This window comes from Desulfomicrobium escambiense DSM 10707 (assembly GCF_000428825.1).
Taxonomy (GTDB): domain Bacteria; phylum Desulfobacterota; class Desulfovibrionia; order Desulfovibrionales; family Desulfomicrobiaceae; genus Desulfomicrobium; species Desulfomicrobium escambiense.
In genome coordinates, this window is record NZ_AUAR01000010.1 from 55498 (window position 1) to 111433 (window position 55936).

The following is a 55936-nucleotide window of genomic DNA, read 5'->3' on the forward strand; positions in this document are numbered from 1 at the left end:
CTTAGCCCGTCCATGCCGATGAGCTCCTCGACAGCGTACCCGGAAATCTCGGACAGGCCGAGGTTGCAGTCCAGGATGACGCCCTGGTCATGGATGGCTATCCCGCCGAAAGAGGCGTTGTGCAGGGCCTTGAATCTGGCTTCGCTCTCCTGGATTTCCCGCTCTTTCTCCCGGAAGGGGGAAAGGTCCCGCACGAAGGCATAGATCTTGCCCCCTTCGTGCTCGGCAAAGGTGGCGTTGACCTCGACATCTATGATTTTTCCGTCCTTGCACCGCTCCTTTGTTTCAAATCGGACCTGTTTCAATCTTGCGATGTCTTTGATGCGCTGTAGCGAGGCTTCTTTATCTTCAAGGCAATCGATGTCCCATATGCTCATTCCAAGGAATTCTTTCTGGCTGTACCCGAGCATTTCCGTGCCGCGTTCGTTAATTTCACGGATCCTGCCTTCCATATCTACAACAAAAAAACAGCTGAACGCGATTTCAAGTATCGCAGAAGATCTTTTCTCAAGAAAGTAACGTTCTGTAACGTCTCTTGATATATTCAAAATTCCTTCTATTTTTCCGTCACACACAATTCTTGGGGCATAGAGCACGTCCATGTATCTTCTTCCCATACTTGGATAATCGACCCATATGGAGAAGGAGACCTGTTCTCCGCCCAACGCCTTGATAATTCTTGGCTTTATTGTTTCCTCGAAGGCTTTGACTCCGGTAATTATGGCAGGAGTCTTGCCGATCATCTGATTTTTTTGGACTCCAACATATTTTTCATAGGCGTTGTTGACGTATTGATATCTGAAATTTGTATCGAGAAGCGATACTGGAAAATCCATTGCATCGAATAGGGCACGGCAATCGATGTTGGCCTGATCAAAATATGAATCCAAAAAAGAATCACAACATGAGTTGTTTTCCTTTACATGGATTGTATTCTTTTTATCTACTCTTTTTGAATCAGGCATAAATTCTCCAGTGGAAACGTGGATGAGAATTTGTTTTTTGAGGACGTTGTACGTTCTGTCGTGCGCCTTGCAGACGGTTGTTTGGACGCTGGCAGCATTCGGAGACGGTGGGTATCGGCCACGCTGCGTTCACGCGAGACCATCCGCAGGCGGTCGAAATGCCGTCGACTCCGAGGTGAACTCGTCGCCGGCCATCTGGTCATCGGACGTCATGCATCCCTCAAGGGTTCAGGCGTCTGACGGTGGGCGCGACATGCCGACCGATATGGCGGCGGCCGGAGCGTTGCCTGACAATATGTCGTTATGATTAAAAAATATAAATAGTTGCGATTTCAGTCTGCCGTAAGACACGAAATTTTTCAAGTAGCCATTGGGGAATTGCATTGTGGCTATGAGTCTGTAGCCTCGTCCTTGCGGCCGGTTCAGCTCCTTTTCCCCTCACGCCGCAGCGGGGCGTCGCCGTGGAAGGTCCTTCTTGGCGAGTCCGCGTGGCATGTCTGCACGGGAGTCCCCATCTGGTCATTTCCCGGAATGAATCTCGCCTTTTGTGCGACGACTCTTCACGTGCTCTGCTGACGAAACGGGGAGGTGGTTGTCGCATGTTTCCAATGGCTTGCCGTCTCCACGCCGCTGCACGGATGCCGGGGCGCGGTCAATGGATGTGCCGAATCTTTGTCTTGCTGGAAAACCGGAGGGAACGGAGGGCGCGACTTGGGCTGCGTCGAATGCCTGGTGCTTGAGGCTTTCCGGAGGGAAATGCGCAGACGAGGCGTGAGCTGTCTGAATATCAATGAAAGGAAGATGCGAGCCGTAAACGGCTGACCCCGAAGGCCGGGGTTTTCACGTGGATCTTGAAGAATCCCGAAGCCCTGGGGCGCGATGTCCGAGGTATGATCCGATCATGTACGCGATGGCGCTGACCAGCGTTGTCGGGACGATGGCGTGGATGCCGCCCATGGCGGGTTTCATGATGGAGAGCGCCATGAAGGCGGTCACTCCGCAGACGATGGAGGCGACGGCGCCCCTGGCGTTGCCGGACTGGCAGTACAGGCCCAGCACGATGGGGCAGAGGAACGCGGCTTCGAGGCCGCCGAAGGCGAAGAGGTTGATCCAGACCAGGAGGTCCGGCGGTTCGAGGGCGGCGACGAAGACCAGCAGGCCGACGACGGCCGTGATCCAGGTGCTCGTCCTTTTGAGCGTGGCCACGGGCATGCGGGAGGCGTCGCCCTTGAGCCGGTAGTGGATGTACAGGTCCTTGATGATGGCGGCGGAGACCAGCAGGAGCATGGAGTCGACCGTGGACATGATGGCCGCCAGGGGGCCGGCGATGAACACGCCAGCCCACACGGGGGAGAGGAGTTCGAGGATCATCGTCGGCATGGCCAGGTCGCCGGCGGGCAGGTCCGGGAAGACGGCACGTCCGAAGGTTCCGGCGAGGTGCGCGCACAGGATCATGAACCCGATGAGCAGCGTGCCGATGACCATGGCGTCGTGCATGGCGCGGGAGTCCCGGTAGCCCATGCAGCGCTGGGTGGTGTGCGGCAGGCCCAGCACGCCGATGCCCACCAGGACCCAGAAGGACATGGTGAAGGCTTGCGGCACCGCGTTGTCCGGCCCGGTGGGCGTGATCAGGCCGGGATCGATGTCCTTGAGGGTCGAGACGCATTTCGCCACGCCGCCGCCGGCGTTGATGACGGCCAGCAGCACCACGACCACGGCCACGACCATGACGATGCCCTGGATGGCGTCCGTCAGTACCACGGCGCGGAAACCGCCGACCGCCGTGTACAGCACCACGCTGATGCCGAAGAGGGACAGGCCGACGGCGTATGGGTAGCCCGTGACGGTCTGGAAGAGGCGCGCCCCGCCGATGAATTGCGCCAGCATGGCGGCCATGAAGAAGACGATCAGGGCCACGGAGCACAGGATGACCACCGCGTCGCTGTTGTAACGGGCGCGCAGGTAGTCGGTGATGGTCACGGACTGGGTCTGGCGCGCCACGATGGCGAAGCGTTTGCCCAGTACCCCAAGCGTGAGGAAGGCCGTGGGCACCTGGATCATGGCCAGCAGCACCCAGCTCAGGCCGAACCGGTAGGCCACGCCGGGGCCGCCGATGAAACTGCTGGCGCTGGTGTAGCTGGCGATGATGGTCATGGCCAGGACAAAGCCGCCCATGGTCCGGCTACCGATGAAGTATTCCTCGATGAATCCCTGCGAGGTTGTTTTCGCGGACTTTTGGCGAGCCCAGAGCGCAATGCCTATGGATACGGCCAGGTACGCAATCATGGGAATGATGGTCTGGATCGAACTGGGTGTCATTTGTCCTCGCCTTGTATTGGGGGGGTGTTCTGGACGTCGGCATCAAGCGGTATTTCCTTGAAGAACAATCGAACGACCAGCCAGAGGAGGACGGTGGTGAGAGGGTAGCCAAGAATGCAGCTGTAAAAGAACCATGCAGGAAAACCGAAGATGTACGAATATGTTTCAGGGTCTTTGTTTCCCAATCCGTATCCGGAGACGTACCACCATAAAAAATACAAGGCATAAACTGCCAAAACTGCCAGGGCTTCCCTGTTAGCCTGTCTGATTCTATGGTCTTGATGTGTGTCCATTGTGCTTGTGTCCGTCGCGTTCAGCAAAATTTCCAAGGAATGATGGGAGGTCTCACGAGTCACTGCGAGCGCCGCGCGGCAGTCCATGCCTTGACATGAGGTCACTGCAAAAAGTCGTCATGCCCTTGAACAAGGGGAGGGAGACTTTTTCAGGGCTCTTCCGGTCACAGCGCCAGACTGTCATCGGCGGCCCACTGACGTAATTGAACGTTGATCCGGGTGCATCACCGCAAGTGACCCGTCATCGCGAGCGCAGCGAGGGCGTCCCATCCTCGACGTGCTGGAGTGCAATCGGAAAAGATCTTGAGAAACTGGATTGCCGCGTCGAAGACTCCTCGCAATGACAGGCGTCCACATTGATCCATCCTGCGTGAACGCTTCCAGAGTTTGACCTTTCGCGGCTCACAAGCGTCATGGACGCTCAGCCCGGATGATCCTTTTTTAACTGTCCGAAAAGAATGGATTCCCGTCTTCGCGGGAATGGCACCCGGGTTCGTTCCCGTTTATTGCGGAGGTTTCTCGGAGATCGCGTGTTGTCTCAAACGAGGACGACAAACAGGATCGTTGCATGCAAACTACAAACAATGCCAGCGATCTGCAACTCATTTGCAACGCGCGTGGGCCGGGTCGATGTTTGTCGGCCGTTCCGCAATGGCCGGTACGCGGCTTTGCTTGAGGCGACGTGACGATGTGGCGACGTGCGTGGTGTGCTGTTGCGACGGCGGGTTGAAGGGGCACTCGCCGCATCCGGAAATGTGCGACCTCGCCGAGCGGCGGGCGCGGGTTTCACCTGCCTGGGCACAGCCGGCATCCGTGGGCAGTGTCATCCCGGATGGCGTCCTTCCTGCGCATTTCTGTCCATTGCGAATAAGTTTCATTTTCCGGAATGAATCTCGTCCGTCTTGTGATGATTCTTCACGTGACAAAGTGCCGTAATGGAGACTGGATTATCGATTAGTCCGGAAAATCGGACACAGAGAATTGGACGATGTGGATAATTTGCACTCTATATTATCAAATAAGATTCCGAATATTTTATACATGTCAAACATACTGTTCTGAAAATTGATTTTTTCATGATATAATAAGGTAAAAATGTTGAAAAATATTTCATATCTTTCTTGTTTTTGCATTTTGATAAATTTGTCACGAGTTATGATTGGTTGTGCGAACAGCTTAATGAGCGTCTCTTTTATTTTCGCAAGCGAAAAAAAACCATGATTGTTTCGGAAATTCTTGCGCAGACATGCTGCAATGGATACACAAGCGCAAACAAATTAACCGTATGGAGGGTATGAGGAATGTTGAAAATGAAGACCATTCTTGCGTTTGCGCTGGTTGCGGTTTTTCTGTGTGCTGCTTCCGCCTTCGCTGCTCCCATCGTGATCAAGTACTCCCACGTCGTGGCAGAGGACACGCCCAAGGGCATCCAGGCCAACAAGTTTCGCGACCTCGTGGCCGAACGCCTGGCCGGCAAGGTCGTGGTCGAGGTCTACCCCAACTCCCAGCTCTTCGGCGACGGCAAGGAACTCGAAGCCCTGCTCCTGGGCGACGTGCATCTTCTGGCGCCGGCCCTTTCCAAGTTCCAGAAGTACACTCCGCTGCTGCAGATCTACGATCTGCCCTTCCTGTTCAAGGACATGGAGGCCATCGACAGGTTCCAGCAGGGTCCCAACGGTCGCGCGCTGCTCACCTCCATGAAGGACAAGGGCATCATCGGCCTGGAATACCTGCACAACGGCATGAAGCAGATCTCCGCCAACGATCCCATCCGCGTCCCTGCCGATGCCGCCAACAAGAAGTTCCGCATCATGACCTCCGACGTTCTGGCCGCCCAGTTCGAGGCCGTGGACGCCATGCCCCTCAAGAAGCCCTTCGCCGAGGTCTTCACCCTGCTGCAGACCAAGGCCATCGACGGACAGGAGAATTCCTGGTCCAACATCTACTCCCAGAAGTACTACGAGGTGCAGCCTTACATCACCGAAACCAACCACGGCATCCTCGACTATCTCGTGGTCAGCACCACCGAGTTCTGGGACAGCCTGCCCGCCGACATCCGTCCGGTCATCGAGGAGTGCCTGAAGGAATCCATCGCCGTCGGCAACGAAGCCGCCGCCAAGAAGGACCTCGAAGACAAGCAGAAGATCATCGACTCCAAGCGTTCCGAGATCATCACCCTGACCGAGGCCGAGCGCGGCCAGTGGGTCGAGGCCATGAAGCCGGTGTGGAAGAAGTTCGAGGACGCCGTGGGCAAGGAAAACCTCGAAGCCGCCATCGCTTCCAACAAATAGTCTCCGGGAATCATGAATACCTTCATCAACAAGCTGGAGGAGGGGATCATCTCCCTCCTCCTGGCTTCCATGACGCTTCTGGTTTTCGTGGAGGTGGTGTTCCGTTTCGGCTTCAACGTGGGCATCCAGTGGGCCCAGGAGCTGACGCTCCTGCTGTCGGGCTGGCTGGTCATGTTCGGCGTGTCCTACGGCATCAAGGTTGGTTCGCACATCGGGGTCGACGCGCTTGTCAAGCTCTTTCCCGACGGCGTGCGGCGGGCCGTGTCCATCGTGGCCGTGCTGCTCTGCCTGGTCTACTGCGGACTGTTTCTCTTCGGCAGCTGGGCCTACCTCGGCAAGCTCAGGAGCATCGGCATCCACCTCGAGGACATTCCCGTGCCCAAGTGGATGGCCAACAGCATCCTGTTCGTCGGACTGCTCATGATGGTCGTCCGCCTGCTGGATCTCCTCTGGGCCATCGTCCGTGGGCGCGCCGAAGGCTTCAAGCTGCTGGATGAGGCCAAGGAGAGCATGTACCTGGTCCAGAAAGAGGGCACGGCCCTGGATGGAGACGACGAATGACCACAGCCGCCCTGTTCTCCCTGCTCTTCCTGTTCATCGCCACGGGCATGCCCATCGCCATCGCGCTGGGCCTTTCGAGCATCACCACGATCCTGTTCTTTTCCAACGACTCCCTGGCGTCCATTGCCCTGAAGCTCTTCGAGTCGGTATCCGAACACTACACCCTGCTGGCCATACCGTTCTTCATCCTGTCGTCCCAGTTCCTGTCGACGGGCGGCGTGGCCAAGCGGCTCATCAACTTCGCCCTGGACTGCATCGGGCACGTCAAGGGCGGCCTGGCCATGGCCTCGGTCCTGGCCTGCATGCTCTTCGCGGCAGTTTCCGGCTCATCGCCGGCCACGGTGGCGGCCATCGGCAGTATCGTCATCGGCGGCATGGTCCGCTCGGGATACCCCGAGAGCTTCGCCGCCGGCGTCATCTGCAACGCCGGGACGCTCGGGATTCTCATCCCGCCGTCCATCGTCATGCTCGTGTACGCTGCGGCCACCCAGGAGTCGGCGGCCAGGCTATTCATGGCCGGGTTCATCCCCGGCATCTGCCTGGGGCTGCTCCTGATGCTCGCCATCTACATCGTGGCCCGGATCAAGAACTATCCGGCCCTGGCCTGGCCCGGCTTCCGGCAGGTCTTCCGTTCCGGCGTCAAGGCCCTGGGCGGACTCATGCTTGTCATCATCGTGCTGGGCTCCATCTACGGCGGCATCTGCAGCCCGACCGAAGCGGCCGCAGTTTCGGCGGTGTACGCCTACTGGATCGCCGTCTTCGTCTACCGCGACATGGGGCCCCTCAAGGACGTGCCCCTGCGCAAGTTCGAGGAAAGCCTGGGCTCGGCCCTTACGCGCGGCCTGTGGCAGACCCTGCTGGCCATCCCCAGGTCCTGGGTGCACCCCGAGGTGCGCCACGTGGTCCTGGACGCCGCCAAGGTCAGCATCATGCTGCTCTTCATCATCGGCAACGCCATGCTCTTCGCCCACGTGCTGACCACCGAGCGCATCCCGCACATGATCGCCGAGACCATCGTGGGCTGGGGCCTGCCGGCCTGGGGCTTCCTGATCGTCGTCAACCTGCTGCTCCTGGCGGCCGGCAACTTCATGGAGCCTTCGGCCATCACCATGATCATGATCCCGATCCTCTTCCCCATCGCCATGAAGCTCGGCATCGATCCCATCCATCTGGGCATCATCTGCGTGGTTAACATGGAGATCGGCCTGATCACGCCTCCCGTGGGCCTGAACCTCTTCGTCACGGCGGGCATCACCAAGCGCGACCTGACCTGGGTCGTACGCGCGGCCTTCCCTTGGCTGACGATCCTGCTAGGGTTCCTGGCCATCATCACCTACGTCCCGCAGATCTCCCTGTGGCTGCCGGAATTCATCGACAAGCTCAAAGGGTACTGAGGGTTTCCCGAACACGAAACAGAGAACCGGACTCCGCGAGGGGCCCGGTTTTTTTGGGGAAGGATTGCGCCCGGCGCAACGGGCTGGCCGCGGGGCTAGTCGTCGTTTTTGCGGCAGGCCGGGCAGATCCCTTCCAGGCGGATGTCCACATGGCGGACATCGAGCGAAAGGGCCTCCAGGGCCTTCTGGTCCAGGGGCAGGGTGTCGCAGTGCAGGCAGAGGTAGCGGTCGCAGCGCGTGCAGTGGAAGTGCGGGTGCTCGTCGTCATGATCCTCGCGCAGGCAGAAGCGGCGCGATTTGTCGCCGAGGTCAAGACGGTTCAGGACCTCGTGTTCGACCAGGAGGTCGAGGATGCGGTAGACCGTGACCCGGTTGATGTCCGATTTGGCGCGCACCGCATCGAGGACCTCCTGTGCGCTGGACGGGTAGGGGGTGCCGCCCACGGCCATGAGCACGCGCACGCGGTGCTCCGTGGCTTCCAGGCCCGCGGCGGCGAGACGGTGTTCCGCCGCCTTGGCGGTCATGCGGGCCTTCACCCGAGCCTCCGCAGGCTGTGCACGCCCCAGGCCAGGACATACCCGCCCGTGGCCATGGCGATGATGGACGCGCCCGAGGTGATGTCGAAGTGGTAGGACACGGCCAGGCCGGCCAGGCAGAAGGCGAGGCTCGCCAGGGTGGCCAGGACCATCATCTTCCACAGGGAGTTGGTGAAGAGTTCGGCCAGCATGGGCGGGATGGTCAGCAGGGCGATGACCAGGATGAGGCCGGCCACCTGGATGACCATGATCACGGTCACGGCCGTCAGGACCTGCATCAGCGCGTAGAGCAGGCGCACCGGCACGCCCATGGAACGCGCGAACTCCATGTCGAAGGACAGGGCCAGGAAGTCCTTGTACCAGAAGAAGACCACGGCCAGGATGAAGGCGTCGAGGACCGCCATGAAAAGGATGTCCCCGCGCGGGACGGCCAGGATGCTGCCGAAGAGGTAGCTCATCAGGTCGACGTTGTAGCCAGGGGTGATGTCCATGAGGATGATGCCGATGGCCATGCCTGCCGCCCACATGATGCCCACCACGGAGTCGCTGCGCTCGGCGCGGCCGAAGGAGGCCATGGCCATGGCCAGGGCGGCCAGGACCGTGAAGGCCACGGCGCAGGGCAGCACGGGCAGGCCCAGGAAAAAGGCCAGGCCGACGCCGCCGTAGGCCGTGTGGGCCACGCCCCCGGCCATGAAGACCTGGCGGTTGACGACCACGAGGGTGCCGATGACGCCGCAGGCCAGGCTGGCCAGCAGCCCGGCCAGCAGGGCGTTGCGCATGAATTCCATGGCGAGGAGGTCCATCATTTCGTCACCCCCCGTCCGCCGGCGGTGAAGATCGAGGACATGCCGCGGATGTATTCGTCCAGGGGGCAGGTCGCGTCGTGGGTGCCGTAGATGAGTTCAAGCATGGTCGGCGTCAGCTCGCGGCCGCGGTTTTGGATGAGGCGGTTGTTGACCACGGCCACGCTGGTGATGCGCGTGGAGGCCGAGATGAGGTCGTGGCTGACCATGACGATGGTGATGGAGGCGCTCAGGGCCGAGAGCAGGTCGAAGAGGCAGACCTTGCCCTGGGGGTCGATGTTGGAGGTAGGTTCGTCGAAGAGCAGCAGGGCCGGGTCAGAAATCAGGGCCCGGGCCACGAGCACGCGTTGCTTCTGGCCTCCGGACAGGGCGTCGAAGCGGCGTCCGGCCAGGTCGGCCATGTCGACCATGTCCAGGGTGTCCAGGGCCTTGCGCTTCTCGTCCGCCGAGTAGCCGGGCCAGCGCCGGGTGGAGAAGAGTCCGCTGCCGCGCCGCAGCCCCAGCAGGACAACGTCCCGGACAGTGACGGGAAAACTCGGCTGGACAAGGGCGTGCTGCGGCACGTAGCCCACGGCGGGCCGCACGACGGCCGGGTCGGCCCCGAGGACGCGCACCGTGCCGCGCGCGGGCCGCAGAAGCCCGAGGATGATCTTGACCAGGGTCGTCTTGCCGCCGCCGTTGGGCCCGATGACGGCCAGGAAATCCCTGGCGCCGACGCTCAAGGTCACGTCCGTGAGAACCTCGCGGTCCGCGTAGGCGAAGGTCACGCCCGAGAGTTCGATGACGGGGCCTTCGGTCAGCAGGCGGTGGAAGCGCGGCCCGGGTACGGCCGTGTGCTCGTGGCCTGTGCAGGTGGAGCAGATGTGGTCGGGTGAATGCATGTCTTTACCTTGCGGGCCGGTTTGTTTGCCAGGCCGGCGGGACCCGGGCGGGAGGTCCGCCGGCGCTGGGCGAGGTCCCGGATCGATTTTTCCCATGATTTGGAATGCATGTTTATGCAACAGGATTGCATCTCGTCAAGGGCGGCCGGCGCGGGTGGCGGCCCTTGTGCATCGCCTCTTCAGGCCGTAGGAAAAGGGGGCGGCCGCGCCAATGGCGGCCCGGATTACAGGAGGAACCATGCTCGATTTTGCCATAGACGAGTCACGCTGCATCCAGTGCGGCGAGTGCGCGGCCGACTGCCCCGTGCGCATCATAGACATGAGCCAGGGGCTGCCTCGCATAAGCCTGCAGCGGCAGGGCCTGTGCATCAGGTGCCAGCATTGCCTGGCCGTCTGCCCCACGGCGGCCCTGTCCATCCTCGGCGTGGACCCGGACGCGAGCGTCGAGATCCTGCCGCCTTCCCCGGACGGCCTGGAGAACCTGATCAAAAGCCGCAGGTCCGTGCGGCGTTACCGGCCCGAGGCCGTGGAGCGGGCCGTCCTGGACCGTCTCATGGGGGCCGTGGCCTACGCCCCCACGGGCAAGAACGAGCGCAAGGTCCGCTTCACCCTGGTGGACGACCCGGAAGTCATGGCGCGCATCCGCGTCCTGACCATGGAGGGCATCCGCCGGGCCGTGGACGAGGACGGCCTGCCCGACGGCATGGAGTTTTTCGCCAAGTTCCTGACCGCCTGGGACCAGGGCCGCGACATCATCTTCCGCGAAGCCCCGCACATGCTCATCGCCTCCTCGCCCCGCGAGGCCACCTCCGGCGAGGCCGACCCTTTCATCGCCCTGTCCTATTTCGAGCTCATGGCCGCGAGCCTCGGCCTGGGCACGGTCTGGTGCGGGTACGCCCGCTGGGCCCTGCAGAGCGTGGTGCCGGAGCTGGGCCGCAAGCTCGGCATCCCCTCGGACCACCGCTCCATGTACGTCGTCATGTTCGGCTACCCGGCCGTGCGCTACGCCCGCGCCGTGCAGCGCGAGGTGCAGGGCCTGCACCGCGTCAGGTCCGGCGACCTGGAGGGCGGGCTGTGAGGCGCGGCATTCTCGATGTCCTGCGCGAGCGCGTGGTCGTGGCCGACGGGGCCATGGGGTCGCTCCTTTTCGAACGGGGCGTGGATAGCTCGTCCTGCTACGACGCCCTGAACCTGACGGACCCGGCCCTGGTGCGGTCCATCCATCAGGCCTATGCGGCGGCCGGGGCCGAGGTCCTGGAGACCAACACCTTCGGCGCCAACAGGGCCAAGCTCGGCCGTTTCGACCTGGGGCACAGGGTTCGCGAGATCAACCTGCGCGGAGCCGAGCTGGCCCAGGCCGAAGCCGGAGAAGACCGCTGGGTGGCCGGGGCCATGGGCCCGCTGGGGCGCCTGGGCGAGGAGACGGCCGCGCCGGGAGAGACCGAGGAGATTTTCGCCGAGCAGGCCCGGGCTCTGGTCGAGGGCGGGGTGGACTTCATCATGCTCGAAACCTTCGCGAGCCTCACCCTGCTGCTGTCGGCCCTGCGCGGGGTCAAGGGGGCCGTTTCCGTGCCCGTGGCCGCGCAGATGGTCTTCACCCAGCGCGGGCGGACCCATTCGGGCCGCTCGGCCCGCGAGTGCTTCGAGGCCCTGGTGGCGGCCGGGGCCGACATCGTCGGCCTCAACTGCGGCATCGGCCCCAAGAATTCCCTGGAAGTGGTTCGCGCCCTGGGTCCGGTACCTGTGCCCTTGTCGGTGCTGCCCAACGCGGGTTTTCCTGAGGCCGCGGGCGACCGGCTCATGTACGCCTCGTCGCCGGAGTATTTCGCGCGGCAGACCGCGGCCTGCGCGGTCCACGGCGCACGCCTGTTGGGCGGGTGCTGCGGGACCGGGCCGGAGCACATCGCGGCCCTGGTCAAGGCGCTGGGATCAGCTTTGCCCGAAGTGCGGATCGAAGCCCCGTCGGCCGAGGAACGCACGGCCGGGACTGCGGTCCCGACGCGTCTGGCGCGCAGGCTGCAGGAGGGCAAGGTCGTCCTGGTGGAACTCGACCCGCCCAAGCACCTCGACACGGAGCCCGTGCTCCGGGCGGCCGAGGCCCTGGCCGCGGCGGGCGTGGACGCCATCACCATCGCCGAGAACCCCCTGGCCGTGCCGCGCCTGTCGAACATCACCCTGGCCGGCATGGTCCGGGCCAGGACCGGCGCGGACGTGGTCGTGCACCTCACGGGCCGCGACCGCAACCTGGTGGGCATGCAGTCGACCATCATGGGCCTGGCCGCTTCGAACCTGCACAACGTCCTGGCCGTGACCGGGGACCCGCCATCGGCCGGCAGCGCCGAGCGGGTCTCAGGCGTCTACGACCTGCGCTCCATGGAGCTCATCTCCCTGCTGGCCGGCTTTAACCGGGGCCGCAACCACTACGGCGACGACATGCGCCTGCCCGTCAACTTCTGCATCGGCGCGGCCTTCAACCCCAACACGCGCAACATGGCCCTGCAGGTCGGCCGCATGGAGAAGAAGATTGCGGCCGGCGCGACCCACTTCCTGACCCAGCCGGTCTATTCCCGGTCCAGGGTGGACGAGATCCTGGCCGCGACGGCCCACGTCAAGGCCCCCATCGTGCTCGGCATCATGCCCCTGGCCAGCCACCGCAACGCCGAGTTCCTGCACAACGAGTTTCCGGGCATCGAGATTCCCCTCGAAGCGCGCGAGCGCATGGCCCGGGCCGGGGATGCGGGGCAGCGGGAGGGCATCGAGATCGCCTGGGAGCTACTTGAGTACGCCTGGCCGCATTTCGCGGGGGTGTACATCATCCCGCCGTTCAATCGGTATCAGATGGCGCTTGAACTGATGCGAAGGTTGGGACTGTGAGACGGCGTGGCAAGGATGTTCACGCGGCGCCGGCGTGCAACCGAACGCCAAGCGCTTTGGTGACCTTGAGAATGGTGGCGAAACTGGGGTTTCCGTTTTCGCTGAGTGCCTTGTAGAGGCTCTCTCTGCTCAGTCCTGCTTCCTTGGCGACCTGCGTCATGCCTTTGGCCCTGGCGATATCGCCCAGCGCACGGGCGATGCCTGCGACGTCATCGGGCGCTTCGGTCAGCCACGCGTCGAGATAGGCAGCCATTTCTTCCGGTGTGCGCAGTTGCTCCGCGACATCATAGGCAACTGTCCTGGTTATCGCTGGCGTGCTTTTGGTTGACTTCGACATGTCTCTACTCCTGAAGATTGCGCGCTAATTTTTGCGCAAGTGCGATGTCGTCCTTCTGGCTTGATTTGTCGCCACCGACAAGGAGGATGATCAGTTCATCGCCCCGCTGCGTGTAGTATACCCGATAGCCTGGCCGGCATCGACTTTCAGTTCGGAGATGCCTCCGGAAAGAATCCGATATTGTCCGGGGTTGCCATGGACGAGACGATCAACTCGGACCTGAATGCGAGCCCTTGCGGTTCGGTCTTTGAGAGAGTTGATCCAATCCCGATACATCTCTGTCATTCGTACGCGCATGACAGAGATGTATCCTCTGGGATACATTTGTCAAGCGGTATCGACGCGGGGGATGTCAGGATCGGAAGCGCTTCGAATTTCTCATGGCATCCCCCCTTTGACACACGAAACCCTCGCCGATGGCTCGACGAGGGTTTTCTAATTGTGCCGACCGCAGTGGTCGGACGGTCCGCCATTTCAGGGGGTCAGCCGCGGGCTAAATCCGTCGTGACGTAACGCTCCATGACCCAGCCGCGCACGTCTTCGCCGTCGATCTCCACGTACAGCCAGCCAGGGGCGCTGCCGATGACGTTGAGGATCGTGTAGCGCCCCGCCTGGGCGATGATCTCCTCGCTTTCCTCGGGTCCGTAGCGCAGGTTCAGGGTGTCCGTGACGACGGCCACCCGGGCGGGCCACTCGCGGCCCGGCGCGCGAATGGGTTCCACGACTTCGTATCCTGCAGGCACGCGCCGGTAGTAGACGTCGCCGAAGACGTGGTAGGTGATGCCGGCCGAGATGATCGTGTGGCTGCCCAGGGGCAGGCTCAGGACGATGAGCCCCAGCGGGGGGCGCACCAGGATGAAGCCGGCGTTCCAGGGCCGGTAGAACCTGCCGCCGTGGTAGTGGTAGCGGTCGCGGCCGTGCAGGATGACCGCGTGCCTGGGCGGCAGGTAGTGCACGATGTGCCTGACCTCGTGCCGCGCATAGCGCCCGGAGTCATGCCGTGGGCCGTCGTCATTCCCCGGGCGCCTGTAATCCCCGCGAGGGGATTGCCGGATGTACGATGGGCTGACGTGCCTGCGGCCGTCGTCCCGGTAACGGTGGTCCCGGCGCCTGTCCCCATCCCGGTCCTGGTCGCGGACGCGTTTCCGCGCGTCCGGCCGGTCGTATCCACCCTGCGTGTCGACCCGCATGAAGTCGCTTCCGCCTCCGGGTCTGTCGTCGGTTCGGAAATGCTTCCCGTCCCTTCGTCCGTCGTCCTTGGGGCCGTCATGCCTTCGTCCATCCCGTCGATCTTCGCTGCGCTGCCCGCCGAGGCGGAAAGGATCGTTCTGCTTCGTGCGGCCGCCGTCGAGACGGAACAGGTCGTCGCCGCGTTGCCCGCCTGTCCCTTGTCCGCCGAGCGTGAAGAGTTCGTCGTGGCTGGCTCGGCGGATTTCCGAGCGATGGCCGTCGCCGCCATGCGCCTGCGCCGCCCATGCCTGCAGGCAGAGCAGGGCGATGATCGTCAGTCGTGATATGTAGGTCGTCATGGTTTTCCTCCTGGAGTTGTCCCATGCGGCAGGCAAGGGGCGTGCCATGCGCTCATGCGCAGTGGAGCCACGGCCGTGGCCGGTTATCCGCCCGTCAGGGGGGGCTTGCGCGTGAAGCGTGAAAATCGCCGTCCCGTGTCGGCTGAGAAGTCTTTGCACAACGGGGTGGGCGGTCAGCCCAGTCCCAGGCGCTTGAGCTTGTAGATCAGCCCGCGCCGGGTGATGCCCAGGAGCTGAGCCGCGTGGGTGCGGTTGCCGCCGGTCTGCTTCAGGGCCGCGGCCACGGCCTCGAATTCCTGCTGCTCCAGAGTCTTGGTTTCCTCCGGGAGCTTCGGCCGGGCGACGGCTGGCGCGTCCGGGACGGCCTTGGCCGCGGACTTGCGCACCGCCGGGGGGAGGTGTTCGGGCAAGATGACGTCGGTCTGGCTCAGGAGGCGCACATGGGCCATGGCGTTGGCCAGTTCGCGCACGTTGCCGGGCCAGGGGTGGTTCTGCAGGGCCTGCGCCGCCGCGCGGGACAGGCGTCGCGCCTCGGCGGCCCCCTTGTTCAGGAAGAACCTTGCCAGAGGGGCGATGTCCTCGGGGCGTTCGCGCAGGGGGGGGATGTCGATGGTGATGACGTTCAGGCGGTAGAAGAGGTCCTGGCGGAAGCGGCCCTGCGCCACGTCCTCCTCCAGGTTGCGGTTGGTGGCGGCGATGAGCCGGCAGTCCACGGCGACCTCCCGGTCCGCGCCCACGGGCGTGATGCGCCCCGTTTCCGTGGCGCGCAGCAGGGATGCCTGCAATTCCAGCGGCATGTCGCCGATTTCGTCGAGAAAGAGGGTGCCTTCGTGGGCTTCGCGGAAAAATCCCTTGCGCTTGGCCACGGCGCCGGTGAAGGCGCCCTTCTCGTGGCCGAAGAGCTCGCTGGCCAGGAGGGTCGGTGCCACGGCCGCGCAGTTGACCGTGACGAGGGCCTTGTCCCGCCGCGCGCTGTTCACGTGGATGAACTGGGCCACGACTTCCTTGCCGCTGCCGCTTTCGCCCGTGAGCAGCACCGTGGCGTCGCTGCCGGCCACGCGCCAGGCGTCGCGCAGCACGGCGCGCATGGCCGGGCTCTCGGCCACGATGCCTTCCAGGGCCGAGGCCGGCACGTCCGCGTCGCCGTCCCCGTGCACGCCGAGGGCGTCCCGCACGGCGGCCAGCAGTTCGTCCAGATCCACGGGCTTGGCCAGATAGTCCACGGCGCCGAGCTTGAGGGCGTCCACGGCTTCGCGCACGTCGGCGTAGGCCGTGACCAGGAGGAACGGCAGGCCCGGCTGGTCGGCCCGGGCGCGGCGCAGGAGGTCCAACCCGCTGGCGCCGGGCATGCGCACGTCGCTGACGACCATGGCCGGTGCATTCTTCCCGATGGCCTTCAGCGCGGCGGCGACGTCCTCGGCTTCCAGGACATCGAGCCCCGCGTCCCGCAGCACGCGGGCATAGAGGTCTCGGTAGCGGGCCTCGTCGTCGACAATCAGGATGGTCGTGTTCATGCGCGCTCCTGGGCGTTTCTGATTCCGGAAATGGTCATGGCGGTGCCTCCGGCCGGGACGGAGGACGCCTGGATCTTCCAGCCGTGGGACTCCACCAGGCGTTTGACGATGGCCAGCCCCAGACCGTGGCCCGAGGCCGAACCCGACACGTAGGGCTTGAAGATGTTGGGGAGCAGCTCCGGCGGGATGCCTGTGCCCTGGTCCTCGACGACGAGCTGCCACCGGCGGCCCTGGCGCTGCATCCGGATGCGCACGACGGTGCCCGCGGGCGAGGCGTGCAGGCTGTTCAGCAGCAGGTTGACGAGGATCTGCCGCAGCAGGGCCTCGTCGGCCAGGACGACGGCCCCGGGCACAATTGATTCCAGTCCCACCCCGGCGAGGTCGAAGTCGGGCCCCATGACTTCCGTCAGCTCCCGGCAGAGGCGGTCCACGGCCACGGGACCGGGGTTCACGGTGCGTTGCCGGGCGAAGTTCATGAAGTTGCCGAGCCTGGAGGTGGTCTTGTCCACCTCGTCCATGATGTGTTCGAGCATCGTCCGGCTCTCGGCCGGGATGTCGCGGCGGGCCGCGATCTGCTGGGCCATGCCCATGATGATGCCCAGCGGGTTCTTGGTCTCGTGGGCCAGGCCCGCCGCGGCCAGGCCGAGCTCTTCCAGGTGGGCGCTGCGCAGACGTTCGGCCGCGAGTTCACCGGCCAGAAGCCTGCGCCGGTTGCCCGCGATCCACGCCGCCGTGACGGCCAGGATGCAGGCCAGGGCCAGGGCGAAGATGGGCGCCTGGCGTTGCCAGTACCAGGAGGTCGAGAAGGTTTCGGTGCGGCTGCGGAAGCCCAGGTACATGACCGGGTTGCTGCGCATCCAGAGCCCCAGGCCGAAATGCGGGGATTCGAGGGCCTCGGCCCAGGTGGATGGCAGGTTGACCTGCTGCAGCGGGGCCCAGACGATGAGCATGGACTCCGTGGCCATTTCGCCGCGGTCGCCGCCGGTCACCAGCAATTCCGGGACCTCGCCGGTCTGGACCAGGCGCCCGTGCCGGGCTTCGACCACGACGAAGGCCGTGCGGGAGTCGCGGGTGATGCTGGCCAGGACACGCTCGATCTGCTGCCAGTCCGTCAGCACCCCGTTGCTCATGGTGGCGATGATGGCGTTCAACGTCTGAAATGTCTCCTGGGCGCGCTGTCGACGCCACTCCAGGGACCGGTCGCTGTAGCCCTGCCAGGACCACAGGCCCCAGAGGGAAAGGGCCAGGATCATGGCCGCCGCGGCCAGCAGGGGCGCGCGGTAGATGCTGCGGGTGGCGTGCTTCATGTGTCCTCCTTGCGGGCTTTTGCCAAGCAAAGAGCGTGCTGGATGTTCAACCCAGGAGCATGCGGTCCGAAATTTCGGCGTCTTCCTGGCCGTGGAATTTCTGCAGCAGGTCCTCGACCCTCAGGGCCGCCTTTTCCTGGCCGCGGACGTCGAAGATGATGCGGCCGCGGTGCATCATGATCAGCCGGTTCCCCAGGGCCAGGGCCTGCTGCATGTTGTGGGTGACCATGAGGGTGGTCAGGCCGCCGGCCGTGACGATGTTCTCGGTCAGTGCGAGGATCTGGGCCGCGGTCTTGGGGTCCAGGGCCGCCGTGTGCTCGTCCAGGAGCAGCAGTTCCGGGCGCACCAGGGTGGCCATGACCATGGTCAGGGCCTGGCGCTGGCCGCCCGAGAGCAGCCCCGCCCGGTCCTGGAGCCGGTCTTCGAGGCCCAGGCCCAGCACCTTCAGGTGTTCGCGGAAAAGCTCCCGGTCGGTGGGCTTGACGCCGCGCGACAGGCCGCGCCGCTGTCCGCGCCGCAGGGCCAGGGCCATGTTCTGGGCGATGGAGCCGCCGGCGCAGGTGCCCATGAGCGGGTCCTGGAAGACGCGGCCGATGAAGCGGGCGCGCCGGTGCTCGGGCCAGCGGGTCACGTCGGTGCCGCCCACGGCGATGGTGCCCGCGTCCAGGGCGTGGGTCCCGGCCAGGCAGGACAGGAAGGTCGACTTGCCGGCCCCGTTGGAGCCGATGATGGTGATGAAGTCGCCCTGCTCGATGTCGATAGACAGGTCCCGGATGCTGTGCACTTCGTTCACACTGCCCCGGTGGAAATACTTGTTCAGTCCGGTGGCGCGGATCATCGTGCGAACCTCCGTTTGAGCATGGGCGAGGTCAGGGCGATGATGACCAGGAAGGCGGTGATGAGATTCAGGTCGCTGGGCGTGAAGGAGAAGCCGCCGAGGTCGAGGCCCAGGGCCAGGGCGATGGCCGTACGGTAGGCCACGGAGCCGACGATGACGGCGATGCAGGCCCGGGCGATGGTCGCCTTGCCGCAGATCGTCTCGCCGAGGATGACCGAGGCCAGGCCGGCGACGATGGTGCCCACGCCCATGTTCACGTCGGCCGCGCCCTGGTTCTGGGCGATGAGGGCGCCGCTGAAGGCCACCAGGGCGTTGGACAGGCCCACCCCGAAGATGATGACGTTGTCCGTGTTCACGCCTAGGGCCGTGATCATCTGCCGGTTGTCGCCCGTGGCCAGCATGGCCTGGCCGTACTCCGTGTGCAGGAACCAGATCAGGGCCGCCGTGACGGCCGCGGCCACGAGGAAGAAGAAGACCGGCGTGATCTGGAAGAGGGGCAGGCTTAAGGCCTCCAGGTCCGTCAGCACCGAGGGCGTGCCCAGCAGGGCCACGTTGGGGCCGCCCATGATGCGGATGTTGATGGAGTAGAGCGAGATCATGGTCAGGATGGAGGCCAGCAGGTGCAGGATCTTGAGCTTGGTGTTCAGGAGCGCCGTCACGGCCCCGGCCGCGAACCCGGCCACCGTGGCCAGGGCCAGGGCCAGGTAGGGGCTGTGCCCGGCCGTGATGGTCACGGCGCTGACCGAGGCCCCCAGCGGCAGGCTGCCGTCCACGGTCAGGTCGGGGAAATCGAGGATGCGGAATGTCAGGTACACCCCGAGGGCCATGATGCCGTAAAGGAACCCCTGTTCCAGGGCGCCGAGCAGTGCGTAGAGGGTCATGTCGCGTCAGTGGTAAGAATGATACGGGAAGACGCCGCGCGTCCGATGTGCGGCACATACATGGGGCCGGCGGCGAGGACAAGCCGCAGGGTGGGGTGGCGGCAGTCCGGTATCTTGCACGCCAGGGTTTCCCCCGGCGGGGTACGCTACGGCCTTTGTCGCCGCCACCCGCCCCGCGAACTCCGGCCGACTCCCGAGCCGGAGGCGGCCGCACGTCAGGTTGCATCGGTATTTTTGGAGCGCGCCGTCTGCCCGCTTTGACAGAGGCTTCGCGCTTCCTGTAGGCCAAGGCCCGATCCCAACAGTCTTCCCGAGGTTTTTCCATGCCCACGCCCCTTGAAGTCCTCCGTTCGGTTTTCGGCTACGACGCTTTTCAGGGCCCGCAGGAGGCGGTCATTGAGACCGTCCTGGCCGGCCGAGACGCCGTGGTCCTCATGCCCACGGGCGGGGGCAAGTCCCTGTGCTACCAGATTCCGGCCCTGGTCCGTCCCGGCACGGCCGTCGTCGTCTCTCCGCTCATCGCCCTCATGCGCGACCAGGTGCAGGGCCTGACCCAGAACGGCGTGCGCGCGGCCTGCCTCAATTCCTCCCTGGACCCGGTCCGGGGCCGCGAGGTGGATGCCGAACTCATGGCCGGTCGTCTCGACCTGCTTTACGTCGCCCCCGAGCGCGTCTTCGCGCCGGGCTTTCTGGACCGCCTCGCGCGCGTCCCCCTGGCCCTCTTCGCCATCGACGAGGCCCACTGCGTGTCCCAGTGGGGCCACGACTTCCGGCCCGAGTACACCCGCCTGGGTGAACTGGCCGACCTCTTCCCCGGCGTGCCGCGCCTGGCTCTGACGGCCACGGCCGACGACATGACCCGCGCGGACATCATCCGCCAACTGCGCCTGGACTCGGCCCGCGTCTTCGCCTCGGGCTTCGACCGGCCCAACATCCGCTATCTCGTGACCCTCAAGGACCGGCCCGAACAGCAGCTCCTGGCCTTCCTGCGCTCCCGCCCTGCGGGTGAGGCCGGCATCGTCTACCGCATGTCGCGCAAGAAGGTCGATGCCACGGCCCAGGCCCTGGCCGGGGAAGGGTTCACGGCCCTGCCGTACCACGCAGGCCTTTCCGCCTCCGCGCGCGAGGCCAACCAGGAGCGGTTCATGCGCGAGGAGGGCGTGGTCATGGTCGCCACCGTGGCCTTCGGCATGGGCGTGGACAAGCCCAATGTCCGTTTCGTGGCCCACGTGGACCCGCCCACGAGCCTGGAGGCCTACCACCAGGAAACGGGACGCGCTGGACGCGACGGTCTGCCCGCCGTAGCCTGGATGACCTACGGCCTGGGCGACATCGCCATGCTGCGCCGCCTGGTGGCCATGGACGACGCCTCCATGCCCGCGCTCCAGGGCGACGGCGAGGCCCGCAAGCGCCACGAGCGCCTCAAGCAGCAGAAGCTGACGGCGCTGCTGGGCTACTGCGAAACGGCCGGCTGCCGCCGTCAGGCGCTGCTGCGCTACTTCGGTCAGAATCTCCCGCAGCCCTGCGGCAACTGCGACACGTGTCTGGATCCCGTCGAGACCTGGGACGGCAGCGTGGCGGCCCAGAAGGCCCTGTCCAACATCTTCCGCGTGAAGGAGGGCTTCGGGGTCGGACATCTGGCCGACGTGCTGGCCGGCAAGGCGACGCGGGCAGTGGAGCGCTGGGGGCACGCGCAGCTCTCGACCTTCGGCGTGGGCACGGAGCTTTCGCGGGCCGAATGGCTGAGCGTCTACCGTCAGCTGGTGGCCGCGGGCCTGGCCGACGTGGACCTCGAAGGCTACGGCGCGCTGAAGCTTAACGCCCGCAGCTGGGAGGTCATGAAGGGCCGCCTGCCGGTTCACCTGCGCCGTGACCCCGTCCCGGCCGCACGGAGCCGTAGGGCGGGAGCCGCGCAGGCCGGCCCATCCGGCGAGTCGCCGGCCGGAGGGGCGCAGCCTGCCTCAGAGGAGGAACGGACCCTGTGGGAGAGCCTGCGCGCGTTGCGGCTGCAGATATCCAGGGAGCAGGACGTGCCGCCCTACGCCGTGTTCGCGGACAAGACGCTCCTGGAGATGGTCAGGTACAGGCCCGGCAGCATCGAGGATCTGCTGTGCATTGCCGGCGTCGGACGCATGAAGCTCTCGGCCTACGGGGAACGCTTCGTGGAGGCCCTGCTGCGGCACGAGGACGGGCACGGCCGCCCGGAAGGGCTCCCGCCCTTGCCTGCGCCGCGCGTGGAGAAGGTCCGGGTCCGGGAGGAAGGCCTCTCCTCAACGGAGCAGGCCAGCCTGGACTGCTTCCGGCAGACCGGGTCCGTGCAGGGCGCGGCGGACCTGCGGGGGCTCAAGCTCGGCACGGTCTACGCCCACCTGACCAAGGCCGTGTCCCTGGGGCTCGTTTCGGCCGCGGAGGTCACGGGGTTGACCAGGGGGCAGTTATCCCGCATCGAGGAAGAACTGGGGTCTCCGCGGCGCAAGGGTTACGGTGGGCTGTCCCAGGTGGCCGAGGCCCTGGGCGGGGAGTTCGATTTCGACGTCCTGCGCTGCGTGCGCGCGGGGATGCAGCGGGAGCTGTCGGAGGGCTGATGCGGATCTATCTCGTGGGCGGCGCGGTGCGGGACAAGGTCCTGGGCCTGACCCCGGTCGACCTCGACTACGTGGCGGTGGGCGGGACCGAGGCCGAGCTCCGTCGGCGCGTCCCCGGCCTGACGAGGGTCGGGCAGGGCATCCCGGTTTTCGTGCGCGGGGGCAGCCAGTACACGCTCTCCGAATACCCGACCATCGAGGAGGACCTGGCCTCCCGCGACCTGACGGTCAACGCCCTGGCCGAGGACGAGGAAGGCCGTCTCCTGGCCCATCCCCTGGCCCTGGCCGACCTGCGCGACGGCGTCCTGCGCCCCGTGGCCCAGGCCAATTTCCTGGCCGACCCCCTGCGCGCCATCCGTGCGGCCCGGTTTGCCGCCGCCTATCCCGGTTTTTCGGTCCACGCGGATCTTCTGGCCGCCATGCGGACCGTCTCGCCCGATCTGGGGCGGGTCGCGGCCGAGCGCGTCGGGCAGGAGGCCTTGAAGGCCTGCGCCGCGCCTGCGCCGGGCAATTTCCTGCGCGTCTTGCGCGATGGACGCTGTCTCGGGCCGTGGCTGGCCGAATTTCTGGGTGCCGACGCCATCCCCGCCGGGCCGCCGGCCTTCCACGAAACGGACGTGCTGGAGCACACGGCCCGCGTCATGGACCGCTGCGCCGGCGAAACCCTGGCCGCGTGGATGGGCCTCTGCCACGACCTGGGCAAGACCCTCACCCCGCCGGACATGCTGCCGCATCATTTCGGGCATGAGGATACGGGCCAGGAACTGTCCGAAGCCCTGGCCCTGCGCCTGCGCCTGCCGAACCGTTTCCGCGCGGCCGGGCGCCTGGCCGCGCGCTGGCACATGGCCGCGGGGCGGTACGTTGAACTCCGGGCTTCCACCAGGGTGCGGCTGCTCCTGGAACTGGACAAGGCGGGGATCGTGGAACCGTTCTTCAGGCTGGTCGTCGCCGACGGTGGCGGGGACGTGCGGGCGCGGGCTGTGGCCGACCTGCACCTGATCAAGTCCGTGCGACTGCCGGAAAAGCACCGCGACCAGGGCCCGAAAAGCGCCGAAGTGCTGCTGCAGTTGCGCTGCGAGGCCCTCGAAGGGCGCTGACTCAGTTCGCCGGGCCGGCGTAAACCCTGGGCATGGGCAGCTTCCATTTTTCGTAGATGGGCAGGAGCTTCCCCTGTTCCGCCAGGGCGCGCATCCCCTGTTCGAAGGCGTCCCGCAGTTCCCGACCGCGCGGGCTGGTGGAGAAGACGGGGGCGTATTGGCGGAAGCCGACGGACTCGATGCGGAAGTTTCCGGAGTCGAGGGGCGGCTGGTAGGCGTTCACGGTTTCCGTGATCAGATGGTAATCGTCGATGTAGCAATCCGAGGATTCGCGGACCACCCGCTTCAGGGCCTCGGTGCCGGTCGTGGTTTCGTCGAACTGCACCGGAACCGGAAAATCGTGCGGCGAATAGTAGCCCAGCCGCCACACCAGCCGTTTGTTCTCCAAGGACGCCACGCCGTTCCAGTGCGGAAAGGTCCTGCTCAAGAACAGGGCGTGGAACTCCCCCTCGTACATGGGCAGCCGTGCGAGTTCGAGACCGTCCTCGGCCTTGGCCTGGCAGGTGTAGATGTCGGCCTGCCCTTCGCGCACCATGATCAGCCCCCTCTTGGCCGGTGTCTCCAGGTGCCTGACCGTGTCTCCGCGCCGGGTGAAAACGGCGTTCATCAAATCATGGTAGAGACCCCGGCCGTCGGGTCCCGTAAAGCCTTCCCAATACGGCGAGACGGTGATTACCTCCCCGGCGAAGGCGCTGAACGAGGGAATCAGGGCGAACAGGACGGCGGACAGGAGCAGGGCGTGGAGGCGTGGTCTGGTCATGGGACGGCACCATACCCGACCGCAGCGCTCCGAACAAGTGAAAACAAGGCGTTCGGCAGGGAATGCGTACGGGCTTGCGCCCGAGGGCGCTCCGTGTTTTTGTCGCTGTCGGTGGTCAGGGCATAGGTGCATGCATGAAGCCTTGTTGGCCCGACCGGAATAATCAACCATACGCCCGGGAGGGCATCCATGCGGGACAGATATGAGCGGGCCGTGCAGATTGTATCCCTGTTGGACCTGACCTCGCTCTCCGGAACCGAGAGCGAGGCGGACATCGATGCGCTCTGCGCCAAGGCCGTCGGGCCGTGCGGCCATGTGGCCGCCCTGTGCGTCTTCGCCAGGCACCTGCCGCGCGTCGCGGAGAATCTGACCCGGATGGGCCTGAGCGGCGTCGAGGCTGCCACGGTGGTCAATTTTCCTGCCGGCCGGCTTGATCCGACGGTCACCGCGGATGAGATTCGAGCGGCATTGGGACTCGGCGCCACGGAAATCGATCTCGTTTTCCCCTACTCCGCCTTTCTCGAAGGACGCGAGTCCGACGTGCGCGGCTTTATGGTCGAGTGCCGCGCGGCCTGCCCCGTGCGGCTCAAGGTCATCCTGGAGAGCGGGGCCCTGGTTCGGCCGGACGTGATCCGGGCGGCCAGCCGTCTGGCCCTGGACTGCGGCGCGGATTTCCTGAAGACATCCACGGGCAAGGCGGCGGTGCACGCCACGCCCGAGGCGGCCAGGGTCATGCTCGAAACCATCGCCGAGAGAGGCGGCACGGCCGGATTCAAGGCCTCGGGCGGGTTACGCACTATGGCCGACGCCCTGGCCTATCTTGAACTGGCCGAGGACATCCTCGGCCCCGGCTGGGTCGGCCCGCGCACGTTTCGCTTCGGGGCCAGCGGCCTGCTGGACGACGTGCTGGCCGTGGCCGCTGCGGGAGGGGCTGCGTGCGCCGCGCCTGCCTGATCGTGCTCGATTCCCTGGGCGTGGGCGGGGCTCCCGACGCGGCCCGCTTCGGCGACCAGGGAGCCGACACGCTGGGGCACATCGCCCGGGCCTGCGCCCGCGGGTTGGCCGACGATGGCCGCTTAGGGCCCCTGCGCCTGCCGAACCTGTGCGCCATGGGGCTGGGCCTGGCCGCAGGGCTCGCCACGGGATGCGTCCCCGACGGCCTGGCCCCGGCCGGTTCCGTCACGGCCGCGTACGGCTGCGCCACCGAGATCAGCCGCGGCAAGGATACGCCCAGCGGGCATTTCGAGATGACGGGGGCCCCCGTGCTCTTTGACTGGGGCTATTTCGAGCCCGCCGAGGAATCCGTCCCGCTGGCGCTGCTGGACGAACTTTCGTCGCGCGCGGGCCTGCCCGGAGTTCTCGGCAACTGCAAGGCCTCGGGCACCGAGATTCTGGTCCGTCTGGGCGAGGAGCACCTGCGCACGGGCAAGCCCATCGTCTACACGTCCGCGGACTCGGTCCTGCAGATCGCGGCCCATGAAACCCGCTTCGGGCTGGAGCGGTTGCTGGCGGTCTGCGCCGTGGCCCGGACCCTGGTCGATGGCCTGCGTATCGCCCGCGTCATCGCCCGGCCCTTTGTCGGCGAGGATGCGGTGACGTTCAGGCGCACCGGCAACCGCCGGGACTTCTCCATCCCGGCCCCGACGCCGACCCTCCTCGACGGTCTGGCCGAGGCCGGCGGAACGGTCTTGTGCGTGGGCAAGGTTGCGGATATTTTCGCCCATCGCGGCGTGACGCGCAGCATCCGCGCCCACGGCCAGGACGGCCTCATGAACGCGACCCTCGCGGCCTGGGACGGGGCCGGGGACAGGACCCTCGTGGTGACGAATTTCGTTGATTTTGATTCCGTTCACGGCCATCGTCGGGACGTGGCCGGGTATGCCCGCGCGCTGGAATCCTTCGACGCCCGCCTGTCCGAACTGATCGGGCGGCTTGCGCCCGGCGACCTGTGCATCCTGACGGCGGACCATGGCTGCGACCCGACCTGGGCCGGCACGGACCACACCCGCGAGCGGGTGCCCGTTCTGGCCACGGCCCCCGGAATCGCATCCGGGAGCATCGGGGTGCGTCCCACGCTGGCCGACATCGGCGCGACGCTGGCCAGCTTTTTCGGTCTGTCCGGCACCGGTTACGGCAGGCCGTTTCTCGACGGGGACGGCTTGCGCATACTCCCTTGAGGTATCTTCATGAATTTGCAGTGCAGTCCCGACCCGTGCAGCCTCTCCGAGAGGGCCAAACCCACGCTCATCAGGATCATGGTCTGGGGCGGCGTCTTCGGGGTGGTTTTCATCCTGCGGTCCTTTTTCCTGCTGCTCTTCCTGACCTTCGTCTTCGGCTACGTGCAGAACCGCGGCGTGAACCGCCTGCAGAACCTGATTCCGCACCGCGCCACGCGCGTGGTGCTGGTCACGACGCTCTTTCTCGGCGTGCTGGTTGCCGTTGGCGTCTTTCTCGTGCCCCGAGCCAAGGACCAGACGGTCCTTTTCGTCACGCAGCTGCCGCAGTACGTCCAGCGCCTGGACCAGGAACTCGGGGCCCTCGGCGAACGCTACCCGCTCATCGCCAACGCCATCCCGGAACTGGGAGCCAGCGGGGAGCACGGCACGTCGGTCATGGGCAAGTCCAGGGTCGCGGCCCTGCTGCAGCAGGTCTTCAACCTGGCCGAGCACCCCGAGGGACAGAACAAGGTCAACCAGTTCCTCGACCTCGTGCGCGGCGTGGGCGGGCGCGTCGCGGCCATCGCCTCGGCCTTTCTCCTGGCCCTGCTCTTTTCCTTCCTCATCGTCCTCGACCTGCCGCGTCTGAGTTCCAGCGTGCGTTCCCTGGAGAAATCCAGACTCGATTTCGTCTACCGGGAGGTGGCCGGCAGCATCCGCGATTTCGCCACGGTCCTGGGCAAGTCCCTGGAGGCGCAGTTCGCCATCGCCGTGCTGAACGCCATCCTGACGGCCGTGGGCGTGTCCCTGCTGGGACTTGGTTCGAGCATGGCCTTTCTGACGGTCATCGTCTTTCTGTGCAGCTTCATTCCCGTTCTGGGCGTTTTCATCAGCTCCGTGCCCATCTGCCTCATCGCCCTGCAGGCGTCGGGCCTGACGACCATGCTCCTGGCCATCGTCATGATCACGGTCATCCACCTCATCGAGGGGTACGTGCTGAACCCGAGGATCTACGGCTCCTACATGCGTATCAACCCGGTCATCGTGCTCTTCATCCTGACCATCGGGGCCAAGCTTTTCCATATCTGGGGACTGGTTCTGGGCGTGCCCATCTGCACATACATCTTCGGGCACGTCATCCAACGTTCTCAATCAGACGAAAAGGTTGCCGAGTCGGCGCCTTCGGAGCCGGCGCAGGGCTGAGCCCTCGGCAATGAACCGGTCCTGTGCGGCGAGCGCCGCGGACCGCAAGGACATGAACACGATTTGCAGGAGGAGAGCGTGAACAAGGGGCCCATCATCGTGATCGTCGAGGAGGCGTGCCTGTCCCGGAATGTGCTGGTCAAGGCCTTGCGGGCCTGGGGGTACGACTGCGCGGTGGCGGAGTCCGAGGAAACGGCCTGGGCCGCGCTCAATGCCGCCGCGGAGCCGAGGATCGTCCTGACCGACTGGCACGCCGACTTTCTGGACTGCGAGGAGTTTTTCAGCCGACTGCGCTCCGACGAGTCCCTGCGTGGCGCCTTTGTCATGGGCGGTGTGCCGCGCGGGGCGGTGGGCGCCATCCGGCGCTGCATCGCCGCCGGAGCCGACGACTACGTTTCCAGACCCTACGATCTCGACGATGTGCGGCTGCGGCTGCACAACGCCGCGAAGATGATGGGACGTGCCCCCCGTGGGCCCGTCTTCCCGGAGGAATAGCGTCGCTGCCCCCATGCGGCCTCTGCCCGTGAGCTCGGGCAGTCACGCCACGCTTTGGCTTGAAATGGAGAAAGCGTCCCGGAGTCGTTTCGGGGCGCTTTTTTTTCAGAGCGTCGCTGACCAGAAGAGGGCGTTTTTCTGGATGGCCATGTTCATCTCCGGCTGAATGAACTCGTGGCCCGCATCGACAAAGGGCAGGTATTCGATGCTCGCCTCCAGGGGGTGCAGCGAGCCGCCCCGGATTTTGGGGAAGAGGTTCTTGCGGGCCGGGGCGAGGCGGCCGAGGACTACGGGGACGGCCTGGAAGGCCTCTTTCTGCGGCAGCGTGACGGGATGCAGCGGGGTCTTCGGCAGCGTCTCCAGCACCGGGGCGTCGGGCTGGTAGAGGCTGACCTGGGCGCTCAGGTTCAGGAAGAGTTCCGGCCTGATCTTGAAGGCCGGGACCCGGAAGGAGAAGGCCGTTGATTCCATCCAGGGCAGCAGGGCCCTGGGCAGGTTGGTCAGCCGGATCAGGTCGGCCCAAGTCTCCAGGCGGAAGCCCTTGGCGCGGAAGCGCAGGTTCCAGAAGGGCAGGTACAGGGCAGGCTGCTCCGGCGTCTGCAGGAAGTGCGGCGTGACGCGCGACCCGCCCTCGGGGCCGGGCTCCCAGGCCGTGTCGCAGTGGGGGCAGGTCTGGACCAGGCTGCTTCGCTCCCCGACCAGATCCCAACCGCACTGGGGGCACAGCGTCGAGGAGAAGCGCAGGTGGCTGCCCGCCTTTTCGAGCTGGGTCTCGTCGATGCAGGCCGGTCCGAGGACCTTGCCCGTCAGCCCATCCACGAGGTCCTGGCCTTGAAAGACCGGCAGATGGATCAGGGACATGACATCGCCGACGCAGGCCGTGAGGCTCGGGCCGGACGCCGTGGCCAGGCCGGGAACGGCCTTGAGCAGCCTGGCCTTGAAGTCTCCGTTGCCGAAGGCCGGCGCCAGGAAGAGGCCAGGCGTGGTCGGTTCGACAAAGGACAGCTTCATGGCCTGGGTGCGCAGGCCCAGGGACGGGGACAGGGCCGGCATGTCCACGGCCAGCAGGCTCGAATCGAGGATCTTGTGGCGCAGGGCCAGCGGGTCGAGGACGAAGGCGTTGCCCCGGAAGCGCCAGTACGGGACGTAGACGAGTGTGTCCGGGCTTTCGATGCGCGGCTTCATGTAGTAGCTGAAAGGCCCGTCCGAGTGGATGAAGAGGCGGACCTGACAGAACGGACAGGCAAAGATCCTGTCCGTTTCGTCAAGCTCGACCGGCGCGCCGCACTGCGGGCATTGATGGGAGAGCAGGGCCTCGGTCATGCTCAGGCCATGCGCTCACCGCAGTGGTTGCAGAACGTGGATGAGGCCAGGTTCTCCTGGCCACAGGACGGGCATTTGACCGTTTCGCGGGCGTTCCCGGCCGGCTGGCCGCAGCGCGGGCAGAAGCGCGTGCCCGGCGCGAGGTTCTTGCCGCAGCCGCGGCACTGCTCGAAGACCACGAGCTGATGGCCGCAGGACGGGCAGAATCTGTCGTCCTGGCGGATGGGCTGGTGGCATTCGGGGCACTGCAGGCCCGGGGCCTGCGGCGCCTGCGCCGTCTGGCCGGCCATCTGCAAGGCCTGGGCCATGAGGGCCGGCATCATGAAGCCCACGCCCATGCCCATGGCATCCCCGGCCGCACCGGGGTTGGCGGCGGCCTTCTCCATGGCGCTGGCGGCCTTGAGCTGCATGAGCTTGTTCATGTCCTCGAACATGCCGAGCTTGGTCTTGTCGTCCATGGCCTTCTGGACTTCGGGCGGCGGCGTGATGGAATTGATGTAGAGCTGGTTCAGGGACAGGCCGAAGCGCCGGAAATCATCCTGCAGGCGCTGGCGCAGGCCGTCGGACCACTCTTCGTAGCGGCTGGGCAGGTTCAGGATGGTGTCCATGTTCTCGCCGAGGAAGTCGTTGAAGCGCGAGACGATGACCTTGCCGAGGTACTCGCTCAGGTCGGCCACGGAGAAGGAGGCCATGGTGCCCACCAGGGAATTGATGAACAGCAGGGGCTGCACGACCTGGATGTTGAACATGCCGTACGCCCGCAGGCGGATGAGCCCCAGTTCCGAGTCCTTGAAGGCCACGGGCTCTCGCGTGCCCCACTTCAGGTTCGCGAAGACCTTGGTGTTGATCATGTAGGCTTCGGCCCGCAGGGGGCTTTCCAGGCCCCAGGGGATGCCCATGATCTTGTTCAGGATGGGGATGTTGGCGGTCTTGAGGGTGTGCCGGCCTGGGCCGAAGACGTGCACGGCCTTGCCGTTGTAGAAGAAGATGCCGGCCTGGGACTCGCGCACGACCATCTGCGCGCCGTATTTGATCTCGCCGGACCCTTCCTGGGGGAAGCGGCGGGCGATTTCCTGTCCGCTGTCGTCAAACCATTCGATGAGTTCAAGAAAGAAGACATTGTTGGCGCCCATGGGCCCTCCGTGGCTGCGGTGTCGATCGGGCTTCCTTAGGACGAATCCCTTGCAATTACAACTTGGGACCCTTAGTGAACAGGGCACAATCCATGGAGGTCTTCATGCACACCGGCAAGGAAATCATGTCCGCGGCCGACATCGAGCGCTGCCTCGACCGCCTGGCCTGCCAGATCCTGGAACAGGTTCCCGAGCACGAATCCATCGCCCTGGTGGGCATCCAGCGCCGCGGCGCGGACCTCGCGGCCAGGCTGTGCAACCTGCTGTCGGAGCGCGCCGGCCAGAGCCTGCCCTGCGGCGAGCTGGACATCAACCTCTACCGCGACGACTGGACCACGTCCAAGTCCACCCCGAACATCAACGCCACGCGCATCGATTTTCCCGTCGAGGACAAGACCATCATCCTCATCGACGACGTCCTCTTCACCGGCCGGACCATCCGCAGCGCCCTGGAGGCCATCCTCGACTTCGGCCGGCCGCGGTGCGTCAAGCTCCTGGTCCTCATCGACCGCGGGCACCGCGAGTTGCCGATCCAGGCCGATTTCACCGGCAAGACCGTGTCCACCGAGCGCGACCGCCAGATCAACGTCTTCCTCAAGGAGCGCGACGGCCTGGACCAGGTCCTGCTGAACTGATCTCCCTTCCGCCGCAAACAACGAAGGCCGCCCTCCCTTGCGGGAAAGGCGGCCTTTTTTGCGTGGAAACGACCGGGCTAGATGAGTCCCTTGCCGGCCAAAAAGGCGCGCAGGCTATCGGCGTTGGCCGGGCTCATGGGCACCAGCGGCAGCCGCAGCTCCAGCTTGATGCGACCCATGAGGGCCAGGGAGGTCTTGGCCGGGATGGGGTTAGTCTCCAGGAACATCATGCGCGAGAAGGGTGCCAGCTCGAAATGCAGCTTCTGCGCCGTGGGCAGGTCGCCGGCGAACCAGGCCGCGCACATGCCGCTCATCTTGTCCGGCAGGATGTTGGAGACCACGGAGATGACGCCGCAGCCGCCTACGGACAGGAGCGGCAGGACCGTGAAGTCGTCGCCCGAGAGAACCTGGAAGTCCGGGCCGCAGTATTCGAGTACCTGGGAGACCTGGTTCAGGTCGCCCGTGGCTTCCTTGATGCCGATGACGTCCTTGATGTCCTTGTTCAGGCGGGCCACGGTGGCCGGCAGGAGGTTCACGCTGGTGCGGCCGGGCACGTTGTAGACGATGAAGGGCATGGACACTTCGGAGGCGATGCGCTTGAAGTGCTGGTACAGGCCCTCCTGGGTCGGCTTGTTGTAGTAGGGGGTGATGAGCAGCGCCCCGTCGGCCCCGGCCTCCTTGGCGTACCGCGTCAGCTCCACGGCCTCGGCCGTGTTGTTGGACCCGGCCCCGGCCAGGACAGGCACCCGTCCTTTGACCTGGTCCACGCAGATGCTGATGACGCGTTTGTGCTCCTCGTGGCTCATGGTCGCGGATTCGCCGGTGGTGCCGCAGGGCACAACGCCGTTGATGCCGCTCTGCACCTGCCATTCGATCAGCTGCCGGTAGGCTTCCTCGTCGATCTGGCCGCCTGAGAACGGAGTGACCAGGGCTGTGAAGGCTCCTTTGAATTGCATCGTTTCCTCCCGGGTTTGGGCTGTGGTTGTTGCGTGTGCCTGGGGGCTTTAGAGGCCCATGGCGGCCGGGCTGAACTCGCCCTGGTAGACGACGGTGGCCTTGCCGCGCAGGAAAATGTCCGATCCGTTCACGGTGATCCCGAGCACCTCTCCGCCGGAGGTGGTCACGCGGGCCGTGGCCCCGCACAGGCCCAGGGCGTGGGCCACGGCCACGGAGGCCGCGGCGCCCGTGCCGCAGGCGTAGGTCTCGTTCTCCACGCCGCGTTCGTAGGTGCGCAGCAGAAGTTCTCCGGGGCCGACCACCTGGATGAAGTTGGCGTTGGTCCCGGCCGGGGCGAAGCGTTCGTGGTAGCGCACCTTGGCGCCCAGGCCCCTGACGTCCAGGGCCTTCACGTCGTCCGTGACGATGACCGTGTGGGGCACGCCGGTGTTGGCGAAATGGGCGGTCCGGGTCTCGTCGCCGAGCTGCAGCGGGAAGTTCAGGGTCAGGTCTCGGGCCGGGGTCAGCTGCACCTCGACCTCGCCGGCTTCGGCGAAGACCTTGGCGTGGACGGGGCCGGCGTCGGTGAGCATGAAGTGCTCGGCCGGGGCCATGCCCAGGCGGTAGGCCAGCAGGGTCGCGCAGCGCGAGCCGTTGCCGCACATCTCGGCGCGCGAGCCGTCGGCGTTGAAGAAGTGCCAGCGCGTGGCGGCGCGGCCCGAGTCGTCCGCTTCGAGAAAGATGATGCCGTCGGCGCCGATGCTGAAGGCGTGGGGGCACAGGGCCCTGGCCCAGCCGGGCATGGCGTCGGGGGATATGGAGCGGGCGCGGTTGTCGATGACGATGAAGTCGTTGCCGCTGCCCTGCATCTTGTAGAAGGGCTGGGTGGGTCCGGAGAAAATGGACATGTCGTATCCTTGGGGGCAATCTATTATTGCTTTTCCGTTAGGGGGAATCGGCCGAAAATGCAAGAAATTGGCGTGTTACCGGGTGAAGATGGCCTGGATGTCCGGGGCCGAAGCGATGTTGTCGCCCAGGGGCTGGGACAGGGTCCGGACGGACTGCTCCGGCGCCCACACGATCTTCTCCCCCGGAGCGGGCAGGGCGGGGATGGTCACGGTGTGCACGTTCTTGCCCTTGGTGAAGGCGCGCACCCACAGCACCCGGTTGTCCCGCAGGTACAGCCCCGAGTAGCCGGGGCCTTCGCCCGAGCCCAAAATGATGTCGAACACGGGCTCGGCCTTGTCGATGAAGGCGTTTTCCCGCGCCGCGCCCCAGGTGCTCACGCCGATGACGAGGTTGAACTTTCCCTTGGCCCGCAGATTCCGGGCGTAGTCGACCAAGCGCTCCTCCATGGCCGGGTCGGTCCTGCCCGAGTCGGGGAAGAGGACGAAGGCCAGCCGCCCGCCGGGCACGTTCCGTTCGACCAGGGCCGGTTCGTCGAGGGGGGCCTGCCACGTGCGCGCGGGGCGCACTTTCGTTCCGTTCAGCACAGCAGCGTCGGCCGGGCTCAGCAGGAAGATGTCGTAACCCAGCATGCCGTAGGCCTGCTTGAGCTGTTCCACGGCCGCCGGATGCCGGTCGCCCTCGGTGCCGGGGACGGCGAATTCGTATCCGCCGTCGATGAACACCGCGCCGCCGTTCTCACGGACGGTCTTGAAGAAGGTGGCCCGCCGGGCCAACCCGCCGTAGGACTTGCCCCCTCAGGAGGGGCAGGGCGAGTGCTCGCCGTAGGTGTTGGCGGTGAAGACCAGGGCGGTTTCGGTCCCGGCCGTGGCGGAAAGGGGGGCGGCCGCCATGACCATGAGCAGCGCAGCGAGGAGGAGGTGTTTCATGGGCGTGTTCACATGTTTGATTTGAGGATGGGGCTGCGGGAGATGAGGTCCCGCAACCGGTCGCGGCGCTCCAGAATCTTGCGGGCGATCTCGCGGATGTCCTGGGCGGCCTGGCAGTTGGGGGCGAATTTGAGCAGTGGCACCTGGTGCCGCACGGATTCCGTGACCATGGGGTCGCGGTGGACCGCGCCAAGAAAGTTGACGGGCAGGTTCAGGAAATGCTCGCAGGCCTGGGACAGCCGGGTGAAGGCGTTCTTGGCCTCCTTGTCGGACTCCGCCATGTTGACGACGATCTGGAAGTTGCGAATCTGATGCTGGGTGCAGAGCACCTTGATGAGGGCGTAGCTGTCCGTCAGTGACGTGGGCTCGGGCGTGATGACCACGATGCGCTCCTGCGGCATGGCCGCAAAGGACAGCACCGTGGGGCTGATGCCCGCCCCGAGGTCCAGGAGGAGGAAGTCGTACTGCCGGAAGAGCGCGTCGAGCTTGTCCAGGAGCAGACTCTGCACGTCCTCGTCCAGTTCGACCAGTTCGGCCACGCCCGAGGCCGACGGCAGGAAGACGAACCCGTCCTTGGCCAGGGGCACGACCACGCTCTCTGCGCTCGTGCCGGCCAGGAGGTCCTGGATGTTCTTCTCAGGTGAAAGGCCCAGCAGGACGTCGAGGTTGGCCAGGCCCAGGTCCGCGTCCAGCAGGACCAGGGTCTGCCCCAGTTCGTGCAGGGCGAAGCCCAGGTTCAGTGTCAGGTTGGTCTTGCCCACGCCGCCCTTGCCGCTGGCCACGGAAATGCTGAAAGTCTTGTTCGAGTCGGTCATGTCAGTCCCTGTCCTCCCCGGTTTGCGGGGACGGAGCGAAGAATGAGGAGAAAAGGAAGCGCTTCTCGTTCTGGTGGACCAGGGAGCGGTCCTCGCCCAGGGAGAGGTCCAGAATCGGGGCGGTCTCGATGCGGTTCTTGCCCGCCCGCTTTGCGCGGTACATGGCCTGGTCCGCCTCCTCCATCAAGAGGGTCGCGTCCGGGACCTGCCGGCCGCGATAGCTGGCCACGCCCATGGACATGGTCACGGACAGCGCCGCATCGCCGCAGTGGATTCGGGACGAGATGATCGCGGCCTGAATCCGCTCCATCAGTTTGCAGGCCCGGAGCAGACCTGTTCCGGGCAGGAGAATGGCGAACTCCTCGCCGCCGATGCGGGCCGTCGTGTCGATCAGGCGCGTCTCGGCCTGCAGGACCGAAGCGATGGCCTTCAGCACCGTGTCCCCGCAGATGTGGCCGTAGGTGTCGTTAACGGCCTTGAAGTCGTCGAGGTCCATGACGCACAGCGTCAGCGGCGTTCTGAATCGGCCGCTGCGCTCCACCTCCAGGGCCATGGCCTGGTCGAATCCCCGGCGGTTGACCAGTCCGGTCAAAGGGTCCTGGCCCTGCAAGGTCGCCAGTTCCTCCATGTGCCGCTTGAGTTCCGCTAGCGCGGGGTACGCGCCGTCGTTCAGGGGCAGTACGAACCACTGCTCCATCCGTTTGCGCCTGAGCACCTGGGGCCAGGCCGGGTCCGAGCGGATCAGCCGGACCAGGGCCGAGACGTCCCCGCTCGTGGCGTGCAGCCGCAGCTCCCGTTCCAGGGTCTCCAGTTCGCCCAGGAGCGCCTCGTCCGAGGGCAGGTCAGGCAGAAGCATGGAGGTGGAGGAGGTAATTGTGGATGAATGCGTCGATGTTGCCGTCGAGCACCGCGTCGACATTGCTCGTCTCCGTGCCCGTGCGGTGGTCCTTGACCAGCCGGTAGGGCTGCAGCGTGTAGGTCCTGATCTGGGAGCCGAAGGCGATGGCGCCCTTGGCCACGTACTCGGCCTGCCGTTCGCTCGCGATCTTCTGCAGTTCCAGTTCGTAGAGGCGGGCCTTGAGGACTTTCATGGCCGCCTCCTTGTTCTTGTGCTGGGACTTCTCGTTCTGGCACTGGGCCACCAGCCCCGTGGGGATGTGCGTGATGCGCACGGCCGAGTCCGTGGTGTTGACGGACTGACCGCCGGGTCCGCTGGAGCGGAATATGTCCACGCGGATGTCCTCGTCGCGGACCTCGATCTCGATGTCCTGCCCCGCGTCGGGGTAGACGTCCACCGAAGCGAAGGAGGTGTGCCGCCTGCCGCTGGAGTCGAAGGGCGAGATGCGGATCAGGCGGTGCGTCCCCTTCTCGCCCTTGAGCTGGCCGTAGGCGTAGGGGCCGTGGATGTGCAGGGTCACGCTCTTCACGCCGGCCTCGTCGCCGGGCAGCAGGTCGAGGAGTTCGACCTTGAAGCCCGTGCGCTCGGCGAAGCGGCGGTACATGCGCAGGAGCATCTCCGCCCAGTCCTGGGACTCGGTGCCGCCGGCGCCGGGATGTATCTCCAGGATGGCTTCGCTGACGTCCTCGGGGTCGCTCAGCAGGGTGCGCATCTGCGCCCCTTCGAGCTTGGACTCCATTTCCGTCAGGGCGTCCTCCAGGGCGTGGAGCATCTCCTCGGTCTGCTCGGCCGCGGCCATTTCCAACCACTCCTGGGCGTTGTCGCGGGCGCGGGCCAGGTCTTCCCATTCACCCACGCGGCTTTCGAGCTGGGTCTTCTCCTGCAGGACCGGGGTCAGCAGGTCGGGCTTGTCCCAGACTCCGGGCGTGGAGAGCTGTTTTTCGATCTGCGCCAGGCGCTCCTTGTGGCCGCGAAGGTCAAAGACGCCTCCAGAAGTCGGTGAAGCGTTCGTCGAGCTGGGCTGCCTTGGCCTTGAGTTCCGAATATTGCAACATGGTGTGTGTCCGATCAGTGTCGTTTTCTGCCCCACTTGAGCCAGGCCAGGGTCAGCAGGACCAGGCCCAGGATGGGGAAGGTGGTGTGGATCAAAAGCATATGCTCGTGGTAAAAGGTCGTCTCTGTCAAGAGCGGCACGGCCGGGTCGTGCACAACCAGCGTGGCGAAAAGTTCCGAGGCTCCCTTGAGGCTCCCGTCGGGGCCGATGACGACGCTCACTCCCGTGTTCGTTGCGCGGATGATGGCGCGGTTCTGCTCCACGGCGCGCAGCACGGCCATGTGCAGGTGCTGCAGCGGGGCCGAGGAGCGCCCGAACCAGGCGTCGTTGCTGATGTTGACGAGCACGTTGGCCCCTGCCTCGACCCTGGCCTGGGCCAGTTCCGGGAAGATGGCCTCGTAGCAGATCAGAAGGCCCATGGCCATGGTGCCCGATGACAGGGGCGCGGAGTTGATGCCCGGCCGGAACTCGAACTGTCCCGGCACCAGCTTGGTGATGAAGGGCAGCCACTCACCCAGGGGTACGTACTCGCCGAAGGGCACCAGGTGCTCCTTGTCGTACCAGGAGACGACCTCGCCCCCCCGGTTCAGCAGGTAGGCGCGGTTGTGCAGCACGAACTGGGGGGCGCCGGGCTCCGTGGGCACGGAGTAGGCCGGGGATCCGGCCAGAAGCGGCACGCCTGCCTGCTTCACGGCTGCACGCACGGCGGTGGAGAAGTCCGACGGATCCTGGAAATAGAACGGCATGGCTGTCTCGGGCCAGACGACGAGATCCGGAGCGCTGCGTTCCACAGCTTCCCGGGTGAGTTTCACGTAGGTCGACAGGATCGAGGCCTGCAGGCTTTCGTCCCATTTGAGGCTCTGGTCGATGTTGCCCTGGATCATGCCGACCGACGCCGTGCCCACGGGTTCGGCCGGCGTGCGCAGGTAGGCCGGCAGCAGGCACAGGGCCAGGAGCGGCAGGAAGGCCAGGCCGGTGCGTAGGCGACCAGACGCCAGGACGTGCCCCATGGCGGCGACGACTCCGGACAGGCCGAAGCCGCCGATCCAGGCGGACAGTCCCAGCGTCGCCGGCCACGGGGCCAGGGCCGAGGCCAGGGTGATCCAGGGGAAGCCCGTCAGGAGATGGTTGCGCGCCAGTTCCAGCGACGCCCAGAGGAGCCCGCCCAGCAGCACGGCCAGGGGCGTGTGCAGCCGCGTGCGGACCACGTACATGGCCACGCAGAAGAGCCCGGCGTAGGCGGCCAGCACGGCGCCGACAAGGACCGGGCAGGGCAGGGCCAGGGCCCAGGGCAGGCCGCCGAAGTCGTGGACCGGAATGGCCAGCCAGTAGAGGCTGGCCGCGTACCCGGGCAGCGCGGTCAGCAGGCCCGTGCGGAAGGCGTGGCCGTAGCCCCGCGCCCTGGACGTCGCGAGGATCAGGGCCGCCGGCAGGAGCAGGACTGCCGGCGGGAAATGCGCCAGGGGGTTGGCGAAGCCGAACCACGCGCCGATGAGCGCCAGGCCCGCCGGTCCGAAACGGTACAGGAAGGAATCAGGACGGCTTGGTGACGAGAACCCACTGGATCTGTTTGACATCGGCTTCCTTGATGAGAAACGTGTGACCCTGCAGCTCCAGGGATTCGCCGGCTTCGGGGACGCGGCCGAGCTGTTCGCTGATGTATCCGCCGACGGTCTCGACCTGTTCGGACTCGAGCCGGATGGAGCATTCCTCGAAGAGGTCCTCCAGGCTCGTTCGTCCGGAAACGAGATAGGAACCGTCCTCTGCGGGCTGGATTTCCTCGGGGCGGACGGGGTCGTATTCGTCCTCGATGTCGCCGACGATTTCCTCCAGGACGTCCTCCAGGGTCAGCAGGCCGGCTGTTCCGCCGTACTCGTCCAGGACGATGGCCATGTGCTGCTTGTTGGTCTGGAAGTCCAGGAGGATGTTTTTGACGTTCTTGGTCTCCGGGATGAAATAGGGGGTACGCAGGACCTCGCTCATGCTTTCGGGGTGCTCGGCGCCCACGAAGAAGCGCAGGAGTTCCTTGCAGTGCAGGATGCCGACGATCTGGTCCTTGGTCTCCTTGTAGACGGGCATGCGCGAGTGCCCGCTCTCGAAGAATTTCGTGGCGACCTCGGTGATCGTCTCGTCGATTTCCGCGCAGACGATATCCGTGCGGGGGATCATGATTTCGTATGCCTGTTTGTCATCGAGCTGCAGCACGTTCAGAAGCATGGACATTTCGTCGTTCTGCAGTTCGCCGTCGTTCTTGGCCTCCTGGATCGCCTCTTCGAGATGGCATTCACCCCTGCGCGAGAAGAGGCGCCGTAGCGCGGTCCAAAGTCGACTGTCCGAGCCCTCATCCATAAATACGTCGTCCTCCCAAAATCAGGTTTCAGAGTGAAAAACGTCTGGCCTCTAAACGATTTCGCGTTCCCGGTAAAGCTCCAGATGCCGCTTGAAAACCCAGGTGACCAGCTCGTCGATGCCGTTCTCGGGCTCGATCTTGACCCAGTCGATGGTCTCGCTGCCGTCCGAGGAGCAGCACTCCACGAACTCGTAGCCGAGCATGTACTGGCCGTTGTCCAGGTCCTGCGTCTTGGTGCGCAGGCGCGCGGCCAGGAAGTAGGGGGGGACGGACAGGCCGCCGACGGGTTCGAGCTCCAGGCGCATGAAGAGCACGGGGTGCTTGGACACGAAATCCTCCAGCCCCGCGTAACGCGTCGGGTCGAAGGACAGCTTGATGCCGCCGCCCGAGAGATCCAGCACGTGCATCCCGGCGTGCTCGCCGCGGATGTACGTGGCCAGGGGCGCGGGCCATTTCTGCGGGTCTGGCTCGAAATGAAAGGAACCGTCCTCGGCGGCGGGCCAGACCCGGAAATCCTTGATGTCGCGCGGCGGCAGTTCCAGGCGCAGGTGGCGGCGCTTCTGGCCGAGTTCCACCCTGGGCGGGATTTCGAGCACCAGATGATGGAACTCCCCCTTGCGGTGCACGGCCTTCACCTCGGACACGAAGGTGTAGAAATAGGGTTCCCTGTTTTCGCGCGGGATGCGGAAGTAGCAGGCCATGAGCCTGCCGATCCAGCTGGACGACGGCGTCACGCCCAGCGGCATCTCGAGGGTGACGCCGTCGGGGGCGAGATCGACGAGGGAACAGGAGATGGTCTGGCGGGAGGCGGCGATGGGGTGGAAGCTCGCGTCCACGCGGCTGCGCATGAGCAGGGCCTGTTCGAGGATGGCCGAGATTTCTCGCGGGGCCGTGGTGATCCCGGACCGCTGCCTTCCGCCGTTCGCACCCCCGCGACGCCGCCACAGGGCGTAGCCCAGGAAGGCCGCCGCCACCAGCGCCGCCGTGGTCATGAGGAAGCTGCCCTCCGGCTGGTGCCCGCCGGGTTCCATCGCGTTGGCGGGAAACTGTCGCATCAGGCCGTCTGTCGAGGCCTGGAGAAAGTTGAGGTCGATCATCGTTTCAAGCTCGGTGGAGGTTGTTCCGGACGGCGGTCCGGCTTTTCGCCCATGGACACGTCTTCATCGTCTACATGAAGGTCGGCCGAAGAGAAAGAGGCCATCCGGCCGTCCTCCGGATTCGTCCGCTGTCCGGCATATCAGAGCAGGGAGGGCATGGGGCCGGGGCCTGAAGCGTCCAGCACGCCGCAGCCCAGCAGTTCGTCGAGTTCGGCCAGCAGGGCGTCCCGGTCGCGGGGCAGCCGTCCGGCCATGGGCAGGACGTTCGACCCGTGGTCCGCCCGGAAGACCGTGCGCCGCAGTTCGAGGCCGGCCAGGATGGCGCGCGTCTCGCGCACGGCCTCTTCCTCGGTCAGCTGCCGGAATCGGCCGCTTTCGATGCGCCGTTCAAGGGGTGTGCCCGGCACCGGGACCAGCCGCAGGAACGACAGCAGGTCGGGCTGCATGGCGTTGACGGCCGCGGCGGTCTCCCGCGCGTGGACTGCGGACAGGTCCCGCCCGCCGAGTCCCACGAGCACCATGGCCGACACGGCCAGGCCCGCCTGCCGGGCCCGCTTGCAGCCCCGAACCATGTCCTCGACGCTTCCGGCCTTGGCCATGTTCGCGAGCACCTGCGGGGAGCCGCTTTCCAGACCCAGGTAGAGGGTGTGCAGGCCCGCGCGCTGCAGACCGGCGAGTTCGGCGTCCGTTTTTGCCGCCAGGGCCTGGCCCGAGGCGTAGCAGTTGACGCGGGCCAGGCGCGGAAAGGCGGCACGCAGCCTGTCGAGAATGAAGGCGAGGGTCGGCGCGGACAGGGCCAGGACGTCGCCGTCGGCCAGGAAGACGCGCCGGGCGTCGGGCCGAAGCTTGGCCGCCTGCGCGACGGCCATCTCGATCTCGGCCGTGCCGTGCTCGCGGTAAGGCACGCCCCGGTACATGGCGCAGAAGGCGCAGGAGTTGTGAGGGCAGCCGTCGGCCACGCGGATGAGAACGCTGGCGGCTTCGGCCGGGGGGCGGAACATGGTGTGTCCGGAATTCGTCATGGCGTCGTCCGGGCCGTGCGGCCGCGGCAACGGCGGCGCATGGCCATTTTCGGGGATTGATCCCGGTGGGACGCTGGAAGTCGCCGCCCTGCCGGCAGGCCAGTGCTAGCGGTTCGCACGTGTGTTGACAAGGTCCGGCCGGCGCGCCTTCTCCTGCTTTTGCCAACCCGCCCCGGTGCTGGTATGGCTGACCGTCATGAAACACGGCATGCGCTTCGGCGACTTTCTCGATCTGGAATGGTTTCTGGAACAGGACCGGCTGGCCGACCCCGCCGCGACCTTGCGGCGCGACCGCAGGCTCGGGCTGGAGGCCCAAGAGGCCTCCGTGCCTGCGGAAGGCTTCGGCATGTTCTGGCTGCTCCGCCGCCGCGCCGACTCCGGGACGACGCCGGCGTCGGTTCTGGCCTCGGGACTGAACGTCCTGCGCCTCATCCTGGCCGTGGCCGGACTGGCCGCGGGGGCGTCGCTGGTCAGGGGCCTGCTCGCGTACGCCGGCGCGGAGCCCGTCAACGTCTCGGTCTTCCTGCTTCTGGCCGTCTTCCCGCAGGCGGGGCTCTGTCTGCTGGCCGCGCTGCTTCTTGCGGCCAGGGCCATGGGGCTGGGGCAGTTCCGCATCCCGGCCCGTCCGTTGTTCAGCCTGCTGTGGCGTAGGCAGGGGCGGCTCGGGGCGCAGGCCGGTTTCCTGCGCACCCTTTTTCTGGGGCAGGGCTGGCCGGCGCGCATGCTGGCCTGGCAATGCCTGGGGCTCCTGCACCTGGGCGGGCTGAGCCTGGCCATCGGCTCCTTGGCGGCGCTGCTGGTCGGCGTGACGGTCACGGACCTGGCCTTCGGCTGGCAGTCGACCCTGCAGGTCGGGGCGCAGGGCATGCACGCGCTGGTGTCCCTGTTTGCGCTGCCGTGGTCCTGGCTGCCCGCGCAGTGGGGCCTGACGCCGACCATGGGACAGATCGAGGGCAGCCGCATCGTCCTCAAGGAGGGCATCTCGACCCTGGCCAGCGCGGACCTCGTCGCCTGGTGGCCGTTTCTGGCCATGTGCCTGCTGACCTACGCCCTGCTGCCGCGGCTCGTCCTGCTGGGTTTCACCCGCCGCGCCCTGCGGCGGCTGGAAAGGGGCTTTGCCCACCCCGCCCTGGGGCGCATCGCGGACCGCATGCGTTCACCCCTGGTCGCAACATCGGATTCCTCGGAGGCCGTGTCCAAGGCGCTGCCTCTCCGGACCGCGACGCCCGGAGATGGTGTCGCGCCCGACGGCCAAGCCGGGGCCGACGGCGCCGGATGCGTGTTTCTGCTGCCGCCCGAACTGGAGGGGCGCGTCGCCGGGGAGGACCTGGCCGCCACGGCGCTGCGCGTCGGCGGCGAAGCTCCGGTGCGCATCGTCTCCGCCGCCCTGGAGAGCGGCGACGTGCGGCGGGTTCTGGCCGAGTGCGCCGGACTGGAATGGACCGGCGGCCGTGAACGCTACGTCGTGCTGGTGGAGGCGTGGCAGCCGCCCATCAGGGAGAATCTCCAGGCCCTCGAAATCTTGGGGCGCGACGAGGCGGGAGGGCGCAGCCTGACACTCGTGCTCTGCGGCCGCCCCGCCAAGGGCCGCTGGCTGACCGCGGCGTCCGCGGTGGACCGGGAGGTCTGGTCCGCGGCCGTCGAACGGCTCGCGCCGCTCAGAATCGACATCTTCGGAGCTGAAAGATGAGCGACATGCCGGTATTCGCCGTCATTGGACACCCCAACGAAGGCAAGTCCTCGGTGGTGGCCACCCTCGTCGAGAACGACGCCATCCGCGTGAGCCCAAGGCCCGGGGAAACCGTGGAGGCCAAGGCCTACCCGGTGTCCATCGACGGCCGGGAGGTCATCGCCTTCGTCGACACGCCGGGCTTCCAGAACCCCGTGCAGACCCTGGGCTGGCTGCGCAAGTATTCTGGTTCCGAGTCCGAACTGCTGCCGGCCTTTTTGGCCGAGTTCGCCGACGACCCGGGCATGGCCCACGAATGCGAGCTGCTGACGCCGGTCATCGCAGGCGCAGGCATCATCTACGTTCTCGACGCCTCGCGGCCCATGCGGCAGGTGGACAAGGCCGAGATGGAGATCATGCGCCTGACGGGCCGACCGCGCATGGCCATCCTGAACTGCAAGACGGGCGAGGAGGAATTCCTGGAGGAGTGGAAGGCCGAGCTGCGCAGGCACTTCAACATGGTCCGCGTCTTCAACGCCCTGCGGGCCACCTTCGCCGAACGCCTGCGTCTCCTGGAGAGCCTGCGCGCCCTGGAGCAGGACTGGGAGGGGGCCCTGGGCCGGGTCGTGGACGCCTTCGCCCGCGACTGGAAGCGGCGCAATGCCGAATGCGCGTCTCTGGCCGTGGATTTTCTGCGGCGCGTCCTGACCATGAGCGAGTCTGCCCCCCTGGCCGAGGACGAGGACCGGGCCGACAAGGAGGCCGTGCTGGCCAGGCGGCTGGAGGAGCGCATCCGGGCCGAGGAGGGGCGGCTGCACGACCAGGTCTGCCTGCAGTTCCGCCACGACAGGCGCTCCTTCGCCCTGCCGGAGCAGTCCGTGCTGCGCGAGGACCTTTTTTCGACCACCACCTGGACCGTCTTCGGCCTGAGCAGGACCAGGCTCGTGGCCGCGGCCGTGGCCGCCGGCGGCGCGGCCGGGGCGGCCCTGGACCTGGCCACCCTCGGGCACAGCCTGGGGATTTTCGCCGGCGTGGGCGGCGCGGCCGCGGGGCTGGCCGCGCTGTTCAAGGGGGAAGGGCTGGTCAGGGGGCGGCTCATGGGCCTGGGCATCGGCCGGCGGCGCGTGCAGGTCGGGCCCCTGGGCGCGGTGCAGTGGGTCTACATCCTGCTGGACCGCCTGCTCATGCACTACTGGTACGTGATCCACTGGTCCCACGCCGTGCGCGACAAGGATTTCCTGCCGGTCCCGGCAGACGGCGGCAAGCAGGGCCTGACCGGCACCTGGGATCGCGAGGCCCGGGCCCTGTGCGCGGAGTTCTTCAAGGCGGTCAGGGACGGCGGCACGGACAGGGCCATGGCCCTGGAGGCGGACCTGCGCAGGCTGCTGGAGGGGGAACTGGACCGGATGTCGCGGCTGTAGGCCACGGCGGGCGGGGGCTATCTTCTGTTGGCCGCCCAGAGATGCAATGACATGACGAAGGTCGCGGCGGTCTCGAAGCGCAGGATGCTCGGGCCCAGGCCGACCGGGGTGAAGCCGTGCTCCACGAAGGCGCGGGCCTCCGGGTCCTCCAGTCCGCCCTCGGGGCCCAGGACCGCCACGCAGCCTCGGGGATGGACCAGCGCGTCCGGCTCCACGAGGCGGCTGTCCTCCTTTTCCCAGCACAGCACGTTCGAACCCATGCCTGCAGCGGCCAGGGCAACGTTCCCGGGCCCGGCGAAAGTCCGGATCTCGGGCAGCCAGGCCGTGCCGCACTGCTTGGCCGCGGCGATGAGCTGGCGTTCCCAACCTTCCTTCCCGTCCTCGGGGACCTCACCCTGGGACCTGGCGGCCTGCCAGAACCACACGGCCGCCGCACCGAGTTCCACGGCCTTTTCCAGCAGAAAGCCCCGCCGCAGCCCCTTGGACCAGCCTACGGCCAGGGTCAGGGGAAAGGCCGACGCGGGCGCGGCATGCTCCTCGACGAGGACCAGGCCCGCATCCCGCTTGCCGATCCGTTCGATGCGGAAGATCCCCCATCGTCCGCATCCGTCGAAGAGGCGCACCGTGTCGCCGACCCTGGCGCGCAGCACTCGGGTCAGGTGGCGGGCCTCCTCGCCGTCCAGCACGAAAGGCTCCCGCCACAGGGCGGGAGCCAGATGGAAGGAATTGAGGCGCGGCATCAGCCCAGTTTTCTGCGGGCCGTGCCGGCGGTGAAGAAGGGCATGTCGACGCGGGCGGCCTCAAGGCTGGTCCGCGCGCCCTTGATGGTGAAGGCCGTCTGCTCGGCCATGTCGGCGCGCACGTAGGCCATGGCCACGCAGCAGCCCAGGCTCGGCGCGATGGAGCCGCTGGTGACGATGCCGACCTTGGTCTCGCCGACAAAAACCTCGTCGTAATGGCGGGCGCTGCGGCGTCCCTCGATGCGCAGGCCGATGAGCCTTTCACGCACCGTATCGAGCCCCGCCTTGCCGATGAAGTCGGCCTCGCTCTTGAGCATGGCCCCGTAACCAGCCTCGACGGGCGTGTGCTCGGTGTCCAGGTCCTGTCCGTAGAGGGGCAGGCCCACTTCCAGACGCAGGGTGTCGCGAGCGCCCAGGCCCGCCGGGCGCACGTCTGGGTCTGCCATGAGGTGGTCCCACAGGACCTGCGCCTTGGCCCAGGGCAGGTAGAACTCGTAGCCCAGTTCGCCCGTGTAGCCCGTGCGGCTGACGATGAGCCTGAAGCCGTCGACCTCCGCCTCCCGGAAGCCGAAATAGCCCAGGGTCGCCCAGTCTCCGGGGATGACCCTGGACAGGACGTCGAAGGATGCCGGGCCCTGCAGGTCGATTTTGGCGATGCCGAAGCTCTGGTTGACGAAGGTCAGGTCCTTGGGGAGGAGCGAACCGATCCAGGCGAAGTCAGAGTCGATGCAGGCGCCGTTGACCACGAGCATGTACTTGTCCGTTTCCAGACGGTAGACGATGAGGTCGTCCAGCACGCCGCCCTTCTCGTTCAGAAGGAAGCCGTAGCGGCACTTGCCCGGGGCCAGGCTGGCCAGATTGTGGGTCACGATCCGGGCCAGGGCGTCGGTGGCGCCGTCGCCGGCCAGGAGAAACTCGCCCATGTGGGAGATGTCGAAGATGGAGGCGGCGGCTCGGGTGTGCTTGTGCTCCTCGAGGATGCCCACGTACTGGACCGGCATGTCCCAGCCCGCGAAGGGGACCATCCTGGCGCCGTTGTCCTTGTGCCAGGCGTGAAGGGGGGTGGTCAGCAATTCGGACATAGGTGTATCCCGCTGTTAAAGGATGAGGAAAATCATGTTTCGGCCCTTGTTTTGCGTATGGCCCTCAGTTCGTCAACCAGGGAGACGAGCCTGCGGTAGAGCTTCTTGATGCGCAGGCCGTTTTCCGTGAGTTCCTCGTCCTTTTCCCGGACGTAGGTTCGGATCAGGTAGCGGTCGTTGAGCATGGCTTCGGCGAAGTGGATGGCCTGGTTGATGAGGGGCTCGAAAAAGGTTGCGAACTCGAACTTGAGCTCCGAGATCAGGGCCGTGGCCAGGGTCAGCGCCTCAAGATACGAGATTCTCCTGCCTTTGTGGAGCCGGTCCTTGAGGTCTTCGAGCTGCTTGATCTTGCGGGCCTGCTTGATGAAGCTGTAGGACCCCCAGACCTCCTGGTAGAGGTCACGCAGGTCCTCGAATTCGTCGGTCAGTTCCGGGTCGGCGAGGTAGCCGTCGAGGACGTGCACGATCTCGGCGTAGAATTCGTCGGAGTAGGCGATCATGCGCCGCTGGTGCTTGCAAAGCCACGAGTGCAGGAACTTCAGGCGGTTCGCGTGGCTCTCGGTGTTTTCCACGAGTTCGTTGCGCTTGTACACGGCCGTGCCGACGAACTCGCCGCGCACGATGTCGTTGAGCTTGAGGCTCATGGTGTAGGTGTCCTTGACCAGGTTGACCGACGTGCAGACGCGGCCGGTCAGGGGGTGCACGATCTCCTGCCGCAGCACGGACAGGGCGCGGTCCTGGCGGACGTTGTTGGGGTCGAACTTGTGCTGGCTGTAGACCACGCGCAGGATGACCGCCCGTTTCCTGCGGTCCAGGAAAAAGCCCTCGCTTTCGAGGAAATCGAGGGTCTCCGCGGCCTTGGTCTCGACCGGCACCAGGGCGACCTTTTCCACCTGCGGGTAGGGCTGCCCCGGTTCCGTACTGTAGATGGAGGTCAGGGTGCGGTCCGACTGGCCCAGGGCCTTGATCAGGAAGCGCTCGCCCATCTTGTGCAGGCGCCGGGCGAAGATGGCGGCCGAGGTCTTGCGCTCCGAGGAGATGGGGTAGCCGTACAGCTCCATCAGGAACTGGTACACGAACTCGCGGTTGCGTTCGTACAGGACGTTGTCGTCGGGACGGAACTTGCGCGCCTTGAGCCCGAATCGCTTGAGTTCCGTGTCCAGGTCCGAGGGCAGGGACGCGTAGATTCCGGAAAGGTAGAACTGCCCTTCCCGGTCCAGGGACATGACATGGGCGCGGTCCATGCGCGAGAGGTAGCCGACGAGCAGGCTGTAGCTGGCGATGTCCGAGATCTGGCGGTCCTGGGTGTCGGCTTGGAACTGTTCGCGCAGTTCACGCGGCAGATGGTCCAGGAAGGCGTCCAGGTTGCTGCCGTGCAGAGGGCTTTCCAGGACGCAGGTGTCACCTGTCGCCCGAAGGTCGGGGTCGCGGCAGGTGTGCAGGAGGTCGAACTGGAAGACCTCGTTGAAATAGTCCAGGGGGCGCTCGAAGGCGACCATGGAGAAACCCGGAAGCTCGGGGTATTCCGTCAGGTTCGGTTCGAAGGAGGGGAGCAGGTCGCGTGCGTAGACGAGGGGATAGTTGCGTTGTTCGGCATACGGTTTGAGCAGGCAGTGCCGGATGTGAACGTAATCAAGAAAAGTCCGCAGTTCACCCAGGCTGCGTAGGGGTGCTTTCGGCAGCAACTGTCCGTTCTTCAGGGCGGCCAGGGACGGAATTTTCGAGAAGGCTTTGAACCAGGACATGCGGACGGCCAACTATCCCATTGTGTTTGTTACCGTTGTGTGTAGACTGTGTGGCATGTTTTGCCCTGTCCGTAAACTGGATTTTCCAGATGATCCGACCCGTGCCGGCATGGTTGCCGCCGGTCACGTTTCCCTCTATGTCCGTCTGACCGGACTCGCGTCCGGCTCCGTCCCGGAACGCAGCAAGAGCGCACGCATCACATGACCACGACAAAATATCCGTCCCTGAACAGGCTGCTGGAAAGCATCGGAAGCGTCTTCGACGCCTATTCCGTGGTGCTGTTCTGCCGCAACCCCGAAGGCCGCTTCGACCTGAGCGCGTCCTTCAGCCTGGGGGATTCCATCCGCAAGGACTTGTGCATCGACCCGGGGTACGGCCTCGTCGGCTGGATCCTGAAGAACAACGCGCCCCTGTCCGTGGAGAAGTTCGACGAGAAGAACACGTTCCTGGGCTATTACGGCTCGGAGCAGGAAGAACAGATCAAGGTCTTCGTGGGCTGCCCCCTGCCCGGGGGCTTGGGCGCCCTGTGCATGGACAGCAAGAAGACCTACGCCTTCACCTCCAAGGACCAGCGCGTGCTGTCGCTGTTCGCCGGGGTGGTCGCGGCCATCGTCGACGACGTGGGCGCGGCCGGGGTGTCCAGCCGCGAGCAGGCCCTCTACGGCATCCTGCAGCAGGTCTACGCCCTGCGCGAGCAGCACCCTCGGTGGTCGGACTTTCTGAACCGCTACCTGGCCCTGCTGGCCGGGGCCTGCGGCTACGAGTACTCCTTTCTCGTGGTCAGCGACGAGTGGGGCGACAACTATCTGCTCGAAGGCAGCAATAAGCCCTTCATGCCCGACAACGTGGCCGCCCGGCAGACCTTCAGCACGGGCAGCGGTCTTCTGGGCTGGGTCTTCAAGAAGAACCGGTCGATCTTTTTCGGCGACGGCAAGAGCGAGTTGGGGCGCACCCCGCTTTTCGGGCGCGACGTCCCGGGCCCGGCCCTGAACACGCTGCTGGCCCTGCCCCTGAAGGTGCACCGGCGCTGCCGCGGCGTGCTGGTCTTCGGCGACCGCGAGTGCCGCGTCATCGACGAGGAAATCCGCGCCTTCGCCAGGATGGCGGCCGACTACCTGGCGCTTTTCCTGGAGAACCTGTATTTGAAGAACAAGGTCAAGCAGCTCGCCCCGCCGATCCTGGCGGAATTCGACGAGCCCTCCGAATCCGACAACCCCGACTCACATCCGTAAGCAGGTAGGGCCTTCATGTTTTTCAGCAAGCTTTTCGGCTTTCTCGGCAAGAATCTGGCCATGGACCTCGGCACTGCCAACACGCTTCTCTACTCCCCCAAGGACGGCATCGTGCTCAACGAGCCCTCGGTGGTGGCACTCGACGTGCGCAACGACTCCATCCTGGCCGTGGGCCGCGAGGCCAAGGAATACCTCGGCCGCACCCCGGACCGCATCAGGGCCGTGCGCCCCTTGAAGGACGGCGTCATCGCCGACTTCGAGGTGACCAAGGCCATGATCTCCTATTTCGTGCGCAAGGTCATCACGGGCATGCGCATCGTCAAGCCGCGCATGGTCATCTGCGTGCCCGCGGGCATCACCCAGGTCGAGAAGCGGGCCGTGGTCGAGTCGGCCCTGCAGGCTGGCGCGCGCGAGGTCAAGCTCATCGAGGAGCCCATGGCCGCGGCCATCGGCGCCGGGCTGCCCATCCACGAGCCGCGCGGCAACATGGTCGTGGACATCGGCGGCGGCACCACGGAGGTGGCGGTCATCTCCCTTTCGGCCGTGGCCTATTCCGAGTCCGTGCGCATCGCCGGCGACGAGCTCAACGACGCCATCCAGCGCTACGTGCAGGACGAGTTCCAGCTCCTGATCGGCGAGAACATGGCCGAGGCGGCCAAGATCCAGATCGCCTCCGCCGTGCCCCTGGCCGAGCCCCTGCAGTACCGCGTGGCCGGCAAGAATCTCGTGGACGGCAACCCCAAGTCCGTGGTCCTGACCGACTCCCATGTGCGCGAGGCCATCAAGGAGCCCGTGGCGGCCATCGTCGCCGCCGTGCGCCGGGCCTTGGAGAAGACGCCGCCCGAACTGGTGGCCGACATCGCCACCAACGGCCTCCTGCTGGCCGGCGGCGGGGCGCTCCTCAAGGGTCTGGACAAGCTCATCACGCAGCAGAGCGCCCTCATGGTGCACATCGACGACGACCCGCTGACCACGGTGGTGCGCGGCACGGGCCGTTCCCTGGAGGACGAGGCGACCTTCTCCAAGGTCTATATCAACTAGGCGCGTTCGTGAGGCGGGTCCGCCAGACCGTCAGCAGGTCCGGCGAGAGCTGTTCGGGGAAGGAGGAGACCAGGGCGTCGAGTTCGTCCCGGTCCACGAAGAGGAAGGAGAGGTCCCCGGCGAGGGCCTGGACGGCCTTGTCCGGCAGTTCGGCCTCGAAGACCTCGACGATCTCGGCCCCCGTGCCGGCGCCCGCGTTCAGCGTGCGCACGTGCCGCAGGCTGTCCCCCAGATCGGCCGCAGCCGCGGGCAGACGGTTCTGCGCCGCCTCCTCGGCCGCCTCCTCGGCGCCGATATGGCCGCTCCCGGCCACGTCCCAGCGCCCGGGATGCAGGGAGTGGTCGGCTGGCAGCCTGCGCAGGGCGAGGCGTCCGCGGCGGTCCGTGAGCAGCAGCAGGACGCCGCGGTGCGAGAGTCCCTGCGCATGGACCTCCTCGGGGGACATGACGGCCAGGGGGCGGTTCTCGGCATCCACCACATAAATCCTGTCCGGACTCGATTCCGTCGACATGGGCACCCGCACTTTTTTTCAGGATTGAACACAATGCACGAATCCGGCCTGCACACCCGCCTGCTCGGGCCCGAAGACGCCCGGGCCCTGGCCGGCCTGGAAGCCTCCGTCTTCGACGACCCCTGGGACGCCGGGCGGTTCGAAACCCTCCTGGGGCAGGACCGCTTCTTCGCGGTCGGGGTGTTCGAAGGCCCGCGCATGGTCGCCTATCTGACCGCCTACATCGTGGCGGGCGAACTGGAAATAGTCAACGTCGCCGTGGACGGCGCCCGCCGCGGGCAGGGCATCGGCGGGGCGCTGCTGCGGTACTGCCTGGAGCGGGCGCGTCTTCTGGGCGCGCAGCGCGCGGTGCTGGAGGTGCGCAGCGGCAACGCGGCGGCCCGGGCCCTTTACAAAAGCTGCGGTTTCACGCAGGCCGGGCTGCGCAAGGGCTACTACGCCGACAGCGGCGAGGACGCCCTGGTGCTGGAGTGGCCGGCCCCGCACGATTCCTGAGGCGCTTGGTCGGCGTGCAACGAATGAAACACATCCAAGGAGAAACCATCATGATAGTCATGGAAACGTCCATGGGGACGATGAAGATCGAACTGTTCGAGGACAAGGCCCCCATCACCTGCGAAAACTTCCTGAACTACGTGCGCGACGGGTTCTACGACGGGACCATCTTCCACCGCGTCATCCCGAACTTCGTCCTGCAGGGCGGCGGCATGACCGAGGGCATGCGCGAGAAGCAGACTGGAAAGCCCATCAAGAACGAAGCCGACAACGGCCTGAAGAACTTGCGCGGCAGCCTGTCCATGGCCCGCACCCAGGTCGTCGACAGCGCGACCTCCCAGTTCTTCATCAACCTGCGCGACAACGCCTTCCTGGACCACGGCGCGCGCGACTTCGGGTATGCCGTGTTCGCCCGCGTGACCGAGGGGCTGGAGGTCATGGACGCCATCGCCGCCGTGGCGACGGGCAACCACGGTTTTCACCAGGACGTGCCCAAGGAACCGGTCCTCATCACCCGCGTGTATATAGAGGAATAGGCCGTGGTGCGGCTGCGGACCGCCTTCCCCTTTTCCAGCGGCCACGTGCAGACGCTTTTCCCGCACGTTTTCCGGGTCCGGGCGCGGGTGCCGTACGAGCGCCAGCGCCTGGAGACGTCGGACGGGGATTTCGTCGATCTGGACTGGTCGCGGACGGGGTCGGACCGGCTGGCGCTCGTCCTGCACGGCCTGGAAGGGCATTCGCGCAGCAAGTACGTGCTCGGCATGGCCAGGGCCGCCAGGCATCACGGCCTGGATGTCCTGGCCATGAACCACCGCAGCTGCGGCGGCGAGCTCAACCGCAAGCCGACCATGTACCATTCGGGATGGACCCGGGACCTGCATGAGGTCCTGCTTATGGTCGAGTCCCTGGGGCGCTACCGCAGCGTCGACCTGGTGGGCTTCAGCCTCGGCGCTAACGTCGTGCTCAAGTACCTGGGCGAGGACCCGGCGCAGGTCCCGGGTATCGTGCGCCGGGCGGTGGCCCTGTCCGTGCCGTGCGACCTGGAGGACGCGGCCGGGGCCCTGGAGCGCCCGGAATGCGCCATCTACATGCGCTACCTGCTTGACCTGCTGCGAAAGAAGATTATCCGGAAGAGTCGGGTCTTTCCCGGCGTGTTCGACCTGACGGACATGCACAGGCTGCGGACCTTCCGCCAGTTCGACGACAGGTTCACGGCGCCCATGCACGGGTTTCGGGACGCCCTCGATTACTGGCGGCGTTCCAGCTCCAGGCAGTTCCTGGGCAACATCGAGCACAGGACGTGCCTCATCAACGCCGCCAACGACCCCTTCCTGGGTCCGCGCTGCTTTCCCGTGGACGAGGTCCGCGACAGTCAGACCGTGTCCATGGTCATGCCGCAGACCGGCGGGCATGTCGGTTTCGTGGGCTCGGGAAATCCTGGGTGGATGTACTGGTCGGAGTGGATTGCCATGCGCTTTGTGCAGTACCCGGATTGTCCTGATGTGCAAAATTGCGTCGTCCGTTGACGCGCTGAGACGAATTTGTGCACCATTGTGCGCATTCGTGCGCATCGGCTGATGCGCTGCAGTGTGCGGCCGGGCAATGGAGAAGATGGCACGCCCTATGCTTTCGCCTTCACCTCGTAGCAACGGAGGTATCTCATGAAATACGCGATTCGTTCCCTGGCATTGCTTTGCCTGTTCCTGGCGTCGGCCGCCACGGCCGCCCAACTACCGGACTTCACGGATCTGGCCGAGACATCGGGCCGGGCCGTGGTCAACATCAGCACGGTCAAGGTGGTCAAGGGACAGCCGAACATGCAGCAGTTTTTCCGGCAGACCCCGCGCGGCCAGCACCCCTTCGGCGACTTTTTCGACCAGTTCGAGCGCTTTTTCGGCGAGCAGGGGCGGGTGCCCCGCGAGCAGCGCTCCCTGGGTTCGGGCTTCGTCATGTCTGCCGACGGGTACATAGTGACCAACAACCACGTCGTTGAGGGCGCCGATTCCATTAAGGTCAACCTGCGCGCCGACGGCAACGGCGAGGTTTCCTACGACGCCGAGGTCGTAGGCACGGACAAGGAGACGGACCTGGCCCTGCTCAAGATCGCGCCCAAGGGCTCCCTGCCGTACCTGACCTTCGGCGATTCCGACGTCCTCAAGGTCGGCCAGTGGGTCATGGCCATAGGCAACCCCTTCGGCCTGGACCACACCGTCACGGCCGGCATCGTCAGCGCCAAGGGACGGACCATCGGCGCCGGACCCTACGACAATTTCATCCAGACCGACGCGTCCATCAACCCCGGCAACAGCGGCGGGCCGCTCATTAACCTCGACGGCCAAGTCATCGGCATCAACACGGCCATCATCGCCTCGGGGCAGGGCATCGGTTTCGCCATCCCCAGCAGCCTGGCCCGGCAGGTCATCGACCAGCTCAAGGAATACAAGACCGTCAAGCGCGGCTGGCTCGGCGTGTCCATCCAGGACGTGGACGCCAACTCCGCCAAGGCCCTGGGCCTGAAGGACGCCAAGGGCGCTCTCGTTTCCTCCGTCACCCCCGGCGACCCGGCCGACAAGGCGGGAATCAGGGCAGGCGACGTCATCACGGCCGTTGACGGGGTCGAGGTGGCCGATGCCGGCGACCTGACCCGCAAGATCGGCGACCTGCTGCCCGGCGCCAAGGTCGGCGTGACCGTGTGGCGCGACGGCAAGACCGTGAAACTGACCCTGGTCCTTGGCGAGCGCAACGCCGAGAAGGTGGCCCAGGCCAGCCCGGGCGGCTCCCCCGAAGCTCCCGGCGAGGCCGTGCTGGGTCTGAGCGTGCGGCCGGTGACCGAAGCCGAAGCGGGGGCCCTGGATCTCGATCGCGCCATGGGCCTGCTGGTGGTCGAGGTGGCGGAAGGTTCTCCCGCTGCCCAGAGCGGCCTCGCCCCCGGCGACGTCGTCCTCGAGGCCAACGGGAAGCCCGTGAACACCACCAAGGCCCTGCAGGATGTCATCGCCGGCGACGCCAAGGGCAAGGGCGTGGTCATGCTCCTTCTCAAGCGCCAGGGACGCAACGTGTTCCGGACCATCCCGTTGTCATGACGGCACAAAGCGCCCGTAAGGGCGCTTTGTCGCGAGGACGGACATGACGCAGGAACTCACGGCCGGGTGCAAGGTGAACCTCTACCTGGACATCGTCGGGGTGCGGGAGGATGGCTACCACGAGATCGAAAGCCTCTTCTACCCGTTGCCCGCGCCCTGCGACGTCCTGACGGTGAGCGAGGGCGGGGATGGCTTCCGCTTGACCTGTTCGGACCCGTCCCTGGCCGCGGGGGAGAACATCCTGACGCGGGCCTACGAGCGCTTTGCCGCGGCCACCGGGTTCGCACCGGGCCTGGCCGTGCACCTGAACAAGGGCATCCCCATGGGCGCGGGTCTCGGCGGGGGCAGCAGCGATGCCGCGACACTGCTTACGTGGCTCAACGGCAGGGCCGGCCGCAAGGCTCTGGGCTCGAATGCACTGGCGGAACTGGCTTTGACCCTGGGGGCCGACGTGCCCTTTTTCCTGGCCAACGCCCCGGCCTGGGTCACGGGCATCGGGGAAGGGCTCGAACCCGTGCCCATGAACCTGGACGACTACGTCGTGCTGGTCGTCTGCCCGCAGGTGCACGTCAACACGGCATGGGCCTACAGACGTTACGACGAGATGCTGGCGCAGGGACTGGTGCGGTCAAGAAAAGAGTTGACACTGAATTTTAGCCCTATTAAGAATGTTTGCTTCACGAAACCGCCCGAGCTCTGGAATAGCTTTGAGAAAGTTGTTTTTCAAGGATTTCCGGTGCTTTACGGTATCAAAGAGCTGATTCTGGATGGTTTTGCCGAAGCATGTGTCATGAGCGGCAGCGGCTCCAGCTTTGTGGCTCTTTTTTCGTCTTCTGAGAATGCCGCGCGGTGCGCCGGCAGGCTGCGCTCCCTCGGGCACGCCTGCTACGGCATTCATTCCGGGAGGCCAGTGCGGCTGGATTCGTGAGGGTTTTCTGGTCGGGCTGCGGGTCCACAAACCTGGCGGTCTTTTTGTTTTACTCGGGGGAGCCGTAGGCCGGACAAGGCCGGGCGACCTGTGTTGGGGCGTCGCCAAGCTGGCAAGGCAACGGGTTTTGGTTCCGTCATTCGGAGGTTCGAATCCTCCCGCCCCAGCCATACACTCTGAAGGAAAGACTATGCCACGCGTCGGTGAACTGAAAATCGTCACGGGGACCGCGAACCCCGCCCTGGCCGCCCGCATCTGCGATCATCTGGGCTGCAAGATCACTCCGTCCCTGGTCGACGTTTTCAGCGACGGCGAGATTCGGATCGAGATGGGTGACAACGTGCGCGGCGACGATGTATACGTGGTCCAGTCCACGTGCTACCCGGTCAACCACAATCTGATGGAACTGTGCCTCATGCTGGACGCCTTGAAGCGCGCCAGCGCAGGTCGCGTGACCGCGGTGGTGCCCTATTTCGGGTACGCCCGGCAGGACCGCAAGGTCGTGCCCAGGGTGCCCATCAGCGCCAAGCTGGTCGCGGACTTCATTTCTGTGGCGGGCGTGGACCGCGTGCTGACCATCGATCTGCACTCGGGACAGATCCAGGGATTTTTCGACAAGCCCGTCGACAACCTGTACGCCGCCCAAGTGCTGCTCGAATACATCCGCAAGCTCGGCGACAACCTCATCGTCGTTTCGCCGGACGCCGGCGGCACGGAGCGGGCCAGGGCATACGCCAAGCGCCTCGGCGTCGGCTTGGCCATCGTCGACAAGCGTCGCGAAGGTCCCAACAAGGCCCACGCCATGCAGCTCATCGGCGACGTGAAGGGCAAGATCGCCGTGGTCCTGGACGATATGATCGACACGGCCGGCACCATGACCGAAGCCGGCAACCTGCTGGCCGAGAACGGCGCCGAGGATGTCGTGGCCTGTGCCACGCACCCGGTCCTTTCGGGTCCGGCGGTGGAGCGCCTGATGAGTTCGGCCTTCTCGCAGGTCATCGTCACGGACACCATCCCGCTCAACCCCAAGGCCGCGGCGAGCGACAAATTCAAGGTTATTTCCGTTGGCAGTCTCATTGCCAAGGCGATTCACAATATCCATTCCGAATCTTCGGTGAGCGTGCTGTTCAGCTGAACCCGTTCGGAAAAGATCTATTTTTTAGTTGATGAATAAAGGAGAAAAGCATGTCTGAAGTCACTAGTTTGCAGCTGAAGCAGCGCGAGGAAAGGGGAAAAGGCCCGTGCGCCCGCTTGCGTTCCAATGGGTTGGT

General features: G+C 65.7%; 52 protein-coding genes and 1 tRNA gene (2 of these 53 running past the window's edge). 24 read left to right on the plus strand and 29 right to left on the minus strand.

Annotated features, from left to right (window positions below; genetic code table 11):
• The 3 genes from G394_RS20210 to G394_RS0110550 all read right to left on the minus strand — a co-directional run.
• On the minus strand, nt 1-965 hold the 5' end (the start) of the coding sequence (locus G394_RS20210; RefSeq protein WP_084435536.1) for a PAS domain S-box protein. The gene continues 3031 nt to the left of window position 1, outside the view; 965 of the gene's 3996 nt are visible here — the first part of the coding sequence; its start codon is at nt 963-965; the stop codon falls past the left edge of the window.
• An 840-nt stretch (nt 966-1805) separates the two neighbouring features.
• A complete protein-coding gene (gene panF / locus G394_RS0110545) occupies nt 1806-3284 on the minus strand; it encodes a sodium/pantothenate symporter (RefSeq protein ID WP_028577622.1) in 1479 nt (492 codons plus the stop codon).
• Nucleotides 3281-3577 (minus strand): YhdT family protein, encoded by a 297-nt coding sequence (locus G394_RS0110550; protein WP_028577623.1) that lies wholly within the window; start codon nt 3575-3577, stop codon nt 3281-3283. The genes panF and G394_RS0110550 overlap by 4 nt, the downstream gene beginning before the upstream one ends.
• 1310 nt (nt 3578-4887) lie before the next feature.
• Between G394_RS0110550 and G394_RS0110555 the strand changes: the two genes are divergently transcribed.
• Genes G394_RS0110555 through G394_RS0110565 form a run of 3 tightly spaced genes read left to right on the plus strand, consistent with a single transcriptional unit; the run spans nt 4888 to nt 7823 of the window.
• Nucleotides 4888-5868, plus strand: coding sequence for a TRAP transporter substrate-binding protein (locus tag G394_RS0110555; protein ID WP_245578317.1), 981 nt, complete (start codon nt 4888-4890; stop codon nt 5866-5868).
• A gap of 12 nt (nt 5869-5880) precedes the next feature.
• Nucleotides 5881-6429 carry a TRAP transporter small permease gene (locus G394_RS0110560; protein ID WP_043775509.1) on the plus strand — a complete coding sequence of 183 codons (549 nt, stop codon included), beginning with the start codon at nt 5881-5883 and terminating at the stop codon, nt 6427-6429.
• Nucleotides 6426-7823, plus strand: a complete 1398-nt coding sequence (locus G394_RS0110565; RefSeq protein ID WP_028577626.1) for a TRAP transporter large permease — start codon at nt 6426-6428, stop codon at nt 7821-7823. The genes G394_RS0110560 and G394_RS0110565 overlap by 4 nt, the downstream gene beginning before the upstream one ends.
• 95 nt (nt 7824-7918) lie before the next feature.
• On the opposite strand, the gene G394_RS20215 is transcribed toward G394_RS0110565, so the two are convergent.
• The 3 genes from G394_RS20215 to G394_RS0110580 are packed head-to-tail and all read right to left on the minus strand — an operon-like array spanning nt 7919 to nt 10043.
• Nucleotides 7919-8359, minus strand: coding sequence for a Fur family transcriptional regulator (locus G394_RS20215; protein ID WP_051307111.1), 441 nt, complete (start codon nt 8357-8359; stop codon nt 7919-7921).
• The gene (locus tag G394_RS0110575) at nt 8356-9165 is read right to left on the minus strand and encodes a metal ABC transporter permease (protein ID WP_028577628.1); all 810 of its coding nucleotides are present in this window, start codon (nt 9163-9165) and stop codon (nt 8356-8358) included. The genes G394_RS20215 and G394_RS0110575 overlap by 4 nt, the downstream gene beginning before the upstream one ends.
• Nucleotides 9162-10043, minus strand: coding sequence for a metal ABC transporter ATP-binding protein (locus G394_RS0110580; RefSeq protein ID WP_084435537.1), 882 nt, complete (start codon nt 10041-10043; stop codon nt 9162-9164). Before G394_RS0110580 ends, G394_RS0110575 begins: the two co-directional genes overlap by 4 nt.
• A 238-nt stretch (nt 10044-10281) precedes the next feature.
• Here G394_RS0110580 and G394_RS0110585 point away from each other — a divergent pair, with 238 nt between their 5' ends.
• Complete coding sequence (locus G394_RS0110585; protein ID WP_028577630.1) at nt 10282-11121, plus strand: nitroreductase family protein; 840 nt, start codon at nt 10282-10284, stop codon at nt 11119-11121.
• Entirely contained in the window at nt 11118-12917 is a 1800-nt protein-coding gene (locus G394_RS0110590) for a bifunctional homocysteine S-methyltransferase/methylenetetrahydrofolate reductase (RefSeq protein ID WP_028577631.1), read from the plus strand. Before G394_RS0110585 ends, G394_RS0110590 begins: the two co-directional genes overlap by 4 nt.
• Nucleotides 12918-12936: 19 nt before the next feature.
• Here the strand turns inward: G394_RS0110590 and G394_RS0110595 are convergent, their stop codons facing one another.
• The 6 genes from G394_RS0110595 to G394_RS0110625 all read right to left on the minus strand — a co-directional run bounded on the left by G394_RS0110595 (nt 12937) and on the right by G394_RS0110625 (nt 19323).
• Complete coding sequence (locus G394_RS0110595; RefSeq protein WP_028577632.1) at nt 12937-13254, minus strand: addiction module antidote protein; 318 nt, start codon at nt 13252-13254, stop codon at nt 12937-12939.
• 482 nt (nt 13255-13736) lie between these two features.
• The gene (locus G394_RS21200) at nt 13737-14783 is read right to left on the minus strand and encodes a DUF6515 family protein (RefSeq protein ID WP_156902570.1); all 1047 of its coding nucleotides are present in this window, start codon (nt 14781-14783) and stop codon (nt 13737-13739) included.
• Between the two features lie 173 nt (nt 14784-14956).
• Entirely contained in the window at nt 14957-16297 is a 1341-nt protein-coding gene (locus tag G394_RS0110610; protein WP_028577635.1) for a sigma-54-dependent transcriptional regulator, read from the minus strand.
• Complete coding sequence (locus G394_RS0110615) at nt 16294-17604, minus strand: sensor histidine kinase (RefSeq protein ID WP_028577636.1); 1311 nt, start codon at nt 17602-17604, stop codon at nt 16294-16296. The genes G394_RS0110610 and G394_RS0110615 overlap by 4 nt, the downstream gene beginning before the upstream one ends.
• 46 nt (nt 17605-17650) lie before the next feature.
• Nucleotides 17651-18442 (minus strand): ABC transporter ATP-binding protein, encoded by a 792-nt coding sequence (locus tag G394_RS0110620; RefSeq protein ID WP_028577637.1) that lies wholly within the window; start codon nt 18440-18442, stop codon nt 17651-17653.
• Nucleotides 18439-19323: an ABC transporter permease gene (locus G394_RS0110625; RefSeq protein WP_028577638.1), complete on the minus strand. Its 885-nt coding sequence runs from the start codon at nt 19321-19323 to the stop codon at nt 18439-18441. The genes G394_RS0110620 and G394_RS0110625 overlap by 4 nt, the downstream gene beginning before the upstream one ends.
• 323 nt (nt 19324-19646) lie before the next feature.
• Here G394_RS0110625 and recQ point away from each other — a divergent pair, with 323 nt between their 5' ends.
• Nucleotides 19647-21908: a DNA helicase RecQ gene (gene recQ / locus G394_RS0110630; RefSeq protein ID WP_028577639.1), complete on the plus strand. Its 2262-nt coding sequence runs from the start codon at nt 19647-19649 to the stop codon at nt 21906-21908.
• Nucleotides 21908-23005, plus strand: a complete 1098-nt coding sequence (locus tag G394_RS0110635; protein WP_028577640.1) for a tRNA nucleotidyltransferase/poly(A) polymerase-related protein — start codon at nt 21908-21910, stop codon at nt 23003-23005. The genes recQ and G394_RS0110635 overlap by 1 nt, the downstream gene beginning before the upstream one ends.
• Before the next feature lies 1 nt (nt 23006).
• Here the strand turns inward: G394_RS0110635 and G394_RS0110640 are convergent, their stop codons facing one another.
• Nucleotides 23007-23765 carry a type 2 periplasmic-binding domain-containing protein gene (locus G394_RS0110640; protein ID WP_028577641.1) on the minus strand — a complete coding sequence of 253 codons (759 nt, stop codon included), beginning with the start codon at nt 23763-23765 and terminating at the stop codon, nt 23007-23009.
• Nucleotides 23766-23954: 189 nt separating this feature from the next.
• Here G394_RS0110640 and deoC point away from each other — a divergent pair, with 189 nt between their 5' ends.
• From deoC to G394_RS0110660, 4 genes are all read left to right on the plus strand, one after another.
• Nucleotides 23955-24719, plus strand: a complete 765-nt coding sequence (gene deoC, locus G394_RS0110645; protein ID WP_028577642.1) for a deoxyribose-phosphate aldolase — start codon at nt 23955-23957, stop codon at nt 24717-24719.
• On the plus strand, nt 24701-25942 hold the full coding sequence (locus G394_RS0110650) for a phosphopentomutase (RefSeq protein WP_028577643.1): 1242 nt from the start codon (nt 24701-24703) through the stop codon (nt 25940-25942). The genes deoC and G394_RS0110650 overlap by 19 nt, the downstream gene beginning before the upstream one ends.
• A gap of 9 nt (nt 25943-25951) precedes the next feature.
• Entirely contained in the window at nt 25952-27124 is a 1173-nt protein-coding gene (locus G394_RS20225) for an AI-2E family transporter (RefSeq protein ID WP_051307112.1), read from the plus strand.
• 78 nt (nt 27125-27202) lie between these two features.
• A complete protein-coding gene (locus tag G394_RS0110660) occupies nt 27203-27619 on the plus strand; it encodes a response regulator (protein WP_169725553.1) in 417 nt (138 codons plus the stop codon).
• A 105-nt stretch (nt 27620-27724) separates the two neighbouring features.
• Here G394_RS0110660 and G394_RS0110665 read toward each other — a convergent pair whose 3' ends face one another.
• Entirely contained in the window at nt 27725-28942 is a 1218-nt protein-coding gene (locus G394_RS0110665; protein ID WP_028577645.1) for a TFIIB-type zinc ribbon-containing protein, read from the minus strand.
• A gap of 2 nt (nt 28943-28944) precedes the next feature.
• Entirely contained in the window at nt 28945-30075 is a 1131-nt protein-coding gene (locus G394_RS0110670; protein ID WP_028577646.1) for an SPFH domain-containing protein, read from the minus strand.
• Nucleotides 30076-30179: 104 nt separating this feature from the next.
• On the opposite strand from G394_RS0110670, the gene pyrR reads away from it, so the two are divergent.
• Nucleotides 30180-30710: a bifunctional pyr operon transcriptional regulator/uracil phosphoribosyltransferase PyrR gene (pyrR, locus tag G394_RS0110675; protein ID WP_028577647.1), complete on the plus strand. Its 531-nt coding sequence runs from the start codon at nt 30180-30182 to the stop codon at nt 30708-30710.
• Nucleotides 30711-30787: 77 nt separating this feature from the next.
• On the opposite strand, the gene dapA is transcribed toward pyrR, so the two are convergent.
• From dapA to G394_RS18835, 10 genes are all read right to left on the minus strand, one after another.
• Nucleotides 30788-31666 carry a 4-hydroxy-tetrahydrodipicolinate synthase gene (gene dapA, locus G394_RS0110680; RefSeq protein WP_028577648.1) on the minus strand — a complete coding sequence of 293 codons (879 nt, stop codon included), beginning with the start codon at nt 31664-31666 and terminating at the stop codon, nt 30788-30790.
• 48 nt (nt 31667-31714) lie between these two features.
• A complete protein-coding gene (dapF, locus tag G394_RS0110685; RefSeq protein ID WP_028577649.1) occupies nt 31715-32554 on the minus strand; it encodes a diaminopimelate epimerase in 840 nt (279 codons plus the stop codon).
• Between the two features lie 75 nt (nt 32555-32629).
• Nucleotides 32630-33481, minus strand: coding sequence for a UshA-like (seleno)protein family 2 (locus tag G394_RS0110690; protein ID WP_425387235.1), 852 nt, complete (start codon nt 33479-33481; stop codon nt 32630-32632).
• A gap of 8 nt (nt 33482-33489) precedes the next feature.
• Nucleotides 33490-34296 (minus strand): MinD/ParA family protein, encoded by an 807-nt coding sequence (locus G394_RS0110700; RefSeq protein WP_028577651.1) that lies wholly within the window; start codon nt 34294-34296, stop codon nt 33490-33492.
• A gap of 1 nt (nt 34297) precedes the next feature.
• Nucleotides 34298-35152: a GGDEF domain-containing protein gene (locus tag G394_RS18820; RefSeq protein WP_051307113.1), complete on the minus strand. Its 855-nt coding sequence runs from the start codon at nt 35150-35152 to the stop codon at nt 34298-34300.
• A protein-coding gene (gene prfB, locus G394_RS18825; RefSeq protein ID WP_211226254.1) for a peptide chain release factor 2 occupies nt 35139-36249 on the minus strand; the annotation gives its coding sequence in 2 pieces (ribosomal slippage) (nt 35139-36173 and nt 36175-36249; 1110 coding nt in all). Before prfB ends, G394_RS18820 begins: the two co-directional genes overlap by 14 nt.
• A 13-nt stretch (nt 36250-36262) precedes the next feature.
• The gene (gene lnt, locus G394_RS0110715) at nt 36263-37825 is read right to left on the minus strand and encodes an apolipoprotein N-acyltransferase (RefSeq protein WP_051307114.1); all 1563 of its coding nucleotides are present in this window, start codon (nt 37823-37825) and stop codon (nt 36263-36265) included.
• Nucleotides 37782-38597 (minus strand): hemolysin family protein, encoded by an 816-nt coding sequence (locus tag G394_RS0110720; RefSeq protein WP_028577653.1) that lies wholly within the window; start codon nt 38595-38597, stop codon nt 37782-37784. Before G394_RS0110720 ends, lnt begins: the two co-directional genes overlap by 44 nt.
• 51 nt (nt 38598-38648) lie before the next feature.
• Complete coding sequence (locus G394_RS0110725) at nt 38649-39653, minus strand: PilZ domain-containing protein (protein WP_156902572.1); 1005 nt, start codon at nt 39651-39653, stop codon at nt 38649-38651.
• Nucleotides 39654-39835: 182 nt separating this feature from the next.
• A complete protein-coding gene (locus G394_RS18835) occupies nt 39836-40717 on the minus strand; it encodes a radical SAM protein (RefSeq protein ID WP_051307115.1) in 882 nt (293 codons plus the stop codon).
• A 196-nt stretch (nt 40718-40913) separates the two neighbouring features.
• Here G394_RS18835 and G394_RS20230 point away from each other — a divergent pair, with 196 nt between their 5' ends.
• Both G394_RS20230 and G394_RS18845 read left to right on the plus strand, forming a co-directional pair.
• Nucleotides 40914-42407 (plus strand): DUF2868 domain-containing protein, encoded by a 1494-nt coding sequence (locus tag G394_RS20230; RefSeq protein WP_156902574.1) that lies wholly within the window; start codon nt 40914-40916, stop codon nt 42405-42407.
• Nucleotides 42404-43807: a GTPase/DUF3482 domain-containing protein gene (locus G394_RS18845; RefSeq protein ID WP_043775523.1), complete on the plus strand. Its 1404-nt coding sequence runs from the start codon at nt 42404-42406 to the stop codon at nt 43805-43807. Before G394_RS20230 ends, G394_RS18845 begins: the two co-directional genes overlap by 4 nt.
• A gap of 17 nt (nt 43808-43824) precedes the next feature.
• Here G394_RS18845 and G394_RS0110745 read toward each other — a convergent pair whose 3' ends face one another.
• Genes G394_RS0110745 through G394_RS0110755 form a run of 3 tightly spaced genes read right to left on the minus strand, consistent with a single transcriptional unit; the run spans nt 43825 to nt 47374 of the window.
• Nucleotides 43825-44547 carry a 16S rRNA (uracil(1498)-N(3))-methyltransferase gene (locus G394_RS0110745; RefSeq protein ID WP_028577655.1) on the minus strand — a complete coding sequence of 241 codons (723 nt, stop codon included), beginning with the start codon at nt 44545-44547 and terminating at the stop codon, nt 43825-43827.
• Nucleotides 44547-45629: a glycine cleavage system aminomethyltransferase GcvT gene (gene gcvT / locus G394_RS0110750; RefSeq protein ID WP_028577656.1), complete on the minus strand. Its 1083-nt coding sequence runs from the start codon at nt 45627-45629 to the stop codon at nt 44547-44549. The genes G394_RS0110745 and gcvT overlap by 1 nt, the downstream gene beginning before the upstream one ends.
• A 32-nt stretch (nt 45630-45661) precedes the next feature.
• Complete coding sequence (locus G394_RS0110755) at nt 45662-47374, minus strand: hypothetical protein (RefSeq protein ID WP_028577657.1); 1713 nt, start codon at nt 47372-47374, stop codon at nt 45662-45664.
• Between the two features lie 201 nt (nt 47375-47575).
• On the opposite strand from G394_RS0110755, the gene G394_RS18850 reads away from it, so the two are divergent.
• Both G394_RS18850 and mreB read left to right on the plus strand, forming a co-directional pair.
• Nucleotides 47576-48607, plus strand: a complete 1032-nt coding sequence (locus G394_RS18850) for a GAF domain-containing protein (RefSeq protein WP_043775525.1) — start codon at nt 47576-47578, stop codon at nt 48605-48607.
• A gap of 15 nt (nt 48608-48622) precedes the next feature.
• A complete protein-coding gene (gene mreB, locus G394_RS0110765; RefSeq protein WP_028577658.1) occupies nt 48623-49648 on the plus strand; it encodes a rod shape-determining protein in 1026 nt (341 codons plus the stop codon).
• Here mreB and G394_RS21400 read toward each other — a convergent pair.
• Entirely contained in the window at nt 49641-50159 is a 519-nt protein-coding gene (locus tag G394_RS21400; RefSeq protein ID WP_169725554.1) for an NUDIX hydrolase, read from the minus strand. The two genes, mreB and G394_RS21400, sit on opposite strands and share 8 nt — an antisense overlap.
• Before the next feature lie 33 nt (nt 50160-50192).
• Between G394_RS21400 and rimI the strand changes: the two genes are divergently transcribed.
• The 8 genes from rimI to G394_RS0110810 all read left to right on the plus strand — a co-directional run.
• A complete protein-coding gene (gene rimI / locus G394_RS21405) occupies nt 50193-50654 on the plus strand; it encodes a ribosomal protein S18-alanine N-acetyltransferase (RefSeq protein WP_028577660.1) in 462 nt (153 codons plus the stop codon).
• A 50-nt stretch (nt 50655-50704) separates the two neighbouring features.
• On the plus strand, nt 50705-51190 hold the full coding sequence (locus G394_RS0110780; protein WP_028577661.1) for a peptidylprolyl isomerase: 486 nt from the start codon (nt 50705-50707) through the stop codon (nt 51188-51190).
• Nucleotides 51191-51193: 3 nt separating this feature from the next.
• The gene (locus tag G394_RS18855) at nt 51194-52180 is read left to right on the plus strand and encodes a YheT family hydrolase (RefSeq protein WP_043775529.1); all 987 of its coding nucleotides are present in this window, start codon (nt 51194-51196) and stop codon (nt 52178-52180) included.
• 135 nt (nt 52181-52315) lie between these two features.
• Nucleotides 52316-53737: a DegQ family serine endoprotease gene (locus tag G394_RS0110790; protein WP_028577662.1), complete on the plus strand. Its 1422-nt coding sequence runs from the start codon at nt 52316-52318 to the stop codon at nt 53735-53737.
• Between the two features lie 43 nt (nt 53738-53780).
• Entirely contained in the window at nt 53781-54665 is an 885-nt protein-coding gene (gene ispE / locus G394_RS18860) for a 4-(cytidine 5'-diphospho)-2-C-methyl-D-erythritol kinase (protein ID WP_051307117.1), read from the plus strand.
• Between the two features lie 94 nt (nt 54666-54759).
• Nucleotides 54760-54835 (plus strand) — tRNA-Gln (locus G394_RS0110800).
• 20 nt (nt 54836-54855) lie between these two features.
• Nucleotides 54856-55800 carry a ribose-phosphate diphosphokinase gene (locus tag G394_RS0110805; protein WP_028577663.1) on the plus strand — a complete coding sequence of 315 codons (945 nt, stop codon included), beginning with the start codon at nt 54856-54858 and terminating at the stop codon, nt 55798-55800.
• A gap of 50 nt (nt 55801-55850) precedes the next feature.
• Nucleotides 55851-55936, plus strand: partial view of a 50S ribosomal protein L25 gene (locus tag G394_RS0110810; protein WP_028577664.1) — the 5' portion only. It continues 505 nt past the right edge of the window; 86 of the gene's 591 nt are visible here — the first part of the coding sequence; its start codon is at nt 55851-55853; its stop codon lies beyond the right edge, outside the window.

Excerpts from the sequence above, each read along its gene's own strand:
- panF (WP_028577622.1), bottom strand. The coding sequence starts at position 3,284 with ATGACACCCAGTTCGATCCAGACCATCATTCCCATGATTGCGTACCTG.
- G394_RS0110550 (WP_028577623.1), bottom strand. The coding sequence starts at position 3,577 with ATGGACACACATCAAGACCATAGAATCAGACAGGCTAACAGGGAAGCC.
- G394_RS0110555 (WP_245578317.1), top strand. The coding sequence starts at position 4,888 with ATGAAGACCATTCTTGCGTTTGCGCTGGTTGCGGTTTTTCTGTGTGCT.
- G394_RS0110560 (WP_043775509.1), top strand. The coding sequence starts at position 5,881 with ATGAATACCTTCATCAACAAGCTGGAGGAGGGGATCATCTCCCTCCTC.
- G394_RS0110565 (WP_028577626.1), top strand. The coding sequence starts at position 6,426 with ATGACCACAGCCGCCCTGTTCTCCCTGCTCTTCCTGTTCATCGCCACG.
- G394_RS0110575 (WP_028577628.1), bottom strand. The coding sequence starts at position 9,165 with ATGATGGACCTCCTCGCCATGGAATTCATGCGCAACGCCCTGCTGGCC.
- G394_RS0110580 (WP_084435537.1), bottom strand. The coding sequence starts at position 10,043 with ATGCATTCACCCGACCACATCTGCTCCACCTGCACAGGCCACGAGCAC.
- G394_RS0110585 (WP_028577630.1), top strand. The coding sequence starts at position 10,282 with ATGCTCGATTTTGCCATAGACGAGTCACGCTGCATCCAGTGCGGCGAG.
- G394_RS0110595 (WP_028577632.1), bottom strand. The coding sequence starts at position 13,254 with ATGTCGAAGTCAACCAAAAGCACGCCAGCGATAACCAGGACAGTTGCC.
- G394_RS21200 (WP_156902570.1), bottom strand. The coding sequence starts at position 14,783 with ATGACGACCTACATATCACGACTGACGATCATCGCCCTGCTCTGCCTG.
- G394_RS0110610 (WP_028577635.1), bottom strand. The coding sequence starts at position 16,297 with ATGAACACGACCATCCTGATTGTCGACGACGAGGCCCGCTACCGAGAC.
- G394_RS0110615 (WP_028577636.1), bottom strand. The coding sequence starts at position 17,604 with ATGAAGCACGCCACCCGCAGCATCTACCGCGCGCCCCTGCTGGCCGCG.
- G394_RS0110620 (WP_028577637.1), bottom strand. The coding sequence starts at position 18,442 with ATGATCCGCGCCACCGGACTGAACAAGTATTTCCACCGGGGCAGTGTG.
- G394_RS0110625 (WP_028577638.1), bottom strand. The coding sequence starts at position 19,323 with ATGACCCTCTACGCACTGCTCGGCGCCCTGGAACAGGGGTTCCTTTAC.
- recQ (WP_028577639.1), top strand. The coding sequence starts at position 19,647 with ATGCCCACGCCCCTTGAAGTCCTCCGTTCGGTTTTCGGCTACGACGCT.
- G394_RS0110635 (WP_028577640.1), top strand. The coding sequence starts at position 21,908 with ATGCGGATCTATCTCGTGGGCGGCGCGGTGCGGGACAAGGTCCTGGGC.
- G394_RS0110640 (WP_028577641.1), bottom strand. The coding sequence starts at position 23,765 with ATGACCAGACCACGCCTCCACGCCCTGCTCCTGTCCGCCGTCCTGTTC.
- deoC (WP_028577642.1), top strand. The coding sequence starts at position 23,955 with ATGCGGGACAGATATGAGCGGGCCGTGCAGATTGTATCCCTGTTGGAC.
- G394_RS20225 (WP_051307112.1), top strand. The coding sequence starts at position 25,952 with ATGAATTTGCAGTGCAGTCCCGACCCGTGCAGCCTCTCCGAGAGGGCC.
- G394_RS0110665 (WP_028577645.1), bottom strand. The coding sequence starts at position 28,942 with ATGACCGAGGCCCTGCTCTCCCATCAATGCCCGCAGTGCGGCGCGCCG.
- G394_RS0110670 (WP_028577646.1), bottom strand. The coding sequence starts at position 30,075 with ATGGGCGCCAACAATGTCTTCTTTCTTGAACTCATCGAATGGTTTGAC.
- pyrR (WP_028577647.1), top strand. The coding sequence starts at position 30,180 with ATGCACACCGGCAAGGAAATCATGTCCGCGGCCGACATCGAGCGCTGC.
- dapA (WP_028577648.1), bottom strand. The coding sequence starts at position 31,666 with ATGCAATTCAAAGGAGCCTTCACAGCCCTGGTCACTCCGTTCTCAGGC.
- dapF (WP_028577649.1), bottom strand. The coding sequence starts at position 32,554 with ATGTCCATTTTCTCCGGACCCACCCAGCCCTTCTACAAGATGCAGGGC.
- G394_RS0110700 (WP_028577651.1), bottom strand. The coding sequence starts at position 34,296 with ATGACCGACTCGAACAAGACTTTCAGCATTTCCGTGGCCAGCGGCAAG.
- G394_RS18820 (WP_051307113.1), bottom strand. The coding sequence starts at position 35,152 with ATGCTTCTGCCTGACCTGCCCTCGGACGAGGCGCTCCTGGGCGAACTG.
- lnt (WP_051307114.1), bottom strand. The coding sequence starts at position 37,825 with ATGTCAAACAGATCCAGTGGGTTCTCGTCACCAAGCCGTCCTGATTCC.
- G394_RS0110720 (WP_028577653.1), bottom strand. The coding sequence starts at position 38,597 with ATGGATGAGGGCTCGGACAGTCGACTTTGGACCGCGCTACGGCGCCTC.
- G394_RS0110725 (WP_156902572.1), bottom strand. The coding sequence starts at position 39,653 with ATGCGACAGTTTCCCGCCAACGCGATGGAACCCGGCGGGCACCAGCCG.
- G394_RS18835 (WP_051307115.1), bottom strand. The coding sequence starts at position 40,717 with ATGACGAATTCCGGACACACCATGTTCCGCCCCCCGGCCGAAGCCGCC.
- G394_RS20230 (WP_156902574.1), top strand. The coding sequence starts at position 40,914 with ATGAAACACGGCATGCGCTTCGGCGACTTTCTCGATCTGGAATGGTTT.
- G394_RS18845 (WP_043775523.1), top strand. The coding sequence starts at position 42,404 with ATGAGCGACATGCCGGTATTCGCCGTCATTGGACACCCCAACGAAGGC.
- G394_RS0110745 (WP_028577655.1), bottom strand. The coding sequence starts at position 44,547 with ATGCCGCGCCTCAATTCCTTCCATCTGGCTCCCGCCCTGTGGCGGGAG.
- gcvT (WP_028577656.1), bottom strand. The coding sequence starts at position 45,629 with ATGTCCGAATTGCTGACCACCCCCCTTCACGCCTGGCACAAGGACAAC.
- G394_RS0110755 (WP_028577657.1), bottom strand. The coding sequence starts at position 47,374 with ATGTCCTGGTTCAAAGCCTTCTCGAAAATTCCGTCCCTGGCCGCCCTG.
- G394_RS18850 (WP_043775525.1), top strand. The coding sequence starts at position 47,576 with ATGACCACGACAAAATATCCGTCCCTGAACAGGCTGCTGGAAAGCATC.
- mreB (WP_028577658.1), top strand. The coding sequence starts at position 48,623 with ATGTTTTTCAGCAAGCTTTTCGGCTTTCTCGGCAAGAATCTGGCCATG.
- G394_RS21400 (WP_169725554.1), bottom strand. The coding sequence starts at position 50,159 with ATGTCGACGGAATCGAGTCCGGACAGGATTTATGTGGTGGATGCCGAG.
- rimI (WP_028577660.1), top strand. The coding sequence starts at position 50,193 with ATGCACGAATCCGGCCTGCACACCCGCCTGCTCGGGCCCGAAGACGCC.
- G394_RS0110780 (WP_028577661.1), top strand. The coding sequence starts at position 50,705 with ATGATAGTCATGGAAACGTCCATGGGGACGATGAAGATCGAACTGTTC.
- G394_RS0110790 (WP_028577662.1), top strand. The coding sequence starts at position 52,316 with ATGAAATACGCGATTCGTTCCCTGGCATTGCTTTGCCTGTTCCTGGCG.
- ispE (WP_051307117.1), top strand. The coding sequence starts at position 53,781 with ATGACGCAGGAACTCACGGCCGGGTGCAAGGTGAACCTCTACCTGGAC.
- G394_RS0110805 (WP_028577663.1), top strand. The coding sequence starts at position 54,856 with ATGCCACGCGTCGGTGAACTGAAAATCGTCACGGGGACCGCGAACCCC.